This window comes from Aureimonas fodinaquatilis (assembly GCF_008369445.1).
Classification (GTDB): Bacteria; Pseudomonadota; Alphaproteobacteria; order Rhizobiales; family Rhizobiaceae; genus Aureimonas; species Aureimonas fodinaquatilis.
In genome coordinates this window covers 688,653-746,323 of the sequence record NZ_VTWH01000002.1, presented here as the reverse complement: position 1 = coordinate 746,323, position 57,671 = coordinate 688,653, and the positions used below count along the sequence as shown (strand labels likewise).

Genomic DNA, 57,671 nt, shown 5'->3' with positions numbered 1-57,671 from the left:
ACCTCTACAATCAGATGCTGTTTGCCAACGGCGACGAGGCCAGAAGGGCTTTCGACAGCCTTTCAGGCGAGGGGCAGGCGTCCGTTCGCGGGGGTCTTGTTGAACTTGGCGGGGTGGTTCGTGCCATGCCCGTCAATCGGCTTCGGCAATCTGCAGATGGACCGGTGGCAGCTTCCTCCACAAACGGGGTCGCAATCGATTATGCCAGCGGCGGCGAAGCTACGCCTTTGTCTGAAGTGGTGGGTTGGGGTGAGGCCTTCGGTTCGTGGGGCCGTTCCAGCGGTGATGGCAATTATTCCCGGCTGAAGCGCAACACTGGTGGCGCAATTGTCGGACTGGATGCCATGGCCTTTGAAACTGCGCGGCTGGGACTTTTTGCCGGATACAGCCAGTCAACATTCAACGTCAACGAACGCGCTTACAAGGCTGATGTTGATAGCTACCATCTGGGCATCTACGCCGGAACCATGGCAGGTCCTGTGTCACTACGCGGCGGCCTCTCCTACACGTGGCATAATGTGGAGTCCGAACGCAGCGTCTTCCTTCCAGCTACCTCACAGGTTCTGACTGCGGACTATGACGCAGGTGCGTTTGAGGCATTTGGTGAAGTTGCATATGGCATTGAAACCGGGTTCGTTTCACTCGAACCATTCGCCAACATCGCCTATGTGAATCTGCGCACAGATGCCTTTTCGGAAACGGGTGGCAGTGCAGCTTTGACAAGCGGCAAAGACACCACGGAAACCACATTCACAACGCTGGGCCTGCGTGCATCGCACAGCATCGTTGCCGGTGAAATTCCGGTGACGTTCATGGGAATGGTGGGTTGGCGACATGCCTTCGGGGATATTGACCCACAGGCAACGCTGGCTTTTGACACAGGAAGCCCGTTTACAACCGTTGGCACACCAATTGCCAAAGATGCGGCAGTACTGGAAGTGGGCTTTGACGCCGCAATTTCCGAAAGCGCCACCTTCGGCGTTTCCTACAGCGGCCAGTTTGGTGATGGCAGCACAGAGCAGGGCGTCAATGCGAGATTGAAGTTCGCATTCTGAACCAACGAATTTGAGTTCAGTTACGGCAGGCGCAACGCCTGCCGTGACGTCGTTCGAAATCTGAAAAAATCAGCCTGGTGTCGACAGGGCGGCGACCGCCACTGGCCGAGCGGCGTGCCTTCCAGCACATTGCAATGAAAGGCCGTCTGGCTGCCGCGATGCTTGCCGGATGCGCAATTCAAAGTGCGATTGCTGTTGAAAAGGCCTGGATCCTGCAAGTCGTTTAACGACAGACACCCCGCGCCTTCAGCCGCTGATACCAGGCATCAGCCTGCTGTCTGGACCAGCGATCCGCATTGCGCTTGCCCTCCGCCCTCCGCTTTTTATGATATTCCGCCTCCATGCGACGGTAGTCGCCGCGTGGAACGTGGTTTTCAGTGCATTTTGCCAGATTTTTCGAAGGTCGGGTCTGCTGCGATCTTGGACCCATCGTTCGCGTCTGGTTCTGGTGATCCTGCAGTCTGTTCCACCGCTGGGAGTCGAGGTGTCGGTCCAGTGTGTTCAAATCCTGCGCTATCGCCATTTTTGGAACGGCAAAGCCAGAGAACGTGATTGCTGCAGCAACCAGGCAGCCCGACAAGACGGGTCGAAAAACTGACATGTGGTGCTCCACGCTACCTCAGATGGTTGCGTGGTATATTGCTTCGTCAGACAGTGATTCAAGTCTTATGGCCCGAACATGTGGTGACCAGCGAAATGTCACGCATGTCGAGTGGCATGGCGCAAGCGTGAATCATATTGCGGAAAAAATCTGCCACATTGTTAAAAACGCCGCGATTCAGATCGCAGGCTTAAGCCAACTTATTCTGTAATAACGATGGCTTAGATGTGGCAGTGGAGGCCTCGGCCGGAATCGAACCGGCGTGCAAGGATTTGCAGTCCTCTGCGTAACCACTCCGCCACGAGGCCCCAACGAGGCTGTACCTACTGGCCCGCGGCGCATTAGGCAAGGGGGCATTTGCAGCTATGGACGATTCGTCAGACAATAATTATGCCCGGCGTTGTCGGCGGCCCCATTTAACGCTGGCGCGGCGGCGCCAGCGGCGAACCATGACGAAATCTATCGACAGAATCAAAATTCCAACGGGCAGCATCCAGAGCCCGAGAACCGGCAAAAAGCTGAAAATTCCGCCGATCACGAATGCCACGCCTACGGCAACACGCGCTGGTCGGGAAGAGGGAAGCTTGATTGAACGCCCGAACACCTCAATTGAATTGCCGCGCAACCTGATAAAGTCGCGTCTGGCCGGCTTGTCCTGTTTCATTTTCTGCAAAATCTTTCAGCAGGCAACTGGCGGCATAGCCGCAACCCTTGGGTAAGTACCTTAGAATAATGGCAACTTGTGGTTGAAATTTCTACCTTATCCAAAAGACTCTGGATCATCTAAAGGAATTCGCCGCGGCCATCTATAGACGAAACTTCTGACCGTTGACAATGGATTGTGCGAAGTCTGGTTTGAATTCAGTGGCTTATGATCGTAATTGCGGTGCCGCATAATGTCGCGGCTTACTGGGAGGGCAAAATTTTTGCCAGGCTTAGGGCGGAAGTTCACGTTTTTTATCGGGCTGACGCTTGGCAAGAGTGAAACGGGTTGCTATAGGCACCCTCGCTGACGGCAACGTTACGGCATTCCCCGGTAGCTCAGCGGTAGAGCAATCGACTGTTAATCGATTGGTCGCTGGTTCGAATCCGGCCCGGGGAGCCACTTTTCCAGAGACATTATCAGTCATACACTCTCCCGCATGCCTCAAGGCATGCTGCAAAGCGGCTTGCGACTTGCTTCCGGGCGAGGCGACGCTTATGGGAACGGCAGGAAACTCTCGAAAGGCATTGGTCATGGATTTTGTCCAGGCACGCACCAAAATGGTCGATAATCAGGTTCGCACTGTTGATGTGACGGACCATGACATTCTTCGTGCATTGCTGACTGTTCCGCGGGAAATCTTCGTGCCGGAATCGAAACGGCCATTTGCATATATGGGCGGCGAAATTGCCTTGGGCGGCGGGCGGCATCTCATGGAAGTTGCGCCTTTTGCCCGGCTTTTGCAGCTTGCCGAAATTGAAAAAGACGATGTCGTGCTGAACATCGGGTGCGGCGCAGGCTACTCCGCGGCGGTTTTGTCACATCTGGCAGCTTCGGTTGTTGCCGTGGAAGAAGACCCCGCACTGGCGCAAGCGGCATCTGATGCGCTCGCAAGTCTGGGCATTGTATCTGCAGTTGTGGTTCAGGCGCCGCTGGCTGAGGGATACGCCAAAGAAGGGCCTTACGACGTCATCATCATCGACGGTGGTGTGGACCAGGTACCTGCGGCTCTGTTTGAGCAGTTGAAAGAACGCGGAAGGCTGGTGGTTATTGAAGGTCGGGGATTTTCGGCCGCTGCAAAGCTTTACTCTAAAGAAGGTGGAGTTGTTTCCGGTCGTTTTGCCTTCAACTATGGGGTGAGCCAACTGCCGGGCTTTGGTTTGAAGCCCGAATTTGTTTTCTAAACAGCTATAATGTGGTTAATTATAATATCGGTTTACGGCTAAAAGTGTTAACAAGTGTTATCGATCGGTCACACTTGTGGGCAAAAGACATTTGTTGGGGCGTCGCGGGCTGGCGTAGTTGCGTCAGGCGGTGCATTTCGTGTCATAAAGGCGCGATACAGAATAATATCCGCATCGCGCGGAATACTGAGGATGGCCTTCAAGCCTTCCTGCAAGCGGGGTGTTTTTATGCGTAGGGCAAGCTGGCTATCAACGGCGCTGACATTGGGTGTGCTGTTTACAAGCATGGGCGCCGCCGAAGCTGAAACGTTGCGGGAAGCGATGGCCAAGGCTTACGCCAACAACCAGTCGTTGAATGCGGCGCGGGCAGCGTTGCGCGCGACCGATGAATCGGTTCCGCAGGCGCGAGCCGGTATGCGCCCTACAGTTATTGTTGGTGGTTCGGCAGCGGCCGCCAGAGGTCGCACAACCTACGGTGACGGTGTTCCGCATTTGAATTCCCGCAGCAGCAGCCTTGGCGTGGGAATTGAAATCAGCCAGACGGTGTTCGACGGTTTCCAGACACCAAACAACATTCAGGCCGCGCAAGCTCGTGTGCGCTCGGCGCAGGCAACACTCAGCAACACGGTGCAGAACACGTTGATGGATGCAGCCATGGCTTACATGGATGTTATTCGTGACCGGCAGATTTCTGAATTGCGCCGCCAGAACCTGGCATTCCTCCGGGAGCAGGTGCGTGCCGCCAATGCCCGGTTTGAAGTGGGTGAGGGTACCCGCACAGACGTGGCACAGGCCGACTCGCGCGAAGCGCTTGCCACTGCGCTGCTGAACAGTTCGCTTGCCGCTGTGGCAACCAGTGAAGCCGTTTATTTTGATGTGATCGGCGATCCTGCCAACAGTCTTGAGCCCGGGCAGAAGCCGCCTGAGCGCCTGATGCCCGGCAGCATTTCGCAAGGTCTGGCAATTTCGCAGGCTGAACATCCCGCCATTCAGGCCGGACTTTTCGCAGTCGATGATGCCTCCTATTCGGTCAAGTCATTCGAGGGGCAATCTCTGCCCCAGCTTTCTGTAGGTGCCTCAGTTGACAACACCTATGGCCTGAGCCGTCCAGCCACCGGTTTGCCGGGCGTCAATGTCGGCACCCAGAACGAGGTTTCGGCCAGTGTTGGCGCATCGCTGACAATTCCTCTTTACCAGGGCGGTCTGGTTTCCTCTCAGGTTCGTCAGGCCAAACAAGTGCTTGGCCAGCGCCGGATCGAGGTGGACAACTATCGAGATCAGGTGCGAGCGGCGGTTGCCACTGCATGGGCCAACATTCAGGCATCTGAGGCAAACGTGACCGGCTATCGCGCCCAGGTTGCGGCTGCTCGCCTTGCTCTGGTTGGTGTGCAGGAAGAACGCACTGTTGGTCAGCGCACCACACTGGACGTGTTGGACGCGCAGGCGGATGTTATTGATGGTCAGATTTTGCTGGTTGGTGCGCAGCGCGATTCTGTCGTGGCGTCTTATCAGCTTCTTTCGGCACTGGGTCGTCTTTCACCGACGCATCTGGGCCTGAATGTCCCCGTTTACGATCCGAACCAGCATTTCAACGCAGTTGATCGTAAGGCGTATGGTATGCGCACCCCGGACGGCCGCTAGGTCCGCAAATAGGTGCCTAGTTCTTTTGGCTTAAAAATCCTGAGCGTCTCGAATCGCCGGGCGCTCTAACCAATAGCTTTGTCGAAAATCAGCAGGATCCCGCGCTCTACACCTTTGGTGGAAACAATCTGCGCAATCGTATTTGTTGATAAAGTGTTTCCAAGTCATAAAATTCCGTTAACGGGATTCATTTGAATAATGATTTTGGCTAGCCTGAATGCACGATTCGCGGGGTGGTCGCGAATGTCATTCGGGAAATGCCTTGATGAAAAAAAGCAGCTCTTCAGCAGAGCCGTCGATGGAGGAAATTCTGGCCTCCATCCGTCAGATTATCGAACAGGGAGAGGCGGGGCGCACCGTGCAGTCCGCTTCAAAGGAAAAGACATCACCTGAAATTGCAGATGAAACGCCGGCATCGGCACCAGCGCGCCCGGTGCCCGTGTTCTCATCGCCCGTCTATGTCACACCAGCGCGGTCCGCCTACAGCGGATCCGTGGCTTTCGATCTTCGGCACGAGCTGGAAGACGATGAAGCTGTTGCCGCAGCAGGTATAGTGGAAAGCGCGGTGAATGATGGTGCGGCGGAGGCTGCTGTGGCTCAAAATGTTGATGTTGCTGAAGAGGATGTCTTTGACATACAAGCTGCACTGCAGGCAGAATTTTCACACGACATCGAGCCTGAGCCAACCGGGCATTATCTGCCAACTGAACCGGATGACAGTGAAGAAACCCTAATGCCGGACTTTCCAGCCGCACCACCTTCCGCCATGGCCGCAAACAATGATGAGCCCAGAATGCGGGATTTTCGCTCTGCGATTTTGGAGGAGGCGGCAGGACAGGGCGTTCCTGCTTTCCGCTACGATCCATTGATTTCAGATGAAACTGAATCGCAGATCAGCGCGTCTTTTGCCGAGCTGACACAGGCTATCCGTTCCGGCGAACTGCGCTCGCTGGAAGAAATGGCGCAGGATATTCTGCGGCCAATGATGAAGGAATGGCTGGACGAAAACCTGCCCGATGTGGTGGCTGAAATTGTCCGGGAGGAAATTCGTCGGGCGGTTTTGCGGGGGCGTTAATTCAATTCTGCTCGAACGCAATGATCAGATGGCGTTGACAGGGCCGAAAGCTTGCCTGTAACCGAAGGCAAGACATAATGGACCTTCACGATGATCGAAAAAACCTACGACGCTGCCGACGTTGAACCTCGCATCGCCCAGAACTGGGAACAGGCGGACGCTTTTCGTGCGGGGGCCGGGGCTGCGCCCGGCGCTGATCCGTTTACGATTGTCATTCCGCCACCCAATGTTACCGGCTCGCTGCATATTGGTCATGCGTTGAACAATACCTTGCAGGACATTCTGGTTCGGCAGAAGCGCATGCTTGGCCTCAATGTGTTGTGGCAGCCGGGTCTTGATCATGCGGGCATCGCCACACAGATGGTTGTTGAACGGCAGATGGCCGCCGCCGGTGAACCGAACCGGCGGGAAATAGGCAGGCAGGCCTTTATCGACAAGATCTGGCAGTGGAAAGCGGAATCGGGCGGCTCGATCCTGACCCAGCTAAGGCGTCTGGGCGCTTCGTGCGACTGGTCGCGTGAGCGGTTCACCATGGATGACGGACTTTCGGCGGCTGTACGAAAGGTGTTTGTCCAGCTTTATCGCGAAGGTCTGATTTACAAGGACAAGCGGCTGGTTAACTGGGATCCGAAATTGCGCACCGCAATTTCCGACCTGGAAGTTGAGCAGCGGGAAGTGGAGGGTCACCTGTGGCACCTTCGCTATCCGGTCGATGGTATGATCTACGACCCGGAAAATTCTTCAACCTATGTGACCGTTGCCACCACGCGGCCTGAAACAATGCTCGGCGACAGCGGCGTTGCCGTTAATCCGGATGACCAGCGTTTTGAAGATCTGGTTGGCCGCAAGGTGCGCATTCCTCTGGTCGGCAGATTAATCCCGGTTGTCGCTGATGATTATGCGGACCCGGAAGCGGGCTCCGGTGCGGTTAAGATTACCCCGGCGCATGACTTCAACGACTTTGAAGTCGGGCGACGGCACAACCTCGCCCAGATCAACGTCATGGCACCGGATGGCACCATTTCCCTGCGCGACAACGCGGAGTTTCTGGAAGGCCTGTTTGCAGAAGACGGCGAACGGGCGATTGGAATGTTCGAGGGACTGGACCGGTTCACCGCGCGCAAGCTGCTGGTCGACTGGCTGGAAGAGGAAGGATACCTGGCAAAGGTTGATGCGCATTTGCACATGGTGCCGCATGGTGACCGCGGCGGAGTGCCGATTGAGCCCTTCCTGACCGACCAGTGGTATGTCGATGCGGCAACGCTTGCCAAACCGGCGATTGCCAGCGTGCGCGAAGGGCGGACCAGTTTCGTGCCGCGCAATTGGGAAAAGACCTATTTTGACTGGATGGAAAACATCCAGCCATGGTGCATTTCCCGGCAGCTTTGGTGGGGGCATCAGATTCCCGCGTGGTACGGGCCCGATGGCGAAATTTTTGTAGCCGAGGAAGAAGAAACCGCTGTAGCTGCGGCATTGGCGCATTATGTCATCAACGGCACGCTGACGGACGAAGAAGCCCGCCGAATGGCCGAAGACCCGACAGCACGGGAATCTCTGTTGCGCCGCGACGAAGATGTGCTGGACACCTGGTTCTCATCGGCGCTCTGGCCGTTTTCAACCCTTGGCTGGCCGGAAAAAACGCCGGAACTTTCAAACTACTACCCGACCAATGTTCTTGTGACCGGCTTTGACATCATCTTTTTCTGGGTTGCCAGAATGATGATGATGAGCCTGCACTTCATGGGCAAGGAACCGTTTGAAACTGTTTATGTTCACGCGCTTGTCCGCGACAAGCACGGTGCCAAGATGTCCAAGTCCAAGGGCAATGTCATTGATCCGCTGGAACTGATTGATGAATATGGCGCGGATGCATTGCGTTTCACGCTGGCCATCATGGCGGCGCAGGGGCGCGATGTGAAGCTGGATACCCAGCGCATTGCCGGCTATCGCAATTTCGGCACCAAGCTCTGGAACGCGACGCGTTTTGCAGAGATGAACGGCGCCGTGCATGGTGCCGAGCTGGATCCGCAAACCGTCGAGTTGCCGCTCAATCGCTGGATACTGACAGAGCTGGGGCGCGCTATCGCCGAAACCGACAACGCCCTTGCCACATATCGCTTCAACGATGCGGCGGGCGCGCTTTACCGGTTTACCTGGAACTTCTTCTGTGACTGGTATCTGGAACTGTCCAAGCCTGTGTTCATGGGAGAGGATGCCGCTGCGCAGGCTGAAACCAGACTGGTGACGGGCTTTGTCCTGGACCGCGTCTATGCATTGCTGCATCCCTTCATGCCATTCCTGACAGAAGAGCTGTGGGCGGTGACGGCTCCGGCCGGCCGGGCGAGAACACAGTTGCTCTGCCACACATCCTGGCCGCAGGTAACGTATGAGGATGAGGGCGCAGCAGCCGACATCAACTGGCTGATAGGTCTGGTGAGTGAGGTGCGTTCGGTGCGTTCACAAATGAACGTGCCGGCTGGGGCAGAAGTGGACCTGCTCGTCATTGATGCTGATGCGCAAACCCGCGAAAGCCTGTTGCGGCATGCGGCTTCGCTCAAGCGTCTTGCACGGGTCAAGTCCATCGAGCATGGCAGCGAAACACCTGGGCAGTCGGCTCAGCTTGTTCTCAACGGTATTTGTTACGCAATGCCGCTGGCAGGTGTCATCGACATCGAGGCCGAACGGGCACGCCTGAATAAGGCCATGCTGAAAACCCGGACCGAAATTGAACGCATCTCTGCCAAGTTGCAGAATGAAAGATTCGTATCCAGTGCGCCGGCAGAAATCGTGGCACAGGAGCGGGAGAGAGTTCAGGCTCTGGAAGTTGAGCTGGCGGCGTTGGGTGCAGCCGCTGCCAGGCTGGGCTGAGGATTTCACATCTACTCAGTATAGATTGATCAATTGCTGAACACACTCCTTGTGGCCCTGTGGTGGAGTTACCTCAGGGCCACAAATATGATTGTAAATATGTAACAAGCACGGTGTTGTTTGCTTCGGTTGACCGGCATAAACCTGCGGAAACTGAAAATATTTTCCGATTAAATCAATTAAAATCAATAGCTTGATAGCTGTTATGTGATTGTTCACCTTAACCATGCGGCAAATCGCGGCTTGGGTGGCATTTCTTCTCGCTTCGTGTTTGCATTTGAACCAACGTGGGCTGCATTCGCTGGTTGTTCGTTGCAGTGAAATGGCAGGGGGGAAACATGCTAAAACTTTCAAAAATTCTGGGTTCTGCTTCATTGCTGACCTTGGCGTCTTTGTCCGCTGCGCAGGCAGGTGGCTTTCAGCGAAGCACTGCTGATACCGATATTCTCTACGAGCCTGGCATGGTTTCCATGCGCACCGGCATGACCTATGTGAGCCCGGAGCGCGGATTTGACTCGATTAACGGCGTCTCCGGAAGCTGGAACAACTATACGGGCAGCTATAACCTGCCGACCGCATCGCTGAAGTTTGGTGATGGTCCGGTTGCATGCGCAGGCAGTTACGCGGAAAGCTTTGCCGCAGAGGCGGATTACTCAAGCCTGCCGGGTGGCGCGCAGCCCATCAGCACCACAGGATCGCGCGTCCAGAGCCTTGAGTTCAATTCCAATGAATGGTCAGCCACCTGCCGTTTGAGCTATGAGGCGGACGTCGGCCGTTTCAGCTTGCTTGCTGGCCTGTTTGTGGAAGACTTCAACTTTCAGGGCACAAGTCTGGGTGCCGCGCCAACGGGCCGTACAGGGCCAGGTGGCGCCCCTGTACTGGTGCCTGTGGCGCTTTCCGTGGACACGAGCAACAGCTACGAGACAGGCTACCGTGTCGGTTTCGCCTATGAAAAGCCGGAAATCGCTCTGCGGGCTCAGGTTCTCTATCGGTCTGAAATCAAGCACGACCGTCCAGAAGGCACTGGCTATGCGGTCACAACGGGCGATGCCTTCATCATCAATCCTGCGACCGGCGGGACGGTGATTCTGCCACCAAGCCCCTTGCTGCCGGTGGGAACACAGGTCAGCTCCGGCACGGCGTTCCAGAACACGGTCATCAGCCCGCAAAGCCTGTACGTCAATTTCCAGACCGGAATTGCGGAAGGCACATTGCTTGTGGGCTCATTCCGCTGGACAGACTGGAGCACCAACCGGAACGTGTTGACGAGCTATGTGTCCGCAATCGGCACCAGCGTTAACAACAGCCCCTATTACTGGGATGACGGTTACACTGCGACCATCGGTATTGGTAAGGCCTTTAACGAGAACATTTCCGGTCTTGTCACCCTTGGCTACGATAGTGGCGTGTCCACTGGCGCGGAAACGACATATACCGACCTCTATTCATTGTCGGGCGGTCTGTCTTTCAAACAAGGCTTCGGAGAAATACGTTTCGGTGGTCTCGTCGGCTACTGGACATCCGGCTCCCAGTCGGTTGCCAATGGTGCGATATTTGATGCAACAGTGGGCAATGACTGGGTGTTTGCTGGCAACGCGTCAATTAAACTGACTTTCTAACAACGCATGTTAATTGCTTGTTATCCATGATTTAACGCCAGATCACCGTGAAGGCGATCTGGCGTTTTCATGTCTCGATGTCAACCATTGTTTACGTGATATTTCGGCAACAATATTGCAAAACTGCATCGGCGATTGTCACAGGCTCTCGAAATGCCGTGTTGCCGCCATAAACAATCGCAATTCTCAGGCACAAGGTGCCAATGGCGGCAGGAAGGTGAAAGCGACGGCGATGATCTGTTTTCGCGGAATATGTTCTCATTCAGGTAGAGCGCAGCTGTGATGCGGGTTTCGACAAGCGTAATCCGTGCACTGGCTGTTTGCACATGCTTTCTGGGCAGCGTCGGAGCATCGCGTGCGCTGGATCCCATTGCCGATTCGGGCGCTTCTCCACGTGAAATGTTCAGCCTTGGCTTCAACGCTTACAAGCGCGGTGAAAAACAGGAGGCCTTCCAGGCTTTGAGCTTTGCTGCGGACAAGGGACATCCTGGAGCACGCTGGAAGCTTGGCCAGATGTATGCGGACGGGGATGGCGTGCCGGAGGATGATTACGAGGCGTTTCGAATGTTCGAGCGCATCATTCGTGATCAGGACGATGATTCGGCTTCTTCGCCCAATGCGGCCTATATCTCCAGCGCTCTTGTGGCTCTGGCGGAATATGTGCGCAAAGGCATTCCCGGTACGCCTGTCGTTGCCGATGCGGGGCAGGCACGTGCACTTTACAATCAGGCCGCTTCCTATTTCGGCGATGCGCGAGCTCAGTTCGAACTCGGGCGGATGCTGCTGGCAGGTGAGGGTGGCAGACCAAACCCACGGCAGGCCGCTCAGTGGTTGAAGCTTGCCTCTCACAAGGGTTACCCAAAGGCAGAGGCTTTGCTTGGCTATCTGATTTTTGATGGCAAGGCGATTTCAATTCGCTCGGAACCCGTGCGTGGACTGGCAATGCTGACACGCGCGCTGCGCGCTGCATCCGCTGAAGAGCAGGAGTGGATACGCCCGTTGCAGGAAGAGGTTTTTGCTCTTAGCAACGAAGAAGATCGACAGACTGCGCGAATGTACTCGCAGGTCGAGGGGCCTTTGATCGATCTTCCTTGAGATGCGCTTGCTCTCAAATGATCATCCAGTCTCTTGCACATCATAAACTTCAGATTCGCTACATCATCTTGTCCACCGTCTGTGCTTACCCCGTATGGGTGATGTCTCCTGAATGACCTGTTGGCACACTTGGCCACACATTGGTCTGCAGGGGGGCAGGACATGACAGAGATATTCGCGTTTGTTGATGCCCTCGGTTCAGAATGTGGTTCTGATTCCGGCAGCCACACGCACCAGATCTTTCTGGCTGTGGATTCCAACCTTGCTGAATATGGCTTTCAACTGCGAGCGGACAGTTTCGCGCGAAAGGCCGGCGTCTCTGGCAATTGTGGAGACCGAGCTTCCTGCTGCAATGGCAGCGAACACGCGGGTTTCTGCAGAAGTGAGAGAATAAGTCGCTGCAACATGCTGCACATTGGCTGGCAACAATGGCACCGGCTCATTTTCAATCAGCATCGCCACCATTGGCCCGGCAAAGTAATCTGCCGCGGTGCCTGCACCAATGCGGATGAGGCGAATATTGCGGCCGCCACTGTTGAAACTGCAGGTGCGGGTGTTCAGCGATCCTCTCTGCAACAAAACCTGCAGAGCCGATTGCAACACGGAGTCGCGAAAACGCAGACGGCCAACGGGTGTGATGCCTGCGGGATTGCCCGTTGCCAGCATCTGCTGCGCTGTTGGCGAAATTTTCACCGGTTTGAAGTTTTCGTTGATCACCACAAGGGCCAGATTGGCGGAATCGGCAATGTCCTGGCCAAGATTGACTGCCGCCGAACGCAAATCACCCGAACGATAATAGTTGAAAGCCCGTTGCAAATGCGGAGCGATCCGAGTCAGCAAAGCCGCGCGCTCGATGTTGCGGTCATCATTTGTATCGTCGGTGAGCGTGCTGAGCAAAAAATAGCAGTCTTCATCCTTGAACACCGTGACGCCGGTTCCGGTTTCCAAACCATTCCGGTGGAGATAATCGCTGTAATATTCACTGCGGTTGAAGTGATTTCGAGCAATGATCTGCTCACCAACAATGCCCATGCCCACGGGCGTCAACTCCACCTTCTTCATCCACGGATTCAGATTGGCGTAGTAGGATTCGTACTGCGCCAGGGCTCCAGTGCGGCCCTCGACGCCTGCAACATAGGTGATGGCGCCTTTGTGGCTGCGCCGGTTGTGAAAGAACAGGGTGGAAAGCGCTCCGGGATAGGTGCCGTTCAGCTTTTCAAGAAAGCTCTGCCAACTCGTTTCGCCAAGCAAAGCGGCATAAACGGCTGCAATCAGGTCTTCTGCCAGATCCTGCGAACCTGCCACGCTTTTCTTCTCCCGGCATCGATCCTCAATCGGGTGTGAACGCAATGACATGCTGTTTCAAGCATCATTTGCAAATTACTTGTCAGAGAGATTTTGAATGAAGGCTCAGAATGTTGTTTTGCTTGCCGCCACCATGCTGCTGGCTGGCTGCGACACCGCCCGAATCGAGGTGCCGACGCATAGCAGCCGGGAGGTCAATCAATCGGAAAAAGCAGCCGTATTGCATCGACTTGCAAGTGACCCGAGCGCGCCGGGTATTATGATTGAACATATCGAAGGGAGCGAACATCGCCAGACCGGTGTCTTGACAGTTTGCGGCTATGTGACAGGCATCACGCCGGCGGGAACAAGGTCAAGGCCGGCCCTGTTTGGCGGGCAGATCGAGCCAGTTCCACCTTACAAGTTCACGCCATTCGCTGCGCCGGGCAAGGGGCAAAACAATCAGCGCACAGCGACTTTGCGCTCACTCTGCGCTGCTGATGGTCTGCAGGTTCGGTAAATTGTCTGCCGGAATTGGCTTAAGCAATCTCGGCAATCACCGGTACATGGTCGGATGGTTTTTCCCAACCGCGAACATGCTTGTCGATAGCCACAGACCGCAGGTTTGATGCGGCCTCGGGCGAAAGCAGCAGGTGGTCTATTCGAATGCCATTGTTGCGAGGCCACGCACCTGCCTGATAGTCCCAGAAAGTGTAGACGCCTGCCTGTTCAGTCGTTGCGCGCAAAGCATCCGTGTATCCAAGATTGATCAGGCGACGGTAAGCTGCGCGGCTTTCAGGCTGGAAAAGTGCATCCCCCAGCCAGTCCGCCGGGTTGCGAGCATCTTCAGGCTCTGGAATCACATTGTAATCGCCGGCGAAAATGCAGGGCGTCTCTTCTGCAAGGCGCAAGGCGGCATGCTTCTCCAGCCGATCCATCCAGCCCAGTTTGTACGGAAATTTTTCTGTGCCGAGCGGGTTGCCATTCGGCAGATACAGGCAGGCGACACGTATCGGTGTTTCAGAGCCGGGGACTGCAAACAGCGCCTCGATGAACCGCGATTGTTCATCGGCCGGATCACCCGGCAAACCACGTAGCACACTGCCTGCCAACGGCGCGGAACGAGAGAGCAGCGCAACACCGTTGAAGCCCTTTTGGCCATGGGTTTCAATATGATAGCCCAGCTTCTCGATTTCCGCTCCTGGAAAAGCTTCATCAACGCTTTTGATTTCCTGCAGGCAGGCAACGTCGGGTCGTCTCTCATCCAGCCAGGCCAGAAGCGTTTCCAGCCGCGCCTTGACGCCGTTTATATTCCAGGTAGCAACCAGCATCAGATCGAAAAGCTCGTTCCGCAGCCGCAGGCGGCCACTGCATTGGGATTGCGAATTTGAAAGGATTGCCCCATCAGGTCGTCAACAAAATCAACGATCGAGCCGCTGAGATACGGCAATGATACCTGATCGATCAAGACGCGTGCACCATCCCGCTCAATCACAACGTCATCAGGATCCGCACCGCTGGTCAGATCATATTTGTATGAAAAGCCGGAACAGCCGCCACCTTCCACCGAAATGCGCAATGCGTCAGACCCGTCAGCCGACCGCAAAATGGTGGCAATGCGGGCAACGGCGGCGTCGGACACTGCAACAGGTGCCTGCCCCGAAATATCCTGATCCATAATGTGCTTTCCCGAAACTTTAGAGCGCTCCATGTGAACTTTTGATCACCTGTGACGCTCTGACTCTTTGTCTCATCGCATTGTCTTGCCGTTGAAACGCAAACGTTACAACAAGGAATGCTTCGGTCTTTCAGCCTCTGCTTGTTGGAAGCCTGCCCTTAAAGTATGGACGCGAAGCAATATAATCAATCACTCTGAAAGCCAGCGGAAAATTTCATTTCATGCCAACACAGTCCTATGGTCTTGGGCGCGAGGTTCTGGCGCCATATGCCACAGACGCGAACCTTTCACGCGGAAGGCAGGTGGCCGAGTCGGACAGCCCGACGCGCACGCCTTTTCAGCGCGACAGGGACCGGATTGTTCACTCGACTGCGTTTCGCCGCCTGAAACACAAAACGCAGGTTTTCGTTTCGCATGAAGGGGACCATTTCCGCACACGACTGACCCACACAATCGAGGTTTCGCAAATTGCGCGTGCGCTGGCGCGGGCTTTGCGGCTGGACGAAGATCTGGCCGAGGCATTGGCACTGGCGCATGATTTTGGCCACACACCGTTTGGTCATGCTGGAGAACGGGCGCTTGCCAGCCGAATGGCGGCCTATGGCGGCTTCGACCATAACGCGCAGACCTTGCGCATTGTGACTGCGCTGGAGCGTCACTATGCGGCGTTTGACGGTCTTAACCTGAGCTATGAAACCCTGGAAGGTCTGGTGAAGCACAACGGCCCGCTCTCAGGCCCTTACGCGGGTTCGGATCCGGTGCCGCCAGCCATTGCGCAATTTGATCAGATGTTTCCGCTGGAACTTGGCCGGTTTGCCAGTCTTGAGGCGCAGGCGGCCGCGATATCGGACGACATTGCCTATAACACGCATGATCTGGACGACGGGCTGCGTGCCGGCCTGATCGAGTTGGATGACCTTGAGGAATTGCGCCTGGCAGGCTCGATCCTTCGGGAAGTTCGGCAGCTTTATCCCGGCCTTGAAACGGCACGCACACGGCATGAAATCATGCGGCGGCATATTACCCTCATGGTAGAGGATGTGCTTTCTGAAACAACACGGCGCATTGCGCAGGATGGCGCAGGCACTCTGGAAGCAGTGCATGCCAATCATCGGACGCTGGTTGAATTTTCTGCCGACATGCGTGAGGCCGTGGATGAAACGCGGTGCTTTCTGTTCCAGCGCGTGTACCGCAATGAAAGTGTGATGCGGGTTATGCGCAAGGCGGAAGTGGTTGTCGGGCGCCTGTTCGATGTCTATTTCGAACGACCGGCAGAAATGGGTGTGGCATGGAGCGCGGCACTGGTGGATGCGCCAGTGGACCGCGCGGCGGTGCGCGTGGCCGATTACCTCGCAGGGATGACAGACAATTACGCGCTGGCGGAACATGCGCGTTTGTTTGACGAAAGTCCGAAATTGCTTTAGATCATCTGCGCTGGATTTGAAGACATGTTTTTAAGAAATAACGTTTTGAAAACAATGTCTTAGATTTGTTTTTCGGGTTCGCCGGAATGCTTTGCGCACTGGATGCGCCTTTTAACTTGTGCTGGATTTGCCATGAATATCTTCATCGACTTTGAGGGTCGTATTCGCGCCGCGGTTGAAGCTGTGCTTGCCGAACTAAATCAGGGCGATGCTGACCTGACAAAAATCACGGTGGAGCCGCCCCGTGATCCGTCGCATGGCGATCTGGCAACCAATGCTGCAATGGTGCTGGCGAAGCCCTTGGGGCAGAAGCCGCGCGACCTTGCCGAGGCGATTTGCGAAAAATTGCGGCCAGACCCGACCATTGTCAGTGCGGACGTTGCCGGGCCCGGCTTTATCAATTTGCGGCTGAACGCACAGTATTGGACCAGCCATCTCGGCGATATTCTGCGCCTGGGAGCAGATTACGGGCGCTGCGCCGCCACGGGCCACAAGCTCAATGTTGAATATGTTTCCGCCAATCCAACCGGGCCAATGCATGTCGGTCATTGCCGCGGGGCGGTTGTGGGTGATGCAATCGCAAATATTGCCGCCTTTGCCGGAGACGAGGTTACCAAGGAATATTACATCAACGATGCTGGTGCGCAGATTGGCGTGCTGGCTCGCTCCGCCTATTTGCGATACCGCGAGGCATTGGGCGAGGATATTGGCGAAATTCCTGCCGGACTGTACCCCGGTGACTACCTCAAGGCAGTCGGGATCGCGCTTTCAATCCGCTACCAGACCACATTGCTGGACATGCCGGAAGAAGAATGGCTACCGATTGTGTCCAGCTACACAATCGACGCGATGATGATGTCGATCCGTGACGATTTGAAGCTTCTTGGCATCGAACACGATGTTTTCTTCTCGGAGAAGACCCTGCATGCGGACAATGGCGGGCCGATTGCCAGCGCCATTGAGGCATTGCAGGCTCGTGGCTTTGTGTACCAAGGCACCTTGCCGCCGCCAAAAGGCCAGGTGCCCGAAGAGTGGGAAGACCGGGAACAGACATTGTTCCGCTCGACCGAAGTGGGCGATGACATGGACCGCCCATTGATCAAATCCGACGGTACATTCACATATTTCGCGGCCGACGTTGCTTATTTTGCCGACAAATACGCTCGCGGCTTCAACGAGATGGTCTATGTGCTGGGCGCGGACCACGGTGGCTATGTCAAACGGCTGGAAGCTGTTGCCAAAGCCATCTCCGGCGGTCAGGCGCATCTGGATGTTGTGCTGTGCCAGTTGGTCAAATTGTTCCGCGATGGTGAGCCGGTGCGCATGTCCAAGCGCGCTGGCGAATTTGTCACGCTTGCAGATGTCGTTTCCGAGGTCGGGCGTGATCCGGTTCGCTTCATGATGTTGTACCGCAAAAGCGACGCGCCGCTGGACTTCGATTTCCGCAAGGTGACAGAGCAATCACGCGACAATCCGGTGTTCTACGTGCAGTACGCACATGCGCGGTCTGCCTCGATACAAAGGCAGGCAGCCGGTGAGGGCATTGATATTGCTGCCCCTGATACGCTGGACAGCTCGACACTGGAACTGCTGGGCGACGAGGGTGAGTTGATGCTGATCCGCAAGCTTGCGGAATTCCCGCGGCTGGTAAAAAGCTCTGCCCAAACCCGCGAGCCACACCGCGTTGCATTTTACCTCTACGATCTGGCTCAATTGTTCCACGGCCAATACAATCGCGGCAAGGACAATCCGGATTTACGGTTTGTTAGAGCCGATGCGCCGATATTGACGTCTGCGCGTCTGGGGCTTGTTCAGGCAGTGGCGTTTGTTCTGGCCGGCGGCCTGGCGCTTTTGGGCGTTTCTGCACCGGACGAAATGCGCTGACTGGACATTTTTTAAACAGTATTCGATGCTAGCCAAACTCACGGCTGTTGCGGCCTGTTTTCATTTCAAGCTCGTGCAGATGGCTGTAACGCGTTGAATCTTATAGATCTTGTAACTTCGAAAATCGAGATCTATAGAGGATAAATCTATAAATGTTTCATGCCTTCGGGTGTGGCTGTAAGTCGGAGTTGTGGCAATGGGTGAGCCGGATAATTCGGCGTTGGACAATGCCGATGGTGGCGGTGTTGACCCTAAGAAGGGAAGCGCCACTTCGGCAATGAGCCAGTTGGCAACACGCTTTATCAGCAGGGCAACACCACAGGCTGCGGGTGCACCGGCTGCAAAGGCGGCTGCTGCGCGGCCAGCTGTGGAAAAGCCGGTTGAGAACGCGTCTGGTGATCTTGATCCGGCTCTGTGGGGCCTGAGCGGCCCTGCAAGCCCGCGGCAGAATGCCCCGGCGGAGAGCCCATCTTTTGTGCCCGCTTCGCAGAATCACCATCAGAATGCGCCTGCCGAGGTGATGGACGACTTTGATCAACTGATCGCAAGCGAGCGCGCCGCCATGGCTGCGCCGCAGGGTCAGCCGGCATTTGATGATTATGACGTGCGTTTCGAAACGCACGCTCAGGCCGCCCAGGCCGCGCAGCCGGAAGAGTTTGAGCCAGCGGAAACCGTCGCGCCCTATGCGCCGCGGCCAGGTCGCAAAATCGGCGGCCACGGCGGCGATATCAAACAGGGCGTGCGGTTCATTTCCACCGTTCTGGGTGGGGCTTTGGTCTGTATAGCTGCGCTGTTGATATGGAACGGGGTAACCGGCGGAGAGGGCGACAGTGGGCCAGTTGTCGTTGCAGCCGACACCGAGCCTTACAAGGTGCAACCGCAGGACCCTGGCGGCAGGCTGGTTCCCAATCAGAACAAAGCTGTCTACCAGCGTGCCACCGGCAATGACAACCAGCCTGCAACCGAACAGGAAATGCTGCTTTCTGCTGCGGAAGAACCGATTGATATCAACGCGCAGGACGAGCAGGAAGCCTTGCCGGGTGTCTCGCTCGGGCGGGACGTGATTCTGTCTGAGGATGAAAACGAGGCTTTAAGCGAACGCTTCGGCAATCTTGAAGGCAGCCCGCCGCCAACAACCCTTGCGCCACGCCGTGTGCGCACGGTGGAAGTGCGGCCGGATGGAACACTGGTGCCGAGCGAAGTGGTTGATGCCGCACAGCCTGCCGTGCCCGTAATGCCAGTGGCGCCTGAGGCGGCAGCGCCTGCAGCCGTTGCGCCTGAACCGGTTGACCCTATTCAGGCGGCGATTGCCGAAGCAGGTCTGGCTACGTCGCCTGTTTCGCCGGCAACGCCACTGGTGGCAGAACAACCAATTGCGCCTCCGGCTGCCGAGGCCGCAGCAGAAGCCGCATTGACTGAAACCACTCCGCCTGCGGTGCAACTGCCTCAGCAGGTTTCGGTTATCCCAAGTCCTGCGCGCCGTTCGGCTGCACCGGCCGTCGTTGCAGCAGTTCCGTCAACGGCAACGCCATCACCGTCTCAGCCGCCTGCGCCGGTCAGCGCATCCAACGCGAATTTTTATGTTCAGCTTTCCTCTCATCCGACCGAGGCGCAGGCTCGTACGGCCTTGCGTGATGTCTCTTTGCGTTACGCCAATATTCTGGCCGGTACGACCTTGAGCATTCACACGGCAGAGTTGGACAATCGCGGGACATTCTATCGGGTGCGGGTTGGCACCGCGACCAACCGGGATGCAGATGCAATCTGCACAAGGCTTAAATCCGCTGGGGCAGACTGCATTGTCAGCCGCTGAACGCAAAGCCTGGATATCTGGTTGCAAGGGACCGGCGCTCACTGATGATGAGCGGCGGTTTTTTGCCGATGAGCGTCCGTGGGGCTTTATCCTGTTTGCACGCAACATTGCCGACGCACCGCAACTTCAAGCGCTTTGCGCTGAATTGTCTGCTTTGGCCGGGGGCACAGTGCCAATTTTTGTGGATCAGGAAGGGGGCAGGGTTCAACGTCTGCGCCCGCCACTGGCTCCAGTGCTTCCAGCAGCCAAGGCCATCGGCGATCTGTATGGCCGGGATGCGCACGCTGGCCAACAGGCGGCATTTCTGCATGGCGCGCTCATTGCAGCCAATCTGAAGCAGTACGGCATCAATGCTGATTGTATCCCATGTCTTGATATTGCGTGCGAAGATGGCCATTCCGTCATAGGTGACAGGGCATTGAACGATGACGTTCAGGTCGTAGCGCTGCTAGGCCGCAAAATGGCTGAAGGTGCCATGGCGGGCGGCGTGCTGCCAGTCATGAAGCATATTCCCGGCCACGGGCGAGCCAATGCGGACAGCCATTTCAATCTCCCGCATGTGGACGCCACTTTCGCCGAGTTGGCGAAGACTGATTTCCTGCCTTTTGCGGAACTGGCTGACCTTCCAGCCGCGATGACGGCGCATGTGCTGTTTTCGGCCATCGACCCGCTCTGGCCAGCCACTTTGTCCCCAACCATCATTTCACAGATCATTCGCCAGACAATTGGTTTTGATGGATTGTTGATGTCTGATGACATTTCCATGAAGGCCCTGAAGGGCAATCTGGGGGAATCGGCGGCCATGGCCATCGAAGCGGGTTGCGATATTGTTTTGCACTGTAATGGCGATCTGGCCGAAATGCGGGCCGTTGCCGGTTCCGTGCCGGAATTGAATGGCGATGCTGCTCACCGCGCAGAGAGTGCCATGGCCATCATAGGTCAGCCCGCCGACATTCCGGATTTTGAGAATCTTTGGGATGATTATCAGCAGCTTATGGCGCTGACTGTATAAGTTTGGCGAAGCGTGATCCTGCCGCTTGAAACGCCGGTCGCAGCTTGGCCACGATTAACCGATACTGATAAATTGAAATGACAAACAGGCAGATGGTAGCGCATTCGCGTGAAATCTCAGCGACAGCGCGTTGATATCCGGCCTGTATCGTGTTTGAAGTTGAATCGAAAGCCTGTTCGACAGGCATCCAAGGTTGCATACAGGAGAATGGCGATGGGTAGTTTCAGCATTTGGCACTGGCTGATTGTTCTGGCAGTCGTGCTTTTGCTTTTCGGACGTGGCAAAATTCCCGAGTTGATGGGCGACGTTGCCAAAGGCATCAAAAGCTTCAAAAAGGGCATGACGGACGACGAAACGCCTCCGGTGCAAACCGGCAAGACGCTTGATCATCAGGAAGGCGAAACGGTTCGTCGTGACACCACGGCTGAAAAGTCTCACAGCTAAGACTGCTTTTGCCGTTTTGGCTGCGGGCAAAAGCGGCGGTTTACCGGAAGTTTGGCATTGAATGTTTGAGATCGGTTGGCTGGAACTGCTGGTCATTGCGGTGGTGATGATCGTGGTCGTAGGTCCGAAGGACCTGCCGGGTATGCTGCGCACATTTGGCCGCACGACGACGCAGCTGCGGCGTATGGCGGGAGATTTTCGCAAGCAGTTTGATGACGCCTTGAAAGAGGCGGAGCTGGACGAAGTGCGCAAGGCGGCCAGCGACCTGCAGAAGCTGGACCCGACTGAAAACATTCGAAAGGCCATGAACCCGGTCAAGGCTGTGGGCGACGAAATCCGCTCATCCTTGCGCGCTGCCGCTACTTCACCTGCGCCGAAGGCATCTGCATCCCCTGTAGCAGCGGAACCTTCTGCAGAGGCTGTGGAAACAGCTCCTGCCACGTCGGCACCGGTGGCAGAGCCGACACCGGTTGAAGAGAAAATACCTGCGGTATCCAGAGAATCATCATGAAAAAGGGACATGAGGAAATCGAAGCATCATCAGCACCGCTGATTGAGCACCTGATTGAGTTGCGGCGGAGGTTGATCTGGTCGCTTCTCGGCTTTTTTCTGGCTTTTGTGTTCTGTTTCTTCTTCGCCAAACAGCTTTTCAATCTTCTGGTCATTCCATATCAGATTGCAACGGCATGGGCGGGGTTGGACGCTTCCAAGGTTGAGCTGATCTACACGGCACCGCAGGAGTTTTTCTTTACTCAGGTCAAAATCGCCGCGTTTGGCGGTTTCTTCCTAGCATTTCCTATCATTGCATCGCAGCTTTACAAATTCATCGCGCCGGGGCTTTACCGCGATGAGCGTTCGGCGTTTCTGCCATTCCTCATCGCCACACCTGTGCTGTTCCTGATTGGTGCAGCGTTGGTTTATTTCTTCTTCACCCCCATGGTGATGTGGTTCTTCCTGTCCATGCAGCAGGCAGGCGGCGATGGGCAGGCAACGATTGCGCTGTTGCCACGCGTTTCAGAATACCTGTCTTTGATCATGACATTGATCTTTGCTTTCGGCCTGGTTTTTCAGTTGCCGGTGGTGGCCACACTTCTGGTGCGCGCTGGCATTGTCAGCGCTGATGGGCTGGCGTCCAAACGCAAATACGCCATCGTCATCGCCTTTGTTGTTGCGGCGGTGATAACCCCGCCCGATCCATTGTCTCAGATCGGCCTTGCGATCCCGACCATCATTCTCTACGAGATTTCCATCTATATGGCCCGGATGATCGAGAAGAAGCGAGCCGCAAGCCTTGCCGAGCGGGAGGCATAAGGCGGTTCAGGCATTCGCTGCGCCTTTTTTGACACCGAACCGGGCGAGGGCGAGAGACTATGCTGGATATCAAGTGGATTCGTGAAAACCCGGAAGCGCTGGATGCGGCGCTTCGCAAGCGTGATGCAGAGCCGGTGTCGGCTGAACTTTTGCAGTTGGATGAATCACGCCGCGCCCATTTGCGCACTTTGCAGGAGCTGCAGGGGCGGCGTAACGATGCTTCGAGGGAAATTGGCAAGGCCAAGGCTTCCGGTGACGAGCAGCGTGCCAAGGCTGTGATGCAGGAAGTGGCAGAGCTTAAAGGTGCCATTCAGGAAGGCGAAGAGACTGAGCGGCGCATTGATGCCAGCCTGAATGATCTTGTCTCCCGCATTGCCAACGTGCCTCTGGACGACGTGCCGGTTGGCAAAGACGAGAGTGACAATCTCGAGGTGCGGAAAGTTGGCAGCAAGCCATCCTTCGATTTTTCCCCGAAAGAGCATTTCGAGCTGGGTGAAAATCTGGGCCTCATGGACTTTGAGGCTGCCGCCCGCATGTCTGGTTCACGCTTTACAGTGCTGCGCGGAAAGCTTGCGCGACTGGAGCGGGCACTGGGCCAGTTCATGCTTGACCTGGCCACGGAGGAATTCGGCTACACTGAAGTTTCGCCGCCGTTGCTTGTCCGCGATGATGCGCTGTTCGGCACCGGTCAGCTGCCCAAATTTTCTGAAGATCTGTTCAACACCAATGATGGCCGGTGGCTGATTCCAACTGCAGAGGTTGCACTGACCAACCTTGTTCGCGACCAGATTCTTGATGAGGCCGAATTGCCGATCCGGGTCAGCGCGCTGACGCCGTCTTTCCGTTCTGAAGCCGGGTCTGCCGGGCGCGACACCAAAGGCATGCTGCGCCAGCACCAGTTTTACAAAACCGAGCTTGTTTCCGTCACGACAGCGGAAACATCAGAGCAGGAACTGGAGCGGATGACGGGTTGCGCGGAAGAGGTGCTGAAGCGCCTTGGTCTGCACTACCGCGTCATGATGCTCTGCACGGGCGACATGGGCTTTTCCTCCCGCAAGACCTACGACATAGAGGTGTGGTTGCCAGGGCAGAACACCTATCGGGAAATTTCCTCCTGCTCGGTCTGCGGTGATTTTCAGGCACGCCGCATGCAGGCCAGATATCGCCCGGCGGGTGAAAAGCAGGCGACGCGCTTCGTGCATACGCTGAATGGTTCTGGCACTGCGGTTGGCCGGGCCTTGATAGCCGTCATGGAAAATTACCAGCAAAGTGATGGAAGTGTCGTAATTCCTGAAGCCTTGCGGGCTTACATGCATGGCGTTGAGCGGATTGACAGGGTGGGCTGAAGGAATGCGAATTCTCCTGACCAATGATGATGGCATCCATGCCGAAGGGCTGGAAGTGCTGGAGCGTATTGCACGGCAATTGTCCGACGATATCTGGGTCGCTGCACCGGAAACAGACCAGAGTGGCCTTTCACATTCGTTGACGCTGTCATCTCCACTCAGGATACGCCGGGCCGGCGAACAGAAATTTGCAATATCCGGCACGCCAACAGACTGCGTGATCATGGCCGTGAAGTATCTGATGCCGGAGGCGCCCGATCTTATTCTGTCAGGGGTGAATGCCGGGCAGAACCTCTGCGATGATGTCACCTATTCAGGCACTGTTGCCGGGGCGATAGAGGGCACGATGCTGGGTTTCAGGTCGGTTGCCCTCAGCCAGGCTTTTGTTCCCGGCTCGGACAGAGAAACGCTGTGGCAGACTGCAGAAGCGACTGCGCCGGACATTTTGCAACGTCTGATGACAATGCCGGTACGAGCTGGAACGCTGTTCAACATCAATTTCCCTGCGGTGCAGCCGGAAGATGTGCGCGGCGTGCAGGTGACGCGTCAGGGCAAGCTGGAATACAGCCTTGGCATTGAAGAGCGGCGGGATGGCCGGGGCTTTCCCTATTTTTGGCTCAAGTTCGGTCGCGAGGCCGGGCCGGATATGGAGCATTCCGACATCGGGGCAATTCGCAGTGGCTATGTGTCGGTAACGCCTTTGCAACTTGATCTGACTGATCATGAGTTACGTCAGAAAATGCAGGGGCTGTTTTCCTGAAAGTCAAGCATTTCTCGTTGAAACGTTCACGTTTCGACGGCAAGACAATGCGACGAAGTACGAGTTAGAGCACGCCGCGAATTTGCGTTGGAGTATTTGTTTTGAACGTGCAGGAAACAGACCGCGAACATCTTGCTGCATTTCTGCTGGCCATGCGCTCTCAGGGCGGGGTTGAGGCAAGATTGATGGAGGCAGTGGAAGCGGTGCCTCGGCGGCTGTTTCTGCCCGACATCAAGGGCAATGTTTACACTGCGGAATCCTTTCCGCTTCCCTGCGGCGAAACCATTGGCAGCGCTGAACTGGCGTGGCGGTGCGTCATGGCGATGCGCATTCAGCCGGACAGCCGCATTCTGGAAATCGGTACAGGCAGCGGTTACACAACGGCACTTCTGGCGCGCATGGGCGCCCGGGTGACGACGCTTGACCGCTATAAGACCCTTAGCAAGCTGGCGGCACAGCGGATGACAACACTGGGCATAGAGAATGTGACGGTGCTGACCGAAGACGGATCGCTGGGTTGGGCCGAAGGGGGGCCGTATGACCGGGTCATTGTTCACGGCGTGTTTGAAAAGCTGCCCAAGGCCTTTTCCGATCAGATGGCATCGCATGCCACGCTGCTTTGCGCGATAGGGCCAGAGCGCGGTGCGCAACGGCTGATCCGCCACGAAAAGGCCGGCAGCCGGTTTGAGGAAGAAGTTGTTGGCACCGTCTGGTGGGTGCCGCTGAAGGCCGGTCTGGCGGCCCGGCTTTAACCTTCCGAAGCGCAAAATTAAAAATAAACATGGCAATGAAGCTTCATATTTAACCGTGCGGTAACATTAACGCGCTTTTATAGGTCAGATGTCGTTGTACGGGCATGGGGACCAAGATGGCTTTTGGCGTTATAAAAAAATCACGTAACAGCTTGTTGCGGGCCATCGGTCTGTTGGCTTTAACCACGGCCCTTGCCGCATGCAGCAGCGATGTAACAAGATTGCAGGATGGCTTCTACACGGGTGCCATACCGCAAAGTTCGGCGCCGCAGCCGGTTCAGCAGCCCGCTTATGCAGCAAGCCAGCCGTCTTATCCTGCACAGTCAGGCGCAATGTATGAGCCGCAGCAGACCAGCGCTCAGGTTTCGCGTTCTCAGTTGCCGCCACCATCCGCTTCGCCAGCGCAATCAACAATTGCCAGCGCGCCAGCGCAGCAGCCAGTTTACAACGCGGCACCAGCGCAGACACCTGCTCCAACGCAAACCGCGGTTGCCGCCGCATCTGACGGGTCGACAATCACGGTAACACCAGGCGATTCGCTGAACCTGATTGCCAGCCGTGCGGGTGTAAGCGTTGCTGATTTGCGCGCCGCCAACGGGTTGGCATCTGACAATATTCGAATTGGACAGGTGTTGCAGGTGCCGAACGGCTCTGGAAACACCCGCGTTGCTGCACTGGGCTCTCCGCCCACCACGTTGCAGGACCAGGCAAACCGCGTTGCTGCACCTTCCGCAGCACCGGCTACAGGGGCGGCACCGGCGCAAACGCCAGCCGCCACTCAGGCTGCACCAGCGCAAACCCCTGCCGCGCCACCGGCTGCAAGCTCTACCGTAACGCAGGAAGCCGAGCGTGAAACCGCAGCACTTGCCCCGGCATCGACGGGAATTGAACAGTTTCGCTGGCCGGTGCAGGGCCGTGTTGTCAAAAACTTCGGCGACAAGGTAGGCACTCGCCGCAATGATGGTCTGGACATTTCAGTGCCGCGCGGCACACCGGTCAAGGCGGCAGAAAACGGCGTCGTCATCTATGCGGGTGAGGGGCTGAAAGAGTTTGGCAAGACCGTTTTGGTCAAGCATGACAATGGCCTGGTGACAGTTTACGGCCATGCCGATGAGATTCTGGTGGAGCGCGGAGCTACGGTGCGGCGCGGGCAGGACATTGCCAAAGCCGGCATGACGGGCGACACCGATGCTCCAATGCTGCATTTTGAGGTTCGCAAGGACTCATCGCCAGTCAATCCGATGACCTACTTGCAATAGATGCATAGTGCACGAATTGAAAAGGCCTGATTCCCGCGAGGGAATCAGGCCTTTGTTGTTTTGGTCAAGTCGTTGCAGCGCTTTTCAGTCTCGCCGGAGCGCTGACGTTGAACAGAATCAGTCCACCGGCAAGCGATGCGACAAAACAAAGTGATAGAGCGCAACTCCCGACTTTTTGTCAGTCCAGCCTTTTGCCGAGGCCAGCGGCATAATCCTGCACAAACTGCCATGCGACCCGGCCCGAGCGGCTGCCACGCGTCGTATACCATTCCAGAGCAGCGGGTCTTGTGGTGTCCGAGTCATAGGGAATGCCGAAGGCGTTCAGATATCCTTCGACCATCGCCAGGTAGTCATCTTGTGAACAGGCATGAAAGCCCAGCCAGAGACCAAAGCGATCTGAAAGCGAGACTTTCTCCTCCACAGCCTCTCCGGGAGTGATGGCAGTTGCCTGCTCATTCTCCATCATATTGCGTGGCAAAAGATGTCTGCGATTGGAGGTTGCGTAGAACAGAACATTGGCCGGGCGACCCTCGACGCCGCCATCAAGCACGGTTTTCAGCGACTTGTAGCTTGTATCATCATGATCGAATGACAAATCATCGCAAAACAAAACAATAGGATAATCAGATTTTCTTAGAAAGGACATAAGGTCCGGAAGGTGGCTGATATCTTCGCGATGAATCTCAATCAGCTTCAACGGCCGTTCGGGATTGGCTGCGTTGACAGCAGCATGCGCTGCCTTGACCAGAGAAGATTTCCCCATGCCACGCGCTCCCCAGAGCAGCGCATTGTTGGCAGGCAAGCCTTCCGCAAATCGTTTTGTATTGGTCATCAGAATGTCTTTTGCCCGGTCAATGCCGGTCAGAAGCTCAATCGGCACGCGGCTGACTTTTTGAACCGGGCGCAGATTCAGCGGCGGTTCGAATACAAAACAGTCAGCCGAAGACAGGTCTGGCAGTGCGGGTGGCGGCGGCGCGACGCGCTCCAGGGAGTCGGCAATCCGACGCAAGGTTGCTATCAAATCTGGCTCGGCTAGCTGGTTCATTTCATGACTTCCCTGTGGAATCGCGTCGTCTCCGGTGCGCACTGATGCACGGCGTGTTGCATTCGGCCTAACCGTTCGTATATTGCGGCCAGTTCGTAAACCCTTCAGCTGCTTAAACACAGGAGAAACTATGTTCATATCCCCGGCTTATGCCCAAACCACAGGTGCCGCCGGTGGAATGGATGGCATGATCTTCACCATTCTGCCTTTTGTCGCAGTTTTTGCGATCATGTATTTCCTGATTATCCGCCCGCAGCGCCGCCAGATGTCGAAGCGTGAAGAAATGCTCAAGTCGATCCGTCGTGGTGACACGGTTGTTACCGGCGGCGGTATTCTTGGCAAGGTGACGAAAGTCCATGATAATGGCGAAGTTGAAGTGCAGATTTCCGAGCAGGTTAAAATCCGCGTTCTGCTTTCAACCATTGCCGATGTGCGTGTTAAGGGCGAACCGACGGCCGACAACACGAAATAGCCGTTGTTGGGGTTAATCAGGTTGCGATGCCGGGTGTCATAAGGCATCCGGACATTATCCCGGCCTATAGATCTGGCGTGGCAGGCTGTTAACGCCGCCATCGCTTTTCAGGACAAATATGCTTCATTTTTCGCGCTGGAAAACCACTATCATCTGGTTCATCGTCCTGTTGGGTGTGGTCTTTGCCATGCCCAATATTCTTACCCAGCGCCAGCTTGACGCATTACCGTCCTGGTTACCAAGCCAGCCCATGACGCTTGGGCTGGATCTGCAGGGCGGCTCCTACATTCTTTTGGAAGTAGACAGGGCATCTCTTGTTGCAGCGCGACTCAATTCGGTGCGCGACGATGTGCGCCTGCAATTGCGCACGGCGAATATTGGTTACACCGCTCTGACGGAAACCGGTCAGGTTGTGGAGTTCCGCCTGCGTGACCCTGCGCAATCGGCGGCCACGCGTGAGGCGCTGCGTACGCTGACCGAGCCTGTATCGGGCGGTTTGCTGACAGGTGGTTCCGTTGTGGAAACCAATCTGGAAGAGCCGCAACCGGGGGTTTTCCGCCTGAGCCTGACAGAGCAGGGCATCAATTACCGCCTGTCCACCGCGGTGGCGCAGTCTATTGAAGTCGTGCGCCGACGTGTTGATGAGCTTGGAACGACAGAACCGATCATTCAGCGTCAGGGCATGGACCGGATCATGGTGCAGGTTCCTGGCCTGCAGGATCCCGCCCGTCTGAAGGCTTTGCTGAACCAGACCGCGCAGCTGACATTCCGGTTGGTTGATACGCAAAATTCCGCTCAGGCTGTGGCAGCCGGGCAGCAGCCTGCACCCGCCGGGTCGGAGTTGCTTTATTCCACCGACAATCCACCACAGCCCTTCCTTGTGCAGCGGCAAATCATGGTCTCGGGTGAAAACCTGACCGATGCCCAGACAAGTTTTGACCAGCAGACGAATGAGGCGGTGGTCAGCATCCGCTTCGACGCGCGGGGCGCGCAGCGCTTTGGTGCCGTAACGCAGCAGAATGTTGGCCGGCCATTTGCAATCGTTCTCGACAATCAGGTGCTGTCCGCACCCAATATTCGCGAACCAATTCTGGGCGGTCAGGCGCAGATATCCGGCAATTTCACCGTGCAGAGCGCCAATGATCTGTCTGTTCTGCTGCGCGCAGGTGCACTGCCGGCCAATCTGAACATCATGGAAGAGCGCACCGTCGGCCCCGGCCTGGGTGCGGATTCGGTGGCAGCCGGCCAGAATGCCGGCATCATCGGTGCCATCTTCGTTGTCGTGTTCATGCTGGCGGCTTACGGCTTTCTCGGCCTGATTGCGAATGTCGCACTGTTCTTCAACGTGGTGCTGCTGGTAGCACTCCTGTCCTGGCTCGGGGCAACGCTGACCCTGCCGGGCATTGCCGGTATCGTTCTGACGATGGGCATGGCGGTGGACTCCAACGTGCTGATTTACGAGCGAATACTGGAAGAGCGAAAAGCTGGCCGATCGGTCATACAGTCAATCGACGCCGGTTTTCACAAGGCTTTTGGCACCATTATGGATGCCAACATCACCTCGCTGATTGCAGCGGCGGTGCTGTTCTTCCTTGGATCCGGGCCGGTTCGTGGTTTTGCCGTCACCCTGGCGCTCGGCATTCTGACAACTCTGTTCACTGCCATTACCCTGACCCGCTGGCTGGTTGCCTACTGGGTCAAGGTTCGTCGCCCGAAGGAAGTGAAGCGCGGCTTCTTCACCTTCGTCAACAAGACAACCCGAATTCCGTTCATGGCGATGCGCCGCGTGGCTTTTGCGCTGACAATTGCATTGTCACTGGCGTCGATCGCCGGTCTGGCAGGGATGGGGCTGAATTACGGCATCGACTTCACCGGCGGCACGGTTATTGAAGCGAGATCAAAGGCACCTGAGGCTGATCTGGCGCAAATCCGCAGTTCGTTGTCCAATATTATCGAAGGCGAGGTTCAGGTTCAGGAGTTCGGCTCGGCCCGTGATGTGTTGATACGGTTTGGCTCGCAGCCGGCTGATCTGGAAACGCCGCAAACCAGCATCAATGCGGTGCGTGGTGCACTGCAGGCAGACTACGACTTCGAGCGTGTCGAAGTGGTTGGACCGTCTGTTTCGGGCGAGCTTGCAGTGGCCGCTGTACTGGGCGTGGTCGGGGCCATGCTTGGCATCATGATCTATGTCTGGGTGCGGTTCGAGTGGCAGTTTGCCGTCGGCGCTATCGTTTCCACCGCGCATGATGTGATCATGACGATCGGCTTTCTCGTCATCACTCAGGCAGAATTCAACCTGACCAGTATTGCGGCGATTCTGACAATCGTCGGCTATTCGCTCAATGATACGATTGTCGTGTTCGACCGAATGCGTGAGAACCTGCGAAAATACAAAAAGATGCCGATTGATACTCTGATTGATCTTTCGTTGAACGAAACGCTCAATCGCACCATCATGACTGGCGTAACGATGATCCTGGCTCTTGCGGCGCTCTATTTCTTCGGCGGAGATGTTATCCGGAATTTCGTTGCACCGATGATTGTGGGTGTTCTGGTGGGCGTTTACTCTTCGGTGTTTATCGCTGGCCCGATGTTGATCTACTTCAAACTGCGTCCTGAAAAGGCCGACATGGTTGAGGCGGCGCAGGCAAACACGGCGAAGGAAGCCTGATACATGGCAGTGGAGCCGCAAAGGCGCGATGCTCACCTGCCAAGGCAGGTTGCCATTGACGCCTATGGCAATGGCGGCTTCAGGTTCGCCGGCATGTCGCACCAGGGCTCTCTGCTGTGTCTGCCATCGGGTCTATATGGCTGGGAAGCTTCGTCAACCCAGCCATTTTCCGGTGACAGACTTTTGCTGGCGCTGGAGGAGGCGAGTGAGCTTAGCTTCATGCTGTTCGGCACGGGCGTAGACCTGCGCAGATTGCCGGCAGCGCTGGCTGACAGGTTTCGCAAGAGCGGCATTTCCTGTGACGCGATGTCGACGGGCGCGGCTGTCAGAACCTACAACATCATGCTGTCTGAAGGGCGCCCGGTTGGCGCGGCTTTGGTCGCGGTGGATTGATATGGCTCTGCTGACTGAACTGGCTGACAAATTGCCAGCCGCCTTTCAGGAATGCCGCAAGATTGTTGAGCAGGCAGACGCGGATCGGGCGGTATCCCTGAGCTTCGTACCACCTGAGCTTCAAGGGCCGGTGGCTGCGCTCTATGCTTTCGATATTGAAACAGCGCGCATTGCCGCAATGGTCAGCCAGCCTTTGCCGGGAGAAATTCGCCTGCAATGGTGGCGTGATCGGCTCAACAATCCGGACGATCTGGGGCAGGGCTCTCCCGTTGCTCAGGCATTGTTGGCCACGGTCGAGCGTTTTTCCCTGCCACTCGACGCTTTCGAACGGTTTCTGGAAGCGCGAATTTTCGATCTTTATAATGATCCAATGCCGGGACGATCGGAATTCGAGGCTTATGCCGGCGAAACAACCGCAACGGTCATCATGCTGGTTGCGATGGTGCTGGATCGGGAGGTTGCAAATCAGATAGCTGATGCCGCCGGCCATGCCGGGGTCGCCTGTCTGGCATCGTCTGCGCTGATGCATGAGGAAAGGCACAGGGCTTTGCGCCAGAACTTTGTTCCCGGCGATGTGTTGGCGTCAACCGGTTTGCAGGGAGGTGACTGGCTCACTGAAGATTCCGCAACGCTGCGACCGGCACGTCTGGCCATCGCGGCATATGCCAGCGAACATCTGCGACAGGTTGAGGCGCAACTACCTTCACTGGCTTCTAAAATTCGTCCTGCCATTCTTCCGGCGCTTTGTTGCAGGACTTTGCTGAACCGCATTGTTGCGGGTGGCGGGACGCAGGTTACACAGGGTATTGGTCCTGTCAGGCGAAGCTGGCTCTATTGGCGGGCCATGCGGCGTTAAAGCATTTCTAGTTGAAACACTGTGTTTCAACGTCAAGACAATGCGATAAGTCAAAAGCCAGGCATTTCTAGTTGAAACACTGTGTTTCAACGTCAGGGCAATGCGATAGCACAAAGAGTGAGAGCGTTCGGGTCGATCGAGGCATCATCTGAAGCGCTCCAGCAGGCAGGAGCAACTATATGGCGGCAGGAGAAGGGCTGGCCGCCCGCATTGCGCGGGAATGCCGTATCATGTTGCTCGGTGCAGGACAGGCGGCTGGCCGCTTTCCGTTTGCAATAGTTTGCCTGGTCATTCTGTGCGTATTGCTCAATCTCGATGCTGCCGGATACCGATTGACGGCAGATGGTCGCCTTTGGACGTTCGTGCATGGATTGAATGCCGCTGCTGCATTCTCAGTTGCCGTCACGCTCTTCTGTGAAACTCGGTCCATCGCAACCTTCATCCGGCTGCCAGCGTCGATCGTTGCCGGTGCTGGCTTCGGCCTGCTCACCAGCTTCTACCGGCCTTTTGATGATGCACACTACATTTGGCAAACCATTGCGGTACTGTGCGTGTTTCTGGCGCCGTTTATCCGGCGCGGCACGGCTGCAGGGTTCTGGGCCTTTGTGTTTCGCACGCTGGCTGGCTGCGCAGTCGGTTTTCTTTCGGTTCTGATATTTGTATCCAGCATGGTGCTGCTGGCAGAGCTGGTGCGATTGCTGTTTGAAATCGGACCCAATCGACGCCTGTATCTCTATATCTATATCACGGCTATCAGTCTGGTCGGACCGTTGGCGGCGCTGGGGTTCGTGCCTCGGACGGATATTGTCGGCCCCGGCACAAGGCTTACGGGCATTTTGCGCCCATTGGTCAACTGGGTGGCCATGCCCATCAGCGCGCTCACCTTGCTGGTGCTGCACCTCTATGCATTGAAGCTTCTGGTGACCTGGCAGGCTCCTGCAGATGACATACTGTGGATTGTGCCCTTCATGCTGATGTCGGTGCTGGCATTGCGCCTGACGCTCTATCCATTTCAACAGGACGCGCAGGTTTTCACGGGTTGGTTTGCGCGGTTCTGGACGCTGGCTATCCTCGTTCCGGTCGGCTTGCTGGTTATTGCACTGTTGCAAAGAGCTGCGGCAGGGCGCTTCACAATCGAATTGTATTATTCCGGCCTTATAGCGGTTACCGCTGTGGTGATTGCGCTGTTGCAACTGCCGCGGATAACTCGCGGTGATATCCGCTATTTCATGGCGGTGCCGGCGGTTCTGCTGCTGTTTTCTCTGGTTGGACCGTGGAGCGCTGCGGCGCTGGCACATCAACCGGCACAAACCGGTTTTACGTCCGTAGCAAGACCGTCAGAGCCGGTCACACATTTCGGCGCCACTGAACAGACCGTCTGGGATATTGGCGATTTTGATCTGGCTTTTCCGGAAATGCATCTGACACCCTCCACGCCGCTTCTGGGCGATGGCAATGGCGCCCGGCTGGAGCGGGATGTGTTGTATGTCATGTTCAACGGACAGGAAGACCGATTCAGCCTTGCGCCGTTGATCGATATCGCGGGCACTATTCCTACCGGGAAACCGCTGATGGTCGAGTTGAGTTCGCCTGAAGGCCGCCGGATAAGCCTGCGCGTCAATGCGCTTTCCATAAAAGGACAGGCAGTACAACTGGCGGCAGTGATGCTTCTTCTAAAAAGAGCCGACTGGCAACGGTGACAACAGAATGGTCTGGCGCATTCGTCTGCTGCACGCAGCGCCGCAAACATCAATGTCGCAGTCGATCGTTCTGGAAATCGTTCAGCCCAGCAGACGCAATCTGGCGTTTTGTAATTCCCGTGGACCTCCCGTTGAAGCGGTACCGTTTCAACGGGAGATTTTTTAAGCCGGCTCTTTCAGCCATGATTGGAAATCAGCCAGGGCACGGACAGCCATGGCCTTTCTTTTTGCAATGGTTTTTTCCTTACCCCTCAGGCGCTTGCCTTCGGTCGTCGGCGCATCAATCGGCGGAAACAGCCCGAAATTGATGTTCATCGGTTGAAATGACCGCTTGCCCTGTTCTTCATCCGTGCTCAGATGCCCACCGGTGATGTGGTTCAGCAAAGCGCCCATTGCGGTTGTGACGGGAGGCAGATTTGCCTCTGCGCCGCGTGCCTCGGCCACCGCAAAACGACCTGCCATCATTCCGACAGCAGCCGATTCCACATAGCCCTCGCAGCCGGTGATCTGTCCGGCAAACCGCAGGGAAGGCCGGGCTTTCAACCGCAGCGATGAATCGAGAACCTGTGGCGAGTTGAGATATGTGTTGCGATGCAGACCGCCGAGCCGGGCAAAATCAGCGGACTCCAGTCCGGGAATCATATGGAATATGCGGACCTGCTCGGCATATTTCAGCTTCGTCTGAAAACCCACCATATTGTACAGGGTACCAAGCGCGTTGTCCTGACGTAACTGCACGACGGCGTAGGCCTTGATATCCGGCTGGTGCGAATTGGTCAGGCCCATTGGCTTCATCGGGCCATGGCGCAATGTTTCCACGCCCCGTTCGGCCATAACTTCAATCGGCAGGCAGCCATCGAAATAGGGCGTGCCCTCCCATTCGCGAAACTCAGTCTTTTCACCATCACGCAATGCCTGAATGAACGCCTCATATTGGGGCTTGTCCATCGGGCAATTCAGATAGTCCTTTCCGTTGCCGCCGGGGCCAACCTTGTCATAGCGGCTTTGAAACCATGCCTTATCCAGATCTATCGAATCAAAATGGACAATCGGCGCAATGGCATCAAAAAAGGCGAGGGATTCTGTGCCGGTGATCTCTGCAATGGCCTGGGCCAGACCCGGCGCCGTGAGCGGGCCGGTCGCAATGATGCAATTGCCCCACGATTCGTCTGGCAGCCCGGAAATTTCCTCTCGAACAATTGTCACAAGAGGGTGGTCTTCCAAAGCTTTGGTAACCGCCGCTGCAAAACCGTCCCGGTCAACCGCCAGGGCGCTGCCGGCGGGAACCTGATGCGCATCGGCACTTTTCAGCACCAGACTGCCGCCCAGCCGCAATTCCGCGTGAAGTACGCCAACGGCGTTTGCTTCGGCATCGTCCGAGCGGAATGAGTTGGAGCAGACAAGTTCTGCCAGATCGGTGGTCTTGTGGGCGTCTGTTCCGCGCACACCACGCATTTCATGCAGAACAACAGGAATGCCCGCCTGTGCAATCTGCCAGGCAGCTTCGGATCCGGCGAGACCGCCGCCGATAATGTGAATTGATTGATCAGCCATGCGGCGGTCTTTAGCACCGCCAACCTCGCAGGCAAAGCGGGTTCTGAAACAACAACACCCGCCGGGGGAGGACCGGCGGGTGTCGTTTGGAAAACCTGCGATATTGGGAGGAAGTTCGCAGATTTTATTCGCTTCGGCGGAGGGAGGAGATTGCCGTTGCGAAATCTATGCTCAGGACCACCTGAAGTAACGGTCCTGAAATTCTATGATCAGCCGATCGACGCTTTGGCTACCGAGCGGATTTCGGAACGGGAAATACCCACATCGAAAAGTTCACGCTGAGACAAACGATTGAGTTCGTTGCAGGTCTCGCGGTAACGGCGCCAGTTATTGTATGAGCGAACAATGTTCATGTTACAAACTGCCCCTGCCAGGTTGGTGTTAAATCGATTGAAGCTTGCTGTGTTGTTTGGCCCGCTTCGATGTTCTCAATCTAGCTATTGGGAACTGGCCTTACCAGAGCGCGTTTCGCATAGCTGCCTTGCAAGTTGTGCAATGCAATATGTCGGGATTGTCACAAATCCTATGCGCGCGGTCAGTTTCCTGTTTGACGCGGTTCTCTACGATGTTATAGAGACGCGCGCCGCTTGATGAGAGCATGGTGCCGGGCGGGTGTGGCGGAATTGGTAGACGCACTAGATTTAGGTTCTAGCGCCTTAGGTGTGGGGGTTCGAGTCCCTCCACCCGCACCAGCTTCATGAAATATTTCGTTAAGGTAGGGGCAGGTCGGTTGGTAGGCAGCCGGTCGCCGTGAGATCAAAGGGTTTAGAATGCAGGTAACGGAAACCAAGGCGGAGGGCCTGAAGCGCGAGATCGAGGTTGTCGTGCCAGCCGCAGATCTTGAAGCACGGCTCCAGACGCGTCTCTTCGAGACCAAGGACCAGATCAAGCTCAAGGGTTTCCGCCCGGGCAAGGTGCCGGTCTCCCATATTCGCAAGACCTATGGGCGTTCGCTCATGGCAGAAATTGTGAATCAGATTCTCAATGAAACACCGCGCAAGGTTATTGCAGACCGCAATGAGCGTTCGGCAATGCAGCCTCAGGTCGTCATGTCCGAGGATGAGGCAGAGGCCGACAAGGTTCTGCGCGGTGAGGCGGATTTCCGCTTTACGCTGAACTATGAAACTCTTCCGACTTTCGAGTTGAAGGACACATCCGGCCTGACAATCGAGCGGCCAGTTGTCGAAATCGGCGACGAGGAAGTGGAAGAGCAGGTCAAGCGCGTTGCGGAGAACGCTCGCACTTACGAAGCAAAAGACGGCAAGGCTGAAAATGGCGACCGGGTCACGATGGATTTCGTCGGCAAGGTTGACGGAGAGGCCTTCCAGGGCGGAACCGCGCAGGATTCCAACCTTGTTCTGGGCTCCGGCCAGTTCATTCCCGGCTTTGAAGACCAGCTTGTCGGCGCCAAGGCGGGCGACAGCCTGGAAGTGAAGGTCACTTTCCCGGAAGAATACGGCGCAAGCCATTTGGCCGGCAAAGACGCGGTCTTTGATGTAACAGTCAAGGAAGTGGCCGCTCCTGGCGAGCTGGAACTGAACGACGAACTGGCCAAGCAGCTTGGTCTGGAATCAATCGACCGTCTGCGGGAAATTGTCCGCAGCCAGATTGAAAGCCAGTTTGGCGCAATGACACGCCAGAAGGTCAAGCGGCAGTTGCTGGATGCGCTGGACAGCGATTACCAGTTCGAGCTGCCGCAGAAGCTGGTCGAGGCAGAGTTCAACAATATCTGGAATCAGGTTACGCAGGAACTTGCTCAGAACAACAAGTCGTTCGAGGACGAGGACACCACTGAGGAAAAGGCACGCGAAGAGTACAGCAAGCTTGCTGAGCGTCGCGTTCGTCTCGGACTGGTTCTTTCTGAAATCGGTGAAAAGGCTGGCGTAACCATTTCCGATGAGGAATTGCAGCGCGCCATGTTCGAGCAGATTCGTCAGTTCCCAGGTCAGGAGCAGCAGATCTTTGAATATTTCCGCAAAACGCCGGAAGCAATTCAGAGCCTGCGTGCCCCGATCTATGAGGAAAAAGTTGTCGATCACCTGCTCGGATCTGTCACCGTGACGGACAAGACTGTCACGCGTGAAGAGCTGATGAAGGAAGAAGAAGACGCGGCCTGATGGCCTGAAAGCCCGACCGTTTTAACGGCAGAGGTGGTTTTGACAGGGGTGGCTATGCTGCCCCTGTTCTATTTTCTATGAAGGAATTGCTCAGTGGAGTTCCGATGCCTTGCACAAGGCGGTGCTTCGGCCCTATTTAACGTGGCAGACGCTTCCTGTGTGATTCTGGCTGAAACTGAATCACCGGGAACACCCTCAAGACGAAAGTCCTGTTTATGAAGCATCCGATCGAAACCGCGCTGAACCTTGTCCCCATGGTGGTCGAGCAAACCAATCGCGGTGAACGCGCCTATGATATTTTCTCAAGGCTGTTGAAAGAGCGTATCATTTTCATCACCGGGCCAATTGAAGATTCAATGGCGACGCTGGTTTGTGCGCAGCTTCTGTTCCTTGAGGCCGAAAATCCCAAAAAGGAAATTTCGCTCTACATCAACTCGCCCGGCGGCGTGGTCACGAGCGGCATGGCGATTTATGACACCATGCAGTTCATCAAGCCGGTGGTCTCGACCTTGTGCATTGGCCAGGCGGCATCGATGGGCTCACTTCTGCTGTGCGCAGGTCACAAAGACATGCGCTTTGCCACGCCAAATGCTCGAATCATGGTGCATCAGCCGTCAGGCGGCTTCTCTGGTCAGGCATCGGACATTGAACGCCACGCGCAGGACATCATCAAGCTGAAGCGCCGGCTGAACGAAGTTTATGTTCAGCACACAGGCCAGGACTACGAGACTATTGAACGCACGCTGGACCGCGACCACTTTATGACGGCAGATGAAGCGCGCGATTATGGCCTGATTGATAAGGTCTACTCATCGCGCGATGCACTGGAAAACGCAATCGCAGCGAGTGAATAGCCCGTGCGTTTGCCTTGCCCCGGTAACAAAAGGGTAAGGCAAGCGGGCATATGCTGCCTATGCAAAACTGTAACATACGCAGCATGAATGCGGTATTGGCCGTAAGGTCATATTGTGGGCACTGCGGGAAGCTAATAGGCTTTCCGTAAGGACCACGAGTAGGGGCCGGATTGGGAGGCACCCTACGAGCGGAAGGAATGGAAGATGAGCAAGATCAGCGGCGGCGACTCGAAGAATACGCTCTATTGCTCTTTCTGCGGAAAGAGCCAGCATGAAGTCCGCAAGCTGATTGCGGGACCAACGGTTTTTATCTGCGACGAATGTGTCGAGCTGTGCATGGACATCATCCGGGAGGAAAACAAATCCTCCATGGTGAAGTCGCGTGAGGGTGTGCCGACTCCGCAGGAAATCATCGCGGTGCTGGATGACTATGTGATCGGCCAGTCATTCGCCAAAAAGGTCCTGTCGGTTGCGGTGCATAACCACTACAAGCGTCTGGCCCATGCCACCAAGAACAACGATGTGGAACTGGCAAAGTCCAACATCCTGCTGATCGGGCCAACCGGTTGCGGCAAGACGCTGCTTGCGCAGACCTTGGCTCGCATTCTGGATGTGCCGTTCACCATGGCTGACGCAACAACGCTGACAGAAGCTGGCTATGTGGGTGAGGATGTTGAAAACATCATTCTCAAGCTGCTGCAGTCGGCGGACTATAATGTCGAGCGGGCGCAGCGCGGCATCGTCTATATTGACGAAATCGACAAGATCAGCCGGAAATCGGACAATCCTTCCATCACCCGCGACGTTTCAGGCGAAGGTGTGCAGCAGGCATTGCTGAAGATCATGGAAGGCACTGTAGCATCGGTGCCGCCACAGGGTGGCCGCAAGCATCCGCAGCAGGAATTCCTGCAGGTGGACACAGCCAACATTCTGTTCATCTGCGGCGGTGCTTTCGCCGGGCTGGACAGAATTATCTCTGACCGCGGCCGCAAGACGTCGATCGGCTTTTCGGCCAATGTTCAGTCGCCGGAAGATCGTCGTACGGGTGAGCTGTTCCGTCAGGTTGAACCTGAAGATCTGTTGAAGTTCGGGCTCATACCCGAATTTGTCGGGCGTTTGCCGGTTCTGGCTACGCTGGAAGATCTGGACGAAGTTGCACTGGTGCAAATTCTGGTGCAGCCGAAGAACGCTCTGGTCAAGCAGTACCAGCGGCTGTTTGAAATGGAAAATGTAGAGCTTTCCTTCCATGAGGATGCTCTGCGTGCAATTGCCCGCAAGGCTATTGAGCGCAAGACAGGTGCTCGCGGCCTGCGTTCCATTATGGAATCGATGCTGCTGGACACGATGTTTGATCTGCCGACACTGGAAGGTGTGCGTGAAGTCGTCATTTCCGAAGACGTGATCGATGGAAATGCCCGGCCATTGTATATTTACGCCGAGCGGACAGACGAGAAAGAGAATGTCAGCGCCTGATTTTTATCAGAGCTTGTCTGATGCGGCCCGCGCTGGAACAACCAGCGCGGGCTTTTGTTTACCATCCGTGGGGTACAACCCGGTGAACATGCACATTGGGCGGGTTGTTGCGCTTGAATATCGTTGGCGATGGGACCACATTGAACGTTGAAATGGGTGGTTCGCGCGTGGGTGCTCCTGTGAGGCCCGGATGAGTCAGCCCGAGGCGGCAACGCCGCAGAAAGGGTAGTAGTTTATGTCGATTGATCAAAGAGAACTTTCGGATCAGAAAGTAAGCGGAATTTATCCTGTTCTTCCTTTACGGGATATCGTCGTATTCCCGCACATGATTGTTCCCCTGTTTGTAGGCCGGGAAAAGTCCATCAAGGCTCTTGAAGAAGTTATGGGAGCCGACAAGCAGATTTTGCTGGCGACCCAACGCAATGCCAGCGATGAAGATCCTGCGCCCGATGCCATCTATGACATCGGTACGCTTGCCAACGTATTGCAGCTTCTGAAACTGCCTGACGGAACCGTCAAGGTTCTTGTCGAGGGCATTTCGCGCGTGCGCATTTCAGCCTTTACCCCGCGTGCCGAATGGCATGAGGCTGGCGCCGAGATGATTTCGCCCGAGCTGGGCAACCCGGTTGAAGTTGAAGCTCTGGCGCGTTCGGTGATTTCCGAGTTTGAAAACTACGTCAAGCTCAACAAGAAGATTTCGCCGGAAGTCGTGAACGCGGCCGGGCAGATTGAAGACTATTCCAAGCTGGCAGATACGATTGCATCACATCTGGCCATCAAGATTTCTGAAAAACAGGAAATGCTGAGCCTGATCGGTGTTCGCGAGCGACTGGAAAAAGCGCTGGCGTTCATGGAATCAGAGATATCGGTCCTGCAGGTGGAAAAGCGCATCCGTTCCCGCGTCAAGCGGCAGATGGAGAAGACGCAGCGCGAGTACTATCTGAACGAGCAGATGAAGGCGATTCAGAAAGAGCTTGGTGACGGCGAAGAGGGTCGGGACGAGCTGGCCGAGATTGAAGAGCGGATCAAGAAAACCCGCCTTTCAAAAGAAGCCAAGGAAAAAGCCAGTGCCGAGCTGAAAAAGCTTCGGCAGATGAGTCCGATGTCGGCGGAAGCAACAGTGGTTCGCAATTATCTGGACTGGTTGCTTGGCCTGCCATGGGGCAAGCTTTCCCGTGCCAAGATTGACCTGAAAAAGGCAGAGGAAATTCTGGACACCGAACATTTTGGTCTGGAAAAGGTGAAAGAGCGGATTGTTGAATATCTCGCTGTTCAAAGCCGCCAGTCCAAGATGAAGGGGCCTATCCTGTGCCTTGTCGGCCCTCCTGGCGTGGGTAAGACCTCACTTGCCAAGTCGATCGCACGTGCGACCGGACGTGAGTATGTGCGTGTTGCTTTGGGCGGTGTACGGGACGAGGCCGAGATTCGCGGCCATCGCAGAACCTATATCGGATCGATGCCCGGCAAGGTCGTGCAGTCAATGAAGAAGGCGAAGCGGGCAAATCCGCTCTTCCTGCTGGATGAGATTGACAAGCTTGGCCAGGATTATCGCGGCGACCCGTCGTCGGCTCTTCTTGAGGTTCTGGATCCGGAACAGAATTCCACGTTCATGGATCATTACCTTGAGGTCGAGTTTGATCTTTCGTCGGTCATGTTCGTAACCACCGCCAACACCCTGAACATTCCAGGGCCGCTGATGGACCGCATGGAGATTATCCGGATTGCGGGTTACACCGAGGACGAGAAGGTTGAGATTGCCAAGCGGCATTTGCTGCCGAAGGCCATTCGCGACCACGCTTTGCAGGCAGAGGAGTTCTCTGTCAGCGAGGATGCATTGCGCGAGATTGCACGGCGTTACACGCGTGAAGCAGGTGTGCGTTCCTATGAGCGTGACCTGATGACGCTGGCACGCAAAGCGGTCACGCGCATCCTCAAGGGCGAGATTACAAAGGTGGATATCACCGCTGAAAATCTGGCCGATTACCTGGGTGTGCCACGCTATCGCTACGGCGAGGCGGAGCAGGACGATCAGCTTGGTGTGGTTACCGGACTTGCCTGGACAGAGGTTGGCGGTGAATTGCTGACGATTGAAGGTGTCATGATGCCCGGCAAGGGCCGCATGACTGTCACCGGCAATCTGCGCGATGTCATGAAGGAATCAATTTCCGCTGCGGCGTCTTATGTCCGCAGCAGGGCCATTGATTACGGAATTGAACCGCCGCTTTTCGAAAAGCGTGACATTCACGTGCACGTGCCGGAAGGCGCTACACCAAAAGACGGTCCGTCCGCGGGTGTGGCAATGGCAACGGCAATCATTTCCGTCATGACCGGCATTCCTGTTCGCAGTGATGTGGCGATGACAGGTGAAATCACGCTGCGTGGCCGGGTACTGCCTATTGGTGGCCTCAAGGAAAAGCTTCTGGCTGCTCTCAGGGGTGGCATCAAGAAGGTGCTTATCCCGCAGGATAACGCCAAGGATCTGGTCGATATTCCGGACAATGTGAAGAACAATCTGGAGATCGTGCCTGTGTCGAGAATCGGTGAAGTGCTGTCCCACGCCCTTGTGAGAATGCCGGAACCGATCGAATGGGATGAGTCGGCAGCGCCTTTGCCAGCGGTCGACTCAGCCGATGAAGGTGCGACAACAACAGCACATTAGAGCTGTTTTGATGCCCTGAAATTGGAAAATGCCGCCTTCGGGCGGCATTTTTTGTGTGAAACCACGAGATTCCGGGCGTTTTAGCGCATTGAGAGCTTGAATGATGCCGCAGTTTTGACCATCGTCTCCAGCCAACCGGTGCGGTGCGCCGTAGTCAGGAGGATAGCTGATGAACAAAAATGAACTCGTTTCCGCTGTTGCGGAGAAGTCTGGCCTTTCCAAGCAGCATGCAACCGATGCGGTTGACGCTGTATTCACCACCATCGAGGGTGCATTGGCCAAGGGCGACGACCTTCGCCTGGTCGGCTTCGGGACTTTCTCGGTTTCGCATCGTGAAGCCTCCAAGGGGCGTAACCCTTCGACGGGCGCCGAAGTAGATATTCCTGCACGCAACGTTCCAAAGTTCGCGCCAGGCAAAGGCTTGAAGGATGCGGTTAACAACCGCTAATCAAGCTTGATGTGACTTGCAGAAAGGGTGGCCGCGAATTCCGCGGCCACCCTTTCTGTTTTTTGGCACATGTTGAGGCAGGGAAGGGCGTGGGTGCGCGTTTGGTGGTTATGCCGAGCCGATGTTGAGAAATCCCGCCGGCGCGCTGCAGGGCGTCTGTACGAGTTTTTGAGCAGTTGCAGGGCTGGCGCGCGTGATCGTGTATCCGCGATTGCAAGCAACAACGCGCAAGAACACACAAGGCCAACGATTTTTAGAAGAAAATGGTGGGCGATGAGAGACTCGAACTCCCGACATCCTCGGTGTAAACGAGGCGCTCTACCAACTGAGCTAATCGCCCGATCCGCTGGTGCAAACAACTTCGCCGCACCGCGTTCGTGACGTCTGCCTAAAGGCTCGAAAGAGATTTTGCAAGCGGTTCTTTTGAGAAAATTTGCCGATGAATCACGAAATCTCATGATTCGTATCATTTAGAGGAATCGCCCGGATATCGGCCCGGAATCTGACACGCCGTGGCGCACGATAAAACAATGGTTTGAACGAAATGTTGTCAGAAATTTTTCAGGTCGCTTGACAGTCCGACGGGGCTCCCTTAAACGACCGCTCATGCCGCTGACGAACACGCCAGCGGCACAAAGCGCGGGTGTAGCTCAGTCGGTTAGAGTGCCGGCCTGTCACGCCGGAGGTCGCGGGTTCGAGCCCCGTCACTCGCGCCATTTTCCTAAGCAATTTACTGATTGCTTAGGAAAATGCTTCCCGAATATCCCCCATTACAGTTTGACTGATTGTTCGCTGGTCCTGGAGCAAACTCGATTTGACGTTTGAGCCTGATGACCGCGAGTCGCAAAAAGAATCCGCGACCGAACTCTATTCCACGCTTCAGGCTTCCACATTCAAAATCCCTCGCAGAATCCGGAGCGAGCAGTTTTGGTGACAAGTGGAATCTTGTGATCGGGCAGGGCGCAGTCATCATTGCCTGAGGTGCCGGAGATTCGGGTCCGGGAATTTTCGATCTGGCCAAGCCATTCCGCTGCATGAGTGGGCGAGGGCGAAATTGCCTTTGGGCGTGTCATATTTTCTCTCATTCCGATATTCGGCAAGACTTGATCGGTCTTCCCCTTGCTTCCAGTTTAGGAAGGGTCTAATCGTCGCCTCAATGCGCTGCGCTGCGGGATAGGTCCTTGGGGCCCGCCTTTGGCGTGGCAATAATTCTGTTGTTAGACGTCAGCGTCGAATTTCCGTGCCGCGCAGGGTGCCCCGGTTCCCTGGGCGAAGGCTACGGATCGGAAGGTTGATCCCGGTGAACGAACTTCTCGCGTCCTATTTGCCAATTGTCATTTTTGTGGGCGTTGCGCTTCTGATCGGGGTGGCCCTTCTGGCTGCTCCTTTCCTGGTGGCATTCAAAGCGCCAACGGATGAAAAGCTCTCGGCATACGAGTGTGGATTTAACGCCTTCGATGATTCCCGGATGCGGTTTGATGTCCGGTTTTATCTGGTGTCGATTCTCTTCATTATTTTCGATCTCGAAGTTGCGTTCCTGTTTCCCTGGGCTGCGACTTTTGGCGACCTTGGATGGGCCGGCTTCTGGTCGATGATGGTGTTTCTTGGCGTGCTGACCGTCGGCTTTATCTATGAATGGAAGAAAGGTGCCCTCGAATGGGATTGACCGACAGCTCCAACGCTTTGTCCGAGCGGTCGAACCTGACCGTTCCGCAAGCGTCTGATCCATTTGTAACCGATGTGAACAATGAACTGGCCGATAAAGGCTTTCTGGTCACTTCCACCGAAGACCTGATCCAGTGGGCTCGTACAGGCTCGCTGATGTGGATGACGTTCGGTCTGGCTTGCTGCGCCGTTGAGATGATGCAGATGTCTATGCCGCGTTATGATGCGGAAAGATTCGGCTTTGCGCCTCGCGCCAGTCCACGCCAGTCCGATGTGATGATCGTCGCAGGCACGCTCACCAACAAAATGGCTCCGGCTCTGCGCAAGGTTTATGACCAGATGCCAGAGCCGCGTTATGTCATTTCCATGGGTTCATGCGCCAATGGTGGCGGCTATTATCATTATTCCTATTCGGTTGTGCGTGGTTGTGACCGGGTGGTGCCAGTGGACATTTACGTTCCGGGATGTCCGCCCACAGCAGAAGCGCTTTTGTACGGTGTTCTGCTTCTGCAGAAAAAAATCCGTCGCACCGGCACGATAGAGCGTTGAGGTCGGTCTGATGGAAGAACTCGCGAGTTATCTGGCAGAATCGCCGATTGGCAAAAAGCTGATCGGGTCTGATATCGCCTTCGGTGAATTGACAGTGGTTACGGCTCGGCAGGACATTCTGGCTGTGCTGACATTTCTGCGTGACGACCCATCCTGCCTGTTCCGCAACTTTGTGGATCTGTGTGGGGTCGATTACCCGGAAAGGGCAGAGCGGTTCGAGGTGGTCTATCACCTGCTTTCGCCTCGCCTCAACCAACGGATCCGCGTCAAGGTATACGCCGGTGAAGATGATGCGGTGCCTTCAACCACCGCGGTTTTCGCCGGGGCTGATTGGTTTGAGCGTGAGGCCTATGATCTTTACGGCATCCTGTTTCAGGGCCACCCGGATCTGCGCCGTATTCTGACCGATTACGGCTTTGAAGGTCATCCGCTGCGCAAGGATTTTCCGCTGACCGGTTTTGTCGAGGTGCATTATGACGAGCGTCTGAAGCGCGTCGTCTATGAACCGGTGGAATTGCGTCAGGAATTTCGCAATTTTGATTTTCTGTCGCCATGGGAAGGACCCGAATACGTTCTTCCGGGCGATGAAAAAGCAGGGCCAAGCTGATGGCGGCTGTTGACCACCCAAGGCTGTCCGGCGGTTGCCTCTGCGGTAATGTGCGTTTTTCCGCTGTGCCTGAAAAGCTGGAAATGGATGTCTGCCATTGCAGCATGTGCCGCAAATGGAGCGGCGGCGTGTTCATGGCCGTGCCGTGTGGAGACAGTGTCGAGTTTGTAAAAAGCGATACGCTGGAAACTTACAAATCTTCGGAATGGGGCGAGCGGCTGTTCTGCCGTGCCTGCGGCAGCAGCCTTTTTTGGCGTCTGCAATCACCACATCAATACGTTGTTGCGATGCACGCCTTTGACGACATTTCGCAGTTTCACTTTGCCGAAGAAATTTTCATCGACGAAAAGCCGGCTCATTACTCATTCAGCAATGATACGCGCAAGCTGACCGGGGCAGAAGTTATGGCTGCTTTCGCAGCGGGTCAGGGGTCTGACAATGGCTGAGATAGACGTACGCAATTTCAACATCAATTTCGGACCGCAGCACCCCGCAGCGCACGGCGTTTTGCGTCTGGTGCTGGAGTTGGACGGCGAAAATGTCGAGCGGGTAGACCCGCATATCGGTCTTTTGCACCGCGGCACTGAAAAGCTGATTGAACAGAAAACCTATCTTCAGGCCATCCCGTATTTCGACCGGCTGGACTATGTGGCTCCGATGAATCAGGAGCATGCATTCTGCCTGGCAATTGAGCGGCTGACAGGTCTGGATGTCCCGATCCGTGGCCAGCTTATCCGCGTGCTTTACAGCGAAATCGGCCGCATTCTTTCGCATCTGTTGAACGTAACAACGCAGGCGATGGATGTGGGCGCTCTGACGCCGCCGCTCTGGGGCTTTGAAGAGCGTGAAAAGCTGATGGTGTTTTACGAGCGGGCATGCGGCGCGCGTTTGCACGCGGCTTATTTCCGCCCCGGTGGCGTACACCAGGACCTGCCGCAGGCGTTGATTGACGATATCGGCGCATGGTGTGACCCGTTCCTGAAGCGCGTTGACGATATCGACCAGCTTTTGACCGGCAACCGCATTTTCAAGCAGCGCAATGTCGATATCGGCGTGGTCGATATTGATGATGCGTGGGCGCTTGGCTTCTCGGGCGTCATGGTGCGCGGTTCTGGCGCTGCATGGGATTTGCGAAAATCCCAGCCATATGAATGCTATTCGGAAATGGAATTTGATATTCCGATCGGCAAGAACGGCGACTGCTACGACCGTTATCTCATCCGCATGGAAGAGATGCGCCAGTCGACATACATTATGAAGCAGTGTGTGGAGCGCCTGTCGGGCCGCGATCGTTCCGGCCCGGTTTCCGCTAATGACGGGAAAATCGTTCCGCCTAAGCGGGGCGAGATGAAGCGGTCGATGGAAGCGCTGATTCATCACTTCAAGCTTTACACTGAAGGTTTTCACGTGCCGGCTGGCGAAGTTTACGCGGCAGTGGAAGCACCTAAGGGCGAGTTTGGCGTCTATCTGGTTGCGGATGGCACCAACAAGCCATATCGCTGCAAGATCAAGGCGCCGGGTTTTGCCCATCTTCAGGCCATGGATTTCCTTTGCCGCAAGCACATGCTGGCCGACGTTTCGGCCATTCTGGGGTCTTGCGATATCGTGTTTGGCGAGGTTGATCGCTAGGCGCGCGAGTTTTGTTTCGCCGGTCATCGCATTGAATTCGCGGTGACCTTCAGTCTGTTGAATGCCGGCATGGCGAAGTGCTGGCGTTTTGCGCGGTCTATGATAGAACGCGCCGCAACAAGAACGTATAATCGTTCTCAAGTAGAGGTCCGATGTCGGTCAGGCGTCTCGCGGAAGAAACCGTACAACCACAAAATTTCGCTTTCACAAGCGAGAATGAGGCGTGGGCTGAGCACACGATCCGCAAGTATCCGGAAGGTCGCCAGCAGTCTGCGGTGATTCCGCTGTTGATGCGCGCGCAGGAGCAGGATGGCTGGGTTACCCGCTCGGCAATAGAGTTTGTTGCCGCGCGTCTGGAAATGCCGCTGATCCGTGTTCTGGAAGTGGCGACATTTTACACGCAGTTCCAATTGGCGCCGGTTGGCACCAAGGCGCATATTCAGGTTTGTGGTACGACGCCCTGCATGTTGCGCGGCGCGGAAGCGCTGAAGGCTGTCTGCCAGAAGAAAATTCACCATGACCCTTTCCATCTGAACGAAAGCGGCACGCTGTCCTGGGAAGAGGTGGAATGCCTTGGTGCGTGCGTGAACGCGCCGATGGTGATGATCTTCAAGGACACTTATGAAGATCTGACGCCGGAGCGACTGGCGGAAATAATTGATGCGTTTGAAGCTGGTGACGGTGCGAACGTGCCCGTTGGCCCGCAAATTGACCGCCACCTCTGCGCGCCGATTGGCGGCGCAACAACGCTCACCAGTTTCAAAGACGACAAGGCAGCGGGCTCGGCCACATCCGGTGGCCCTGCGGCGGGCGCTTCGCATACGGGCGAAGAAGACAATATCGCGCCTTCGGAAGCTGCACGGGTGGACACCCATGCGGATGAAACGGACCCATCAATCAAGGGTCCCAATGATGCGGATGCCAAGGTCGATCAGGCCGAGGAAAATGCCGCAAGTGCGGATCCTTCGGGAAAGACGCCAAAATCCGGCGCGGATAGTTGAGAGACGGTGATGCTTCAAGATCAGGACCGCATCTTCACCAATATTTACGGCCTTCGGGACAAAAGTCTCAAAGGTGCGATGGCGCGTGGCCATTTTGATGGGACCGATGCAATCATTGCCAAGGGGCGTGACTGGATCATCAATGAAATGAAGGCCTCTGGTCTGCGTGGCCGTGGCGGCGCGGGTTTCCCCACCGGCCTCAAATGGTCCTTCATGCCGAAGGAAGTGGGCGAGCGGCCACATTACCTGGTTATCAATGCCGACGAGTCTGAGCCGGGAACCTGCAAGGACCGCGAGATCCTGCGCAACGATCCGTTCACACTGATTGAAGGCTGCGTGATTGCCGGCTTCGCGATGAGCGCACATGCAGCCTACATTTACGTGCGCGGCGAATATATCCGCGAACGTGAGGCGCTGCAGCTTGCCATTGACGAATGCTATGATGCCGGCCTCCTTGGTAAAAACAACAAATGCGGCTGGGATTTCGACATCTATGTCCATCACGGCGCCGGTGCGTATATTTGTGGTGAAGAAACCGCGCTGCTGGAAAGCCTGGAAGGCAAAAAAGGCCAGCCACGCCTGAAGCCGCCTTTCCCGGCAAATATGGGCCTTTATGGTTGCCCAACCACGGTCAACAATGTGGAATCGGTCGCAGTTGCGCCCACCATTCTGCGGCGGGGCGGTGCATGGTTTGCCGGTATTGGCCGTCCAAACAATGTCGGCACCAAGCTGTTCATGATTTCCGGCCATGTTGAACGCCCGTGCACCGTTGAAGAGGCGATGGGCATCAGCTTCCGGGAACTGGTCGAAAAGCACGCCGGTGGCGTTCGCGGTGGCTGGGACAATCTGCTCGCAGTCATTCCCGGCGGCGCATCCTGCCCCGTGGTCAAGGCCGAAGACATTATGGACTGCCCGATGGATTTTGACGGCCTGCGCTCTGTCCAGTCATCGTTCGGAACGGCAGCGGTGATTGTCATGGACAAGAGCACAGACATTGTGCGCGCCATTGCCAGACTGTCGTACTTCTTCAAACATGAAAGCTGCGGCCAGTGCACCCCATGCCGGGAAGGCACAGGCTGGATGTGGCGTTTGATGGAAAGAATGGTGACCGGCAATGCCCAGAAGCGTGAAATTGACATGCTTCTGGACGTGACGAAGCAGGTGGAAGGTCACACGATCTGTGCACTGGGCGATGCGGCGGCCTGGCCAATCCAGGGCCTGATCCGCAACTTCCGCCCGGAAATCGAGCGGCGGATTGATGAATACACCCGCAATGCGGACAAAGGCCCGAGCCCAATTCTGGAAGCGGCGGAATAGGTTGAAGGGTTGGGTGTGATTGCGCGGTTTTACCGCCAGCGGCTCGGAACTTGAGAAAAAGCAGATGGCAAAGATCAAAGTTGACGGCACCGAAGTTGAAGTTCCAGATCACTACACGCTGCTGCAGGCGGCGGAGGAGGCTGGTGCCGAGATTCCGCGTTTCTGCTTTCATGAGCGGTTGTCGGTAGCGGGCAATTGCCGCATGTGCCTGGTTGAGGTAAAGGGCGGCCCGCCAAAGCCTGCAGCCTCCTGTGCCATGGGCGTGCGCGATTTGCGCCCGGGCCCCAACGGCGAGACGCCGGAAATTTTCACCAACACGCCAATGGTCAAGAAGGCCCGTGAAGGTGTGATGGAGTTTTTGCTGATCAATCACCCGCTGGATTGCCCTATTTGCGATCAGGGCGGTGAATGTGATCTGCAGGACCAGGCGATGGCATTTGGCGTGGACGCATCAAGATACCGCGAAAACAAGCGCGCGGTTGAAGACAAATATATTGGCCCGCTGGTGAAAACCATCATGACGCGCTGCATTCACTGCACGCGTTGTGTCCGCTTCACCACCGAAGTCGCAGGAATTTCGGAACTGGGCCTGATTGGCCGGGGTGAGGATGCAGAGATCACGACCTATCTTGAACATGCCATGACGTCTGAACTGCAGGGCAATGTGATTGATCTTTGCCCGGTTGGCGCACTGACTTCGCGCCCTTATGCGTTTCAGGCGCGGCCATGGGAATTGACCAAGACCGAAACCGTCGATGTGATGGATGCCGTTGGATCGTCCATCCGCGTGGATTCGCGCGGTCGAGAGGTCATGCGAATTTTGCCTCGCGCCAATGACGATGTGAACGAGGAGTGGATTTCCGATAAAACCCGCTTCATCTGGGATGGCCTGCGCACGCAGCGTCTGGACCGTCCCTATGTTCGGCGCAATGGCCGGCTGGAAGCGGCGACCTGGCCGGAAGCGTTTGCTGCGATTCAATCGAAGCTGGCGGGCGTGGCGGGTTCACGCGTCGGGGCAGTTGCCGGCGATCTTGCTGCGGTTGAAGAAATGTGGGCACTGAAGCAGTTGCTGGCCGGACTTGGCAGCAGCAATGTGGATTGCCGGCAGGACGGCAGCAGACTGAACCCGGCATTTGGCCGTGCAAGCTATGTCTTTAACTCCGGCATTGCGGGCATTGAGCACGCAGATGCACTGCTGTTGATTGGCTCCAACCCACGTTTTGAAGCTTCTGTGTTGAATGCGCGCATTCTGAAGCGGGTCAGGCAGGGCAATTTCCCGGTTGGCCTGATTGGTGAAGCCGCGAATTTGCGTTATCGCACCACATATCTTGGCGCAGGATCGGCCAGCCTAGGCAACTTCGCCGCGGACAACAGCGAGTTCTTCGACGTATTGAGCAAGGCCGAGCGGCCGATGATCATCGTCGGTGGCAACGCGCTGACAGGCGATGACGGAGCTGAGGTTCTGGCCAGCGCTGCCGCCTTGGCGCGGGCAGTGGGCGCAGTTTCCGAGGGCTGGAACGGCTTCAACATTCTGCACAGCGCGGCTTCGCGTGTTGGCGGACTGGACATTGGCTTTGTTCCGGGTGAGGGCAGCGTATCGGCGGTTGAAATGGCTGCCGGCGGCGTTGACGTTCTGTTCAATCTGGGTGCTGATGAACTGGATGTGGCTGCTGGCCCGTTTGTCATTTACATCGGCACCCACGGAGACAAGGGTGCTCACCGCGCCGATGTGATCCTGCCCGGCGCTGCCTATACCGAAAAATCAGGCACCTATGTCAATCTGGAAGGGCGTGTTCAGGTTGGCCAACGGGCGGCTTTCCCTCCCGGAGAGGCACGGGAAGACTGGGCGATTGTTCGTGCGCTTTCCGCCGTGGTCGGCCAGACATTGCCGTTCGACTCCCTGATGGCTCTGCGCGTGGCGCTGCATAAGGCACATCCTGTTCTTGCGCGCGAAGGGCGTGAACTTGCGGATGCATCGGTTCTTGCCGATCTGTCGCAGCAGGCAACCGGCAAGCTTGCAGGTGCTGCCTTTGTATCCGGCGTTGCAGACTTTTATCTGACCAACCCAATTGCGCGGGCCTCTAAAGTCATGGCCGAATGTTCGAGACTTGCGCAGCAGGCGCATGTCGAAGCGGCTGAGTAGGAAGCGATAGTGATGGAATTCTTCTGGCTCTATATATGGCCGGCCCTGGTGATACTGGCGCAAAGCCTGTTGTTTCTTGTCGTCCTGCTGGTTCTGATCGCTTACATTCTTCTGGCTGATCGCAAGATCTGGGCGGCTGTGCAACTGCGTCGCGGTCCCAATGTCGTCGGCCCCTGGGGGTTGTTCCAATCCTTTGCCGATCTGCTCAAATTTGTTCTGAAGGAGCCTGTTGTTCCGGCTTCGTCCGACAAGGTGGTGTTTCTGCTGGCACCACTGATCGCCGTAACACTGGCGCTGGCAACGTTTGCCGTGGTGCCTGTGGCCGATGGCTGGGTGATCGCCGACATCAACATCGGCATCCTTTACATTTTCGCGATTTCGTCGCTGGAAGTTTACGGCGTCATCATGGGCGGTTGGGCATCCAACTCCAAATACGCGTTTCTGGGTGCCTTGCGTTCTGCCGCTCAGATGGTTTCCTACGAAGTCTCCATCGGCTTCGTCATTGTGACCGTGTTGCTGTGCGTCGGCTCGTTGAACCTGACGGACATTGTTCTGGCGCAGTCAACAGGCGCTGGCACTATGATGGGCTTGCCTTCCAGCTTTCTGGATTGGCACTGGCTGGCCCTGTTCCCAATGTTCGTGATCTTCTTCATTTCCGCTCTGGCAGAAACCAACCGTCCACCGTTTGACCTGCCGGAAGCGGAATCCGAACTGGTTGCCGGCTTCATGGTTGAGTATGGCTCAACTCCCTACATGATGTTCATGCTCGGCGAATATGCGGCGATTACGCTGATGTGCTCGCTGATGACCATTCTGTTCCTGGGCGGATGGCTGCCACCGTTTGATTTTGTGCCGTTCACCTGGGTGCCGGGCGTCATCTGGTTCCTGATCAAGGTTTCGTTCTGTTTCTTCCTGTTTGCAATGGTCAAGGCGTTCGTGCCGCGCTACCGCTATGATCAGCTCATGCGGCTTGGCTGGAAAGTGTTCCTGCCGCTGTCGCTGGCAATGGTCGTAATCGTTGCTTTCGTTCTGCAGTTCACAGGGTGGAACCAGGCATGATGAAATTCACCCAGAAACTCACCGGAAAAATGCTTCCGAATAAGGAGGCGAGTGCTCGATGACTGCATTAACTCAATCTATCAAGTCGCTGTTTCTGCTGGAATTCGTAAGCGCGTTTTTCTTGTCGATGCGATATTTCTTTTCGCCCAAGACAACCGTGAACTATCCGTTCGAAAAAGGGCCTGTCAGTCCGCGTTTTCGTGGGGAGCATGCATTGCGCCGATATCCCAACGGTGAAGAGCGTTGCATTGCCTGCAAGCTCTGCGAGGCAATCTGCCCGGCACAGGCCATCACTATTGAAGCTGGCCCTCGGCGCAATGATGGTACACGCCGGACGGTGCGCTATGACATTGATATGGTGAAGTGCATCTATTGCGGGTTCTGCCAGGAAGCATGCCCGGTGGACGCGATTGTTGAAGGGCCGAACTTCGAGTTCTCCACTGAGACCCGCGAAGAACTTTATTATGATAAGGAAAAGCTGCTTGCGAATGGTGACCGTTGGGAGCGTGAAATAGCTCGCAACATGACCATGGACGCGCCATACCGCTGAAGCATTTTGCCGTTGATGCGCGCGCGCCTTCAACGCAGACAAGGTGTCGGAAAGTGTCGGATGATCAGACGATCAGATGAAACAATCTGACTGACGTGAATGGGCATTCCTGAGGTTCAGGAATGCTTTAGGGCAGGTTCCTCGCCAATTGAACGAGGGGCCTGCAGCAACTGGAAACCCGATGGCCGTGACGCAATCTGCGCGGTTATTATGCTCGACCAAAGGAGCCCGAGGATGCTTGGCCTTCAGGCACTCTTCTTTTATTTTTTTGCGGCAATCACCGTTGGTTCCGCGCTCATGGTCGTGTTGTCACGCAACCCGGTCCATTCCGTGCTGTTTCTGATACTGGCCTTTGTCAGTGCTGCCGGGTTGTTCCTTCTGACCGGGGCAGAGTTTCTGGCGCTTATCCTCATTGTCGTCTATGTGGGCGCAGTGGCAATCCTGTTCCTGTTCGTTGTCATGATGCTGGATCTGGACATTGGCCAGGTTAGAAAGGGCGCACTGAAATACGCTCCCATCGGTGCAATTCTTGCTCTTGTGCTTCTGGCGCAGCTGGTTATCGCAGTGACGGGCAATTACTTCGAACCGCAGCTTGCTGGTAACACCGTGTTGCCAACACCGCCGCTGGATCAGGTCTCTAACATTGAGGCGATCGGGCAGGTGCTGTACACGCGCTACATCTTCTTCTTCCAGATGGCGGGTCTTGTGCTGTTTGTCGCCATGATCGGCGCAATCGTCCTGACACTTCGTCACAAAGAAGGGCTGAAACGTCAGTCTATTCCGGAACAGGTACGCCGTACGCCGGAAACATCGATCGAGATCCGCAAGGTCGAGAGCGGCAAGGGTATCTGAGGGCATCATCATGGAAGTAGGTCTTGGACATTTTCTCACCGTTGGCGCCATGCTTTTTGTTATCGGCGTTTTCGGCATCTTCATGAACCGCAAGAGCATTATCACCATCCTGATGTCGGTTGAGCTGATACTGCTGTCTGTCAACATCAATCTGGTGGCCTTTTCGGCCTTCCTGAACGATCTGGCGGGACAGATTTTCGCGCTGTTCATCCTGACCGTGGCAGCCGCAGAGGCTGCGATCGGCCTTGCCATTCTGGTCACATTCTTCCGAAATCGCAGCTCGATTGCTGTCGATGACGTCAGCGCGTTGAAAGGCTGAGACGGGACATCATCATGTACCAGACAATCGTCCTTCTACCGCTTTTGGGTTTTTTGATTGCCGGCCTGTTTGGCCGCAGCATTGGCGCCAAGGCTTGCGAGTTCATCACCAGCGGATTTGTCGTTGTTTCCGCACTCCTGTCCTGGGTCGGTTTCATCAGCTTTGGCATGGGGGACGGCGAGCCTGTTCGCATCACGCTTCTGCAATGGGTCAAAACCGGCTCGCTGGATTTCTCCTGGTCGCTTTATGTTGACCGGCTGACACTGGTGATGCTGGTGGTGATCAATACCGTCTCGGCACTGGTGCACCTCTATTCCATCGGCTACATGCATCATGATCCGCATCGGCCGCGCTTCTTCGCATATCTGTCGCTGTTCACCTTCGCCATGCTGATGCTGGTCACTGCCGACAATCTGGTGCAAATGTTCTTCGGCTGGGAAGGGGTGGGCCTCGCCTCCTACCTGCTGATCGGGTTCTGGTACAAAAAGCCTTCGGCAAACAAAGCGGCGATGAAAGCGTTTATCGTCAACCGCGTCGGAGATTTCGGTTTTCTGCTCGGTATTTTCGGCCTGTTCGTCATGTTCGGGTCGGTGCAGCTTGATGTGATTTTTGCCGCCGCCACCGGCATGTTCGGCGAGGCAGTCGGGCACGGCGCTGCAGAAGCGGCAGCGGCTGTCGTTTCACCTCTGGCGGCAACCGACACGGTGTTTCAGTTTGGGAGCTGGTCCTTCACCTTTGGCGGCGCGATGACGGTTATCTGTCTTCTGCTGTTCATGGGCGCAATGGGCAAATCCGCCCAGCTTGGCCTGCACACATGGCTTCCAGATGCGATGGAAGGCCCGACACCGGTTTCCGCGCTGATTCACGCGGCAACCATGGTCACCGCCGGTGTGTTCATGCTGGCCCGCATGTCGCCAGTGTTCGAGCTGTCAACCGACGCGCTGACCGTTGTTACCTTTGTTGGCGCAACAACGGCTTTCTTCGCTGCAACGGTTGGCATGGTGCAGAACGACATCAAGCGGGTTATCGCCTATTCAACCTGTTCTCAGCTCGGCTACATGTTCGTGGCATTGGGTGTTGGCGCATATGGTGCCGCGGTTTTCCACCTTTTCACGCACGCCTTCTTCAAGGCGCTTCTGTTCCTGGGTGCTGGCTCGGTTATTCACGCCGTGTCCGACGAACAGGACATGCGAAACATGGGTGGGCTGCGCAAGCACATTCCGGTCACTTACTGGATGATGGTGATCGGCACATTGGCACTGACAGGCTTTCCATTCACAGCCGGCTATTTCTCCAAAGACGCGATTATTGAAAGCGCCTTTGCCGGAACCAACAGCTTTGCAATGTACGGCTATGCCATGACCGTAATTGCTGCTCTGTTGACCAGCTTCTACTCCTGGCGGCTCATATTCATGACCTTCCATGGCAAGCCGCGTGCCAGCCACGAAGTCATGCACCATGTTCATGAATCGCCGCCGATCATGACAGTGCCGCTGTTCGTTCTGGCCGCCGGTGCGTTGCTGGCAGGCATTGTGTTCTATCCTTACTTCCTGGGTGCCAGTTACGAGAGCTTCTGGCACGGCGCGCTGTTCACCGGGCCGGACAACCACGTTCTTCACGATGCGCATGAGGTGCCGGCGCTGGTGGTCTGGTCGCCGACCATCATGATGGTTCTGGGATTTGCGTTTGCCTATTGGTTTTACATTCGCAGTCCGCAGATTCCGGGTCAGATCGCGGCACGCAACGAGGGCCTGTACAAGTTTCTGCTCAACAAATGGTATTTCGACGAGCTGTACGACTTTCTGTTCGTGCGACCTGCCAAGGCGCTTGGGCGCTTTCTCTGGAAAACGGGCGATGGAACTGTCATTGACGGTTTCGGGCCAAACGGGATCTCCGCACGCGTTGTCGATGTTACCAACCGGGTTGTTAAGTTGCAGACCGGCTACCTTTACCACTATGCCTTCGTCATGCTGATCGGCGTTGCGGCGCTTGTCACATTCATGATGTTCGGGGGAATGAACTGATGTCCGGCTGGCCGATCCTCTCGACCGTAACTTTTTTGCCGCTTGTCGGCGCGGCGTTGATACTTTTTATCCGCGACGACAACGAACTGGCGCGCCGCAACATTCGCAATGTGGCGTTGCTGACCACGGTTTTCACCTTCATCTTGTCTCTGGGCCTGTGGTTCGGCTTTGATTATTCGCAGGCAGGTTTCCAGTTTGTCGAAAAGGCAGACTGGTTGGGTCTGGGCGGCGTCAGCTACCATATGGGCATTGACGGTATTTCAATGCTGTTTGTCATTCTGACAACGTTTCTGCTGCCGATCTGTGTCCTTGCGAGCTGGGAAACTGTCCAGACCCGGCTGAAAGAATACATGATCGCGTTTCTGGTGCTGGAAACGCTGGTCATCGGCGTGTTCTGCGCGCTGGATATTGTGCTGTTCTATGTCTTCTTTGAAGGCAGTCTCATTCCGATGTTCCTGATCATCGGTGTCTGGGGCGGCAAACGCCGGGTCTATGCCAGCTACAAATTCTTCCTCTACACATTCCTTGGCTCGGTTCTGATGCTGGTTGCCATCATGGCCATGTACTGGAACAGCGGCACAACCTCGATACCCGAGCTGCTGGCCTACGACTTCCCGGTGAGCATGCAGACGTGGCTGTGGCTGGCATTTTTTGCCTCGTTTGCCGTGAAAATGCCGATGTGGCCGGTGCACACGTGGCTGCCGGATGCGCACGTTGAAGCGCCCACTGCGGGCTCTGTCATCCTGGCGGGCATCCTGCTCAAGCTCGGCGGCTACGGCATGTTGCGGTTCTCCCTGCCAATGTTCCCACTGGCTTCCGCTGATTTTGCACCTCTCGTCTTCGCATTGTCGGTCATTGCCATCATCTACACCTCGCTGGTGGCGCTGATGCAGGAAGACATCAAGA

The 57,671-nt window shown here is 56.0% G+C and carries 50 protein-coding genes, 5 tRNA genes and 1 pseudogene (2 of these 56 cut by a window edge); 46 read left to right on the top strand and 10 right to left on the bottom strand.

Annotated elements, in window-relative coordinates; genetic code table 11:
- Positions 1-1,055 carry the final stretch of an autotransporter domain-containing protein gene (locus FPY71_RS09510; RefSeq protein ID WP_188052283.1) on the top strand. 2,983 nt of this gene lie to the left of the window's left edge, so the window shows 1,055 of its 4,038 coding nt (coding positions 2,984-4,038); its start codon lies beyond the left edge, outside the window; it ends in the stop codon at positions 1,053-1,055.
- Positions 1,056-1,278: 223 nt separating this feature from the next.
- Here the strand turns inward: FPY71_RS09510 and FPY71_RS09505 are convergent, their stop codons facing one another.
- The 3 genes from FPY71_RS09505 to FPY71_RS09495 form a co-directional block, all read right to left on the bottom strand.
- Entirely contained in the window at positions 1,279-1,656 is a 378-nt protein-coding gene (locus tag FPY71_RS09505; protein WP_149299934.1) for a hypothetical protein, read from the bottom strand.
- A gap of 234 nt (positions 1,657-1,890) precedes the next feature.
- Positions 1,891-1,964, bottom strand: a tRNA-Cys gene (locus FPY71_RS09500).
- Positions 1,965-2,044: 80 nt separating this feature from the next.
- Positions 2,045-2,320: a hypothetical protein gene (locus tag FPY71_RS09495; RefSeq protein WP_149299932.1), complete on the bottom strand. Its 276-nt coding sequence runs from the start codon at positions 2,318-2,320 to the stop codon at positions 2,045-2,047.
- 366 nt (positions 2,321-2,686) lie between these two features.
- On the opposite strand from FPY71_RS09495, the gene FPY71_RS09490 reads away from it, so the two are divergent.
- From FPY71_RS09490 to FPY71_RS09460, 7 genes are all read left to right on the top strand, one after another.
- Positions 2,687-2,761 (top strand) — tRNA-Asn (locus FPY71_RS09490).
- A 95-nt stretch (positions 2,762-2,856) separates the two neighbouring features.
- The gene (locus tag FPY71_RS09485) at positions 2,857-3,543 is read left to right on the top strand and encodes a protein-L-isoaspartate O-methyltransferase family protein (RefSeq protein WP_149299930.1); all 687 of its coding nucleotides are present in this window, start codon (positions 2,857-2,859) and stop codon (positions 3,541-3,543) included.
- 228 nt (positions 3,544-3,771) lie between these two features.
- The gene (locus tag FPY71_RS09480; RefSeq protein WP_246160266.1) at positions 3,772-5,184 is read left to right on the top strand and encodes a TolC family outer membrane protein; all 1,413 of its coding nucleotides are present in this window, start codon (positions 3,772-3,774) and stop codon (positions 5,182-5,184) included.
- A 265-nt stretch (positions 5,185-5,449) separates the two neighbouring features.
- Positions 5,450-6,259: a PopZ family protein gene (locus FPY71_RS09475; protein WP_188052282.1), complete on the top strand. Its 810-nt coding sequence runs from the start codon at positions 5,450-5,452 to the stop codon at positions 6,257-6,259.
- 90 nt (positions 6,260-6,349) lie between these two features.
- A complete protein-coding gene (locus FPY71_RS09470; RefSeq protein ID WP_149299924.1) occupies positions 6,350-9,127 on the top strand; it encodes a valine--tRNA ligase in 2,778 nt (925 codons plus the stop codon).
- Positions 9,128-9,465: 338 nt separating this feature from the next.
- A complete protein-coding gene (locus tag FPY71_RS09465; protein WP_149299922.1) occupies positions 9,466-10,746 on the top strand; it encodes a long-chain fatty acid transporter in 1,281 nt (426 codons plus the stop codon).
- Between the two features lie 282 nt (positions 10,747-11,028).
- Positions 11,029-11,841, top strand: a complete 813-nt coding sequence (locus tag FPY71_RS09460) for a tetratricopeptide repeat protein (RefSeq protein WP_149299920.1) — start codon at positions 11,029-11,031, stop codon at positions 11,839-11,841.
- A gap of 198 nt (positions 11,842-12,039) precedes the next feature.
- On the opposite strand, the gene FPY71_RS09455 is transcribed toward FPY71_RS09460, so the two are convergent.
- Positions 12,040-13,197: a helix-turn-helix transcriptional regulator gene (locus FPY71_RS09455; protein WP_149299918.1), complete on the bottom strand. Its 1,158-nt coding sequence runs from the start codon at positions 13,195-13,197 to the stop codon at positions 12,040-12,042.
- Positions 13,198-13,243: 46 nt separating this feature from the next.
- On the opposite strand from FPY71_RS09455, the gene FPY71_RS09450 reads away from it, so the two are divergent.
- Positions 13,244-13,645 (top strand): hypothetical protein, encoded by a 402-nt coding sequence (locus tag FPY71_RS09450; protein ID WP_149299916.1) that lies wholly within the window; start codon positions 13,244-13,246, stop codon positions 13,643-13,645.
- 19 nt (positions 13,646-13,664) lie between these two features.
- On the opposite strand, the gene xth is transcribed toward FPY71_RS09450, so the two are convergent.
- On the bottom strand, positions 13,665-14,456 hold the full coding sequence (gene xth / locus FPY71_RS09445) for an exodeoxyribonuclease III (protein WP_149299914.1): 792 nt from the start codon (positions 14,454-14,456) through the stop codon (positions 13,665-13,667).
- Complete coding sequence (locus FPY71_RS09440; protein ID WP_149299912.1) at positions 14,456-14,803, bottom strand: HesB/IscA family protein; 348 nt, start codon at positions 14,801-14,803, stop codon at positions 14,456-14,458. Before FPY71_RS09440 ends, xth begins: the two co-directional genes overlap by 1 nt.
- Before the next feature lie 221 nt (positions 14,804-15,024).
- Here FPY71_RS09440 and FPY71_RS09435 point away from each other — a divergent pair, with 221 nt between their 5' ends.
- The 11 genes from FPY71_RS09435 to FPY71_RS09385 all read left to right on the top strand — a co-directional run bounded on the left by FPY71_RS09435 (position 15,025) and on the right by FPY71_RS09385 (position 26,808).
- Positions 15,025-16,227 carry a deoxyguanosinetriphosphate triphosphohydrolase gene (locus tag FPY71_RS09435; protein WP_149299910.1) on the top strand — a complete coding sequence of 401 codons (1,203 nt, stop codon included), beginning with the start codon at positions 15,025-15,027 and terminating at the stop codon, positions 16,225-16,227.
- A 132-nt stretch (positions 16,228-16,359) separates the two neighbouring features.
- Entirely contained in the window at positions 16,360-18,111 is a 1,752-nt protein-coding gene (argS, locus tag FPY71_RS09430; RefSeq protein ID WP_149299908.1) for an arginine--tRNA ligase, read from the top strand.
- A 196-nt stretch (positions 18,112-18,307) separates the two neighbouring features.
- The gene (locus tag FPY71_RS09425; protein WP_149299906.1) at positions 18,308-19,924 is read left to right on the top strand and encodes an SPOR domain-containing protein; all 1,617 of its coding nucleotides are present in this window, start codon (positions 18,308-18,310) and stop codon (positions 19,922-19,924) included.
- Positions 19,911-20,936, top strand: a complete 1,026-nt coding sequence (gene nagZ, locus FPY71_RS09420) for a beta-N-acetylhexosaminidase (protein WP_246160264.1) — start codon at positions 19,911-19,913, stop codon at positions 20,934-20,936. The genes FPY71_RS09425 and nagZ overlap by 14 nt, the downstream gene beginning before the upstream one ends.
- A 213-nt stretch (positions 20,937-21,149) precedes the next feature.
- On the top strand, positions 21,150-21,380 hold the full coding sequence (locus FPY71_RS09415; protein ID WP_149299902.1) for a twin-arginine translocase TatA/TatE family subunit: 231 nt from the start codon (positions 21,150-21,152) through the stop codon (positions 21,378-21,380).
- Between the two features lie 61 nt (positions 21,381-21,441).
- On the top strand, positions 21,442-21,891 hold the full coding sequence (gene tatB, locus FPY71_RS09410; protein WP_149299900.1) for a Sec-independent protein translocase protein TatB: 450 nt from the start codon (positions 21,442-21,444) through the stop codon (positions 21,889-21,891).
- Complete coding sequence (tatC, locus tag FPY71_RS09405; RefSeq protein ID WP_149299898.1) at positions 21,888-22,691, top strand: twin-arginine translocase subunit TatC; 804 nt, start codon at positions 21,888-21,890, stop codon at positions 22,689-22,691. Before tatB ends, tatC begins: the two co-directional genes overlap by 4 nt.
- A gap of 59 nt (positions 22,692-22,750) precedes the next feature.
- Complete coding sequence (gene serS / locus FPY71_RS09400; protein ID WP_149299896.1) at positions 22,751-24,037, top strand: serine--tRNA ligase; 1,287 nt, start codon at positions 22,751-22,753, stop codon at positions 24,035-24,037.
- Positions 24,038-24,041: 4 nt separating this feature from the next.
- Positions 24,042-24,797 (top strand): 5'/3'-nucleotidase SurE, encoded by a 756-nt coding sequence (gene surE / locus FPY71_RS09395; RefSeq protein ID WP_149299894.1) that lies wholly within the window; start codon positions 24,042-24,044, stop codon positions 24,795-24,797.
- 107 nt (positions 24,798-24,904) lie between these two features.
- Positions 24,905-25,549 (top strand): protein-L-isoaspartate(D-aspartate) O-methyltransferase, encoded by a 645-nt coding sequence (locus tag FPY71_RS09390; protein WP_149299892.1) that lies wholly within the window; start codon positions 24,905-24,907, stop codon positions 25,547-25,549.
- 116 nt (positions 25,550-25,665) lie between these two features.
- Entirely contained in the window at positions 25,666-26,808 is a 1,143-nt protein-coding gene (locus tag FPY71_RS09385; protein ID WP_149299890.1) for a peptidoglycan DD-metalloendopeptidase family protein, read from the top strand.
- Between the two features lie 178 nt (positions 26,809-26,986).
- Here the strand turns inward: FPY71_RS09385 and FPY71_RS09380 are convergent, their stop codons facing one another.
- A complete protein-coding gene (locus FPY71_RS09380; protein ID WP_246160261.1) occupies positions 26,987-27,853 on the bottom strand; it encodes an ATP-binding protein in 867 nt (288 codons plus the stop codon).
- 130 nt (positions 27,854-27,983) lie between these two features.
- On the opposite strand from FPY71_RS09380, the gene yajC reads away from it, so the two are divergent.
- From yajC to FPY71_RS09355, 5 genes are all read left to right on the top strand, one after another.
- Complete coding sequence (yajC, locus tag FPY71_RS09375) at positions 27,984-28,325, top strand: preprotein translocase subunit YajC (protein WP_149299886.1); 342 nt, start codon at positions 27,984-27,986, stop codon at positions 28,323-28,325.
- 118 nt (positions 28,326-28,443) lie between these two features.
- A complete protein-coding gene (gene secDF, locus FPY71_RS09370; RefSeq protein WP_149299884.1) occupies positions 28,444-30,996 on the top strand; it encodes a protein translocase subunit SecDF in 2,553 nt (850 codons plus the stop codon).
- A gap of 3 nt (positions 30,997-30,999) precedes the next feature.
- Positions 31,000-31,389, top strand: coding sequence for an Mth938-like domain-containing protein (locus tag FPY71_RS09365; RefSeq protein ID WP_149299882.1), 390 nt, complete (start codon positions 31,000-31,002; stop codon positions 31,387-31,389).
- 1 nt (position 31,390) lies between these two features.
- Positions 31,391-32,245, top strand: coding sequence for a phytoene/squalene synthase family protein (locus FPY71_RS09360; protein WP_246160259.1), 855 nt, complete (start codon positions 31,391-31,393; stop codon positions 32,243-32,245).
- A gap of 179 nt (positions 32,246-32,424) precedes the next feature.
- On the top strand, positions 32,425-33,945 hold the full coding sequence (locus FPY71_RS09355; RefSeq protein ID WP_149299880.1) for a DUF4153 domain-containing protein: 1,521 nt from the start codon (positions 32,425-32,427) through the stop codon (positions 33,943-33,945).
- A gap of 162 nt (positions 33,946-34,107) precedes the next feature.
- Here the strand turns inward: FPY71_RS09355 and trmFO are convergent, their stop codons facing one another.
- Complete coding sequence (gene trmFO, locus FPY71_RS09350; RefSeq protein WP_149299878.1) at positions 34,108-35,499, bottom strand: methylenetetrahydrofolate--tRNA-(uracil(54)-C(5))-methyltransferase (FADH(2)-oxidizing) TrmFO; 1,392 nt, start codon at positions 35,497-35,499, stop codon at positions 34,108-34,110.
- Between the two features lie 209 nt (positions 35,500-35,708).
- The gene (locus FPY71_RS09345) at positions 35,709-35,852 is read right to left on the bottom strand and encodes a DUF1127 domain-containing protein (RefSeq protein ID WP_149299876.1); all 144 of its coding nucleotides are present in this window, start codon (positions 35,850-35,852) and stop codon (positions 35,709-35,711) included.
- Between the two features lie 255 nt (positions 35,853-36,107).
- On the opposite strand from FPY71_RS09345, the gene FPY71_RS09340 reads away from it, so the two are divergent.
- From FPY71_RS09340 to hupB, 6 genes are all read left to right on the top strand, one after another.
- A tRNA-Leu gene (locus FPY71_RS09340) sits at positions 36,108-36,191 on the top strand.
- A 78-nt stretch (positions 36,192-36,269) separates the two neighbouring features.
- A complete protein-coding gene (gene tig, locus FPY71_RS09335) occupies positions 36,270-37,616 on the top strand; it encodes a trigger factor (RefSeq protein WP_149299874.1) in 1,347 nt (448 codons plus the stop codon).
- A 215-nt stretch (positions 37,617-37,831) separates the two neighbouring features.
- Positions 37,832-38,470: an ATP-dependent Clp protease proteolytic subunit gene (locus FPY71_RS09330; RefSeq protein WP_149299873.1), complete on the top strand. Its 639-nt coding sequence runs from the start codon at positions 37,832-37,834 to the stop codon at positions 38,468-38,470.
- Between the two features lie 204 nt (positions 38,471-38,674).
- On the top strand, positions 38,675-39,943 hold the full coding sequence (gene clpX / locus FPY71_RS09325; RefSeq protein ID WP_149299871.1) for an ATP-dependent Clp protease ATP-binding subunit ClpX: 1,269 nt from the start codon (positions 38,675-38,677) through the stop codon (positions 39,941-39,943).
- A gap of 235 nt (positions 39,944-40,178) precedes the next feature.
- Positions 40,179-42,602, top strand: coding sequence for an endopeptidase La (gene lon / locus FPY71_RS09320; RefSeq protein WP_149299869.1), 2,424 nt, complete (start codon positions 40,179-40,181; stop codon positions 42,600-42,602).
- A 169-nt stretch (positions 42,603-42,771) separates the two neighbouring features.
- Complete coding sequence (hupB, locus tag FPY71_RS09315; protein WP_149299867.1) at positions 42,772-43,050, top strand: DNA-binding protein HupB; 279 nt, start codon at positions 42,772-42,774, stop codon at positions 43,048-43,050.
- A gap of 264 nt (positions 43,051-43,314) precedes the next feature.
- Here hupB and FPY71_RS09310 read toward each other — a convergent pair.
- A tRNA-Val gene (locus tag FPY71_RS09310) sits at positions 43,315-43,390 on the bottom strand.
- A 299-nt stretch (positions 43,391-43,689) separates the two neighbouring features.
- Between FPY71_RS09310 and FPY71_RS09305 the strand changes: the two genes are divergently transcribed.
- The 15 genes and pseudogenes from FPY71_RS09305 to FPY71_RS09230 all read left to right on the top strand — a co-directional run.
- A tRNA-Asp gene (locus FPY71_RS09305) sits at positions 43,690-43,766 on the top strand.
- Positions 43,767-44,350: 584 nt separating this feature from the next.
- A complete protein-coding gene (locus FPY71_RS09295) occupies positions 44,351-44,716 on the top strand; it encodes an NADH-quinone oxidoreductase subunit A (RefSeq protein WP_149299863.1) in 366 nt (121 codons plus the stop codon).
- Positions 44,707-45,264 (top strand): NuoB/complex I 20 kDa subunit family protein, encoded by a 558-nt coding sequence (locus FPY71_RS09290; RefSeq protein ID WP_149299861.1) that lies wholly within the window; start codon positions 44,707-44,709, stop codon positions 45,262-45,264. Before FPY71_RS09295 ends, FPY71_RS09290 begins: the two co-directional genes overlap by 10 nt.
- A gap of 10 nt (positions 45,265-45,274) precedes the next feature.
- Positions 45,275-45,871, top strand: a complete 597-nt coding sequence (locus tag FPY71_RS09285) for an NADH-quinone oxidoreductase subunit C (RefSeq protein WP_149299859.1) — start codon at positions 45,275-45,277, stop codon at positions 45,869-45,871.
- Positions 45,871-46,317 (top strand): GFA family protein, encoded by a 447-nt coding sequence (locus tag FPY71_RS09280; RefSeq protein WP_149299857.1) that lies wholly within the window; start codon positions 45,871-45,873, stop codon positions 46,315-46,317. Before FPY71_RS09285 ends, FPY71_RS09280 begins: the two co-directional genes overlap by 1 nt.
- Complete coding sequence (locus FPY71_RS09275) at positions 46,310-47,500, top strand: NADH-quinone oxidoreductase subunit D (protein ID WP_149299855.1); 1,191 nt, start codon at positions 46,310-46,312, stop codon at positions 47,498-47,500. The genes FPY71_RS09280 and FPY71_RS09275 overlap by 8 nt, the downstream gene beginning before the upstream one ends.
- A gap of 152 nt (positions 47,501-47,652) precedes the next feature.
- Positions 47,653-48,265: pseudogene (gene nuoE / locus FPY71_RS09270) on the top strand (NADH-quinone oxidoreductase subunit NuoE); the annotation flags it as partial.
- A 245-nt stretch (positions 48,266-48,510) separates the two neighbouring features.
- Entirely contained in the window at positions 48,511-49,818 is a 1,308-nt protein-coding gene (gene nuoF / locus FPY71_RS09265; RefSeq protein ID WP_149299852.1) for an NADH-quinone oxidoreductase subunit NuoF, read from the top strand.
- Positions 49,819-49,882: 64 nt separating this feature from the next.
- Positions 49,883-51,961 (top strand): NADH-quinone oxidoreductase subunit NuoG, encoded by a 2,079-nt coding sequence (nuoG, locus tag FPY71_RS09260; protein ID WP_149299850.1) that lies wholly within the window; start codon positions 49,883-49,885, stop codon positions 51,959-51,961.
- A 12-nt stretch (positions 51,962-51,973) separates the two neighbouring features.
- Positions 51,974-53,020 carry an NADH-quinone oxidoreductase subunit NuoH gene (gene nuoH, locus FPY71_RS09255; RefSeq protein ID WP_425457874.1) on the top strand — a complete coding sequence of 349 codons (1,047 nt, stop codon included), beginning with the start codon at positions 51,974-51,976 and terminating at the stop codon, positions 53,018-53,020.
- Positions 53,021-53,078: 58 nt separating this feature from the next.
- On the top strand, positions 53,079-53,570 hold the full coding sequence (gene nuoI, locus FPY71_RS09250; RefSeq protein WP_149299846.1) for an NADH-quinone oxidoreductase subunit NuoI: 492 nt from the start codon (positions 53,079-53,081) through the stop codon (positions 53,568-53,570).
- A 234-nt stretch (positions 53,571-53,804) separates the two neighbouring features.
- Positions 53,805-54,422 carry an NADH-quinone oxidoreductase subunit J gene (locus tag FPY71_RS09245; protein WP_149299844.1) on the top strand — a complete coding sequence of 206 codons (618 nt, stop codon included), beginning with the start codon at positions 53,805-53,807 and terminating at the stop codon, positions 54,420-54,422.
- 10 nt (positions 54,423-54,432) lie between these two features.
- The gene (nuoK, locus tag FPY71_RS09240; RefSeq protein WP_149299842.1) at positions 54,433-54,741 is read left to right on the top strand and encodes an NADH-quinone oxidoreductase subunit NuoK; all 309 of its coding nucleotides are present in this window, start codon (positions 54,433-54,435) and stop codon (positions 54,739-54,741) included.
- Between the two features lie 14 nt (positions 54,742-54,755).
- A complete protein-coding gene (gene nuoL / locus FPY71_RS09235) occupies positions 54,756-56,765 on the top strand; it encodes an NADH-quinone oxidoreductase subunit L (protein ID WP_149299841.1) in 2,010 nt (669 codons plus the stop codon).
- Positions 56,765-57,671, top strand: partial view of an NADH-quinone oxidoreductase subunit M gene (locus tag FPY71_RS09230; RefSeq protein ID WP_149299839.1) — the 5' portion only. 605 nt of this gene lie beyond the right edge of the window; 907 of the gene's 1,512 nt are visible here — the first part of the coding sequence; its start codon is at positions 56,765-56,767; its stop codon lies beyond the right edge, outside the window. The genes nuoL and FPY71_RS09230 overlap by 1 nt, the downstream gene beginning before the upstream one ends.

Coding starts and splice junctions, on each gene's coding strand:
- FPY71_RS09345 (WP_149299876.1), bottom strand. CDS start 35,852: ATGAACATTGTTCGCTCATACAATAACTGGCGCCGTTACCGCGAGACC.
- nuoK (WP_149299842.1), top strand. CDS start 54,433: ATGGAAGTAGGTCTTGGACATTTTCTCACCGTTGGCGCCATGCTTTTT.
- FPY71_RS09435 (WP_149299910.1), top strand. CDS start 15,025: ATGCCAACACAGTCCTATGGTCTTGGGCGCGAGGTTCTGGCGCCATAT.
- FPY71_RS09245 (WP_149299844.1), top strand. CDS start 53,805: ATGCTTGGCCTTCAGGCACTCTTCTTTTATTTTTTTGCGGCAATCACC.
- FPY71_RS09385 (WP_149299890.1), top strand. CDS start 25,666: ATGGCTTTTGGCGTTATAAAAAAATCACGTAACAGCTTGTTGCGGGCC.
- trmFO (WP_149299878.1), bottom strand. CDS start 35,499: ATGGCTGATCAATCAATTCACATTATCGGCGGCGGTCTCGCCGGATCC.
- FPY71_RS09455 (WP_149299918.1), bottom strand. CDS start 13,197: ATGTCATTGCGTTCACACCCGATTGAGGATCGATGCCGGGAGAAGAAA.
- FPY71_RS09505 (WP_149299934.1), bottom strand. CDS start 1,656: ATGTCAGTTTTTCGACCCGTCTTGTCGGGCTGCCTGGTTGCTGCAGCA.
- FPY71_RS09495 (WP_149299932.1), bottom strand. CDS start 2,320: ATGAAACAGGACAAGCCGGCCAGACGCGACTTTATCAGGTTGCGCGGC.
- FPY71_RS09360 (WP_246160259.1), top strand. CDS start 31,391: ATGGCTCTGCTGACTGAACTGGCTGACAAATTGCCAGCCGCCTTTCAG.
- FPY71_RS09425 (WP_149299906.1), top strand. CDS start 18,308: ATGGGTGAGCCGGATAATTCGGCGTTGGACAATGCCGATGGTGGCGGT.
- surE (WP_149299894.1), top strand. CDS start 24,042: ATGCGAATTCTCCTGACCAATGATGATGGCATCCATGCCGAAGGGCTG.
- FPY71_RS09485 (WP_149299930.1), top strand. CDS start 2,857: ATGGGAACGGCAGGAAACTCTCGAAAGGCATTGGTCATGGATTTTGTC.
- nuoL (WP_149299841.1), top strand. CDS start 54,756: ATGTACCAGACAATCGTCCTTCTACCGCTTTTGGGTTTTTTGATTGCC.
- nuoI (WP_149299846.1), top strand. CDS start 53,079: ATGACTGCATTAACTCAATCTATCAAGTCGCTGTTTCTGCTGGAATTC.
- clpX (WP_149299871.1), top strand. CDS start 38,675: ATGAGCAAGATCAGCGGCGGCGACTCGAAGAATACGCTCTATTGCTCT.
- tatC (WP_149299898.1), top strand. CDS start 21,888: ATGAAAAAGGGACATGAGGAAATCGAAGCATCATCAGCACCGCTGATT.
- FPY71_RS09470 (WP_149299924.1), top strand. CDS start 6,350: ATGATCGAAAAAACCTACGACGCTGCCGACGTTGAACCTCGCATCGCC.
- FPY71_RS09285 (WP_149299859.1), top strand. CDS start 45,275: ATGGAAGAACTCGCGAGTTATCTGGCAGAATCGCCGATTGGCAAAAAG.
- FPY71_RS09480 (WP_246160266.1), top strand. CDS start 3,772: ATGCGTAGGGCAAGCTGGCTATCAACGGCGCTGACATTGGGTGTGCTG.
- secDF (WP_149299884.1), top strand. CDS start 28,444: ATGCTTCATTTTTCGCGCTGGAAAACCACTATCATCTGGTTCATCGTC.
- tig (WP_149299874.1), top strand. CDS start 36,270: ATGCAGGTAACGGAAACCAAGGCGGAGGGCCTGAAGCGCGAGATCGAG.
- FPY71_RS09330 (WP_149299873.1), top strand. CDS start 37,832: ATGAAGCATCCGATCGAAACCGCGCTGAACCTTGTCCCCATGGTGGTC.
- FPY71_RS09475 (WP_188052282.1), top strand. CDS start 5,450: ATGAAAAAAAGCAGCTCTTCAGCAGAGCCGTCGATGGAGGAAATTCTG.
- FPY71_RS09355 (WP_149299880.1), top strand. CDS start 32,425: ATGGCGGCAGGAGAAGGGCTGGCCGCCCGCATTGCGCGGGAATGCCGT.
- FPY71_RS09440 (WP_149299912.1), bottom strand. CDS start 14,803: ATGGATCAGGATATTTCGGGGCAGGCACCTGTTGCAGTGTCCGACGCC.
- FPY71_RS09365 (WP_149299882.1), top strand. CDS start 31,000: ATGGCAGTGGAGCCGCAAAGGCGCGATGCTCACCTGCCAAGGCAGGTT.
- xth (WP_149299914.1), bottom strand. CDS start 14,456: ATGCTGGTTGCTACCTGGAATATAAACGGCGTCAAGGCGCGGCTGGAA.
- nuoH (WP_425457874.1), top strand. CDS start 51,974: ATGGAATTCTTCTGGCTCTATATATGGCCGGCCCTGGTGATACTGGCG.
- FPY71_RS09290 (WP_149299861.1), top strand. CDS start 44,707: ATGGGATTGACCGACAGCTCCAACGCTTTGTCCGAGCGGTCGAACCTG.
- FPY71_RS09280 (WP_149299857.1), top strand. CDS start 45,871: ATGGCGGCTGTTGACCACCCAAGGCTGTCCGGCGGTTGCCTCTGCGGT.
- hupB (WP_149299867.1), top strand. CDS start 42,772: ATGAACAAAAATGAACTCGTTTCCGCTGTTGCGGAGAAGTCTGGCCTT.
- FPY71_RS09415 (WP_149299902.1), top strand. CDS start 21,150: ATGGGTAGTTTCAGCATTTGGCACTGGCTGATTGTTCTGGCAGTCGTG.
- lon (WP_149299869.1), top strand. CDS start 40,179: ATGTCGATTGATCAAAGAGAACTTTCGGATCAGAAAGTAAGCGGAATT.
- FPY71_RS09450 (WP_149299916.1), top strand. CDS start 13,244: ATGAAGGCTCAGAATGTTGTTTTGCTTGCCGCCACCATGCTGCTGGCT.
- nuoG (WP_149299850.1), top strand. CDS start 49,883: ATGGCAAAGATCAAAGTTGACGGCACCGAAGTTGAAGTTCCAGATCAC.
- FPY71_RS09380 (WP_246160261.1), bottom strand. CDS start 27,853: ATGAACCAGCTAGCCGAGCCAGATTTGATAGCAACCTTGCGTCGGATT.
- argS (WP_149299908.1), top strand. CDS start 16,360: ATGAATATCTTCATCGACTTTGAGGGTCGTATTCGCGCCGCGGTTGAA.
- FPY71_RS09460 (WP_149299920.1), top strand. CDS start 11,029: ATGCGGGTTTCGACAAGCGTAATCCGTGCACTGGCTGTTTGCACATGC.
- tatB (WP_149299900.1), top strand. CDS start 21,442: ATGTTTGAGATCGGTTGGCTGGAACTGCTGGTCATTGCGGTGGTGATG.
- yajC (WP_149299886.1), top strand. CDS start 27,984: ATGTTCATATCCCCGGCTTATGCCCAAACCACAGGTGCCGCCGGTGGA.
- nuoF (WP_149299852.1), top strand. CDS start 48,511: ATGCTTCAAGATCAGGACCGCATCTTCACCAATATTTACGGCCTTCGG.
- FPY71_RS09275 (WP_149299855.1), top strand. CDS start 46,310: ATGGCTGAGATAGACGTACGCAATTTCAACATCAATTTCGGACCGCAG.
- serS (WP_149299896.1), top strand. CDS start 22,751: ATGCTGGATATCAAGTGGATTCGTGAAAACCCGGAAGCGCTGGATGCG.
- FPY71_RS09465 (WP_149299922.1), top strand. CDS start 9,466: ATGCTAAAACTTTCAAAAATTCTGGGTTCTGCTTCATTGCTGACCTTG.